The sequence below is a fragment of the Gilliamella sp. Pas-s95 genome (genome assembly GCF_009795795.1).
In the GTDB taxonomy this organism is placed as follows: Bacteria; Pseudomonadota; Gammaproteobacteria; order Enterobacterales; family Orbaceae; genus Gilliamella; species Gilliamella bombicola.
In genome coordinates this window covers 1-57671 of record NZ_WTFC01000013.1, presented here as the reverse complement: position 1 = coordinate 57671, position 57671 = coordinate 1, and the positions used below count along the sequence as shown (strand labels likewise).

Genomic DNA, 57671 nt, shown 5'->3' with positions numbered 1-57671 from the left:
AAACAAGATTCTCGTCTAATTGAATCATATAAACTCATTTTCAAAGAAAAAGAGTGGTACTTGCAGGCTTTTTGTTTAAGTAGAAATGATTTTCGGCTATTTAAACTGTCTAAAATGTCTAATATAAAAATCACGAATACCAAATTTATTAAACAAACCACACCTGATGCACTTTCTTCATTCGAAAAAAACATGGAAAAAAGAGTCTTTAAAATAAAATTATTAATAGATAACTCCATTTTAGAACGTATTTTAGATTACTGCGATGAACAAGATCTTCATAAATTAAACGATAAACAATATATTGTGGATTTTAACTTTATTGACGATGATTATAGTTATGGTATTTTGATGAGTTTTGGGCATCAATGTATTTGTTTAGAACCTGAATATGTTCGTAAAGAAATGATTGAAAGAACGAAAAAGCTAATTAACTCTTATAAAAAAAACGACAATTTATTTATTTCAAATTATTATCTTAAATAATTTGCTATGTTCTTAGTGCTATCAATAGTACTTAAAGTGTTCATTTATGATTTTACTAATAAAATCATAAATGAACACTGGTGTTCTATACAATCATCCCCCACTATCACAAAAAAATCAATAAAATCAATACCTTTTCTGACCGATTTTTTATAAGAAATAAGGCAGTATTTTGTTATAACAATAGGATAGGTTTATTCTGAGGTTGTATTGCAATTAAAGGAAAGTCGCTTACAAGAAATGTGTAATAAGTAATAAAATGCCCTCATTTAAAACTAAACGAGGGCATCAATACCTAGTTTTTATTTATTAAGCAACACCAGGAATGGTGAAATCCATAATAAGTAATAAAGTTGGTAAAATAAAGATAGATAGAACCGTTGATGCAAAGAAAATGCTTGATGCTTGTTCTTGCTCAACATTCCAATTATAAGCCAAAATAACTGCCGTTGATGCCGTTGGCATTGCCAATAGGAATACTAGCTCTTCAGCCTCCATCCCTGTGATACCAAATAGATATACAGAAATAAGTGCAACAATTGGTGTAATAAAACTTTTCAATACAATATTGACCATTAATGGTTTAGATAATTTCAATTTAACCCCATGAATACCAACACCGACCGCAATAAGCGAAATAAAGTTACAGGCATTTGACATAATATCAAAAGTGTTAAATACAAAATGAGGTAACCATTGAGTTCCATCAGTGACACTAACAATTAGCCCTAAAATCACAGCTAAAAACATCGGTTTCATGAGCGAGTTTTTTACTGCACTAAAGATCATATCGCCGGTGACTTTACCGCCAGATAATTTAGTATCACAGAGTTCTAATAAGAAGATTGTCATTGGAATCAATGATAATGCGACAACAAAATTAGCAATTGCGACTGAAATGGTAGATGCTGCCCCAAGCATCAACGTTAAAAAAGGCACCCCCATTCCGCCCATATTGGGAAAGCAGCAAAGCATTGCATTCATTGCTGTTGATTTTAACTCTTTATGCAAAATGTATTTATTGGTTAAAAAGCAAATTATCCATAAAAATGACATAGTGCAGAAAAAGGCAATCATCCAAATACCATTAAATATTTGCGACGGTTTAGCATGAGAAGTATGCACAAAAAGCAATGCAGGAAAGACAAAGTTTGATACCAGTCCAGATAATAATTTTTTAGAATCCTTCGAAAAAATTCCTTGTTGTACACAGAACCAACCAAGAAAAATTAACAAAAAAACCGGAAGACAAGAACTAACAACTTGTCCAACTGCTGACCAGATTAGATTCATTTTTTTAAAACTCCTAAAATAATATTACTTAAAAGACAAATTCGGTAATGGCCGGTAACTTCAGATTAGAGATTATATTTATAGACCTAGCTAAAATAAGTGATTACAAAATCGAATATATTTTATTACATGCAAAACAGCATTCTTTTTGTTGTAAATTGTTATTATTAAATGCTATTTCACACTTAGTATGCTTAATAAAAGACATTATTAATATAGGAACCTTTTGTTATATTTCAATGAAAATATAGTAACTTGAAAGCATTATACTGATTCTAATAGACCTTGTGTCAACCAAGATCTTTCGACTGCCTTAAAAAAACAAAAAAACACGAAAATTTGGCTCGATATTTACTAAAAATAGCAATTTATTTCTTTAAAAAACAACAAATAAGTAAAAAAAAATAACAAATGTTAAAGTATGGTAAAAATTAATATTGCACTAAAATTCTTTAAATAACAGTTTTCGTCATACTTTATTTGCTATAAAAACTACTAAAATCAAATTTAATTAATTGATTTAATTTTTTTATATCAAATTACTGCTATAAAGATATTTTGCTGATATTTATATAATGAAGATAAAAAGAGAAAACAATATATAAAAATTTGTTTATTAATAGTCAATTAATAATTAACATAATGTAAATCATTTATGCCACATTGTAAAATGTGTAATGCCATTTAAACTAATTTTAGCTTAAAAAGCTTATTTAGCTTTTTATTTTTATCGATAAACACCATTTTGCCCAATAGTAATTAAGCGCTATTATTCAATAGCTAGAATAGAGTTTCTTTTTTCATTATAAATGGGCAAGCGGTGTTGTGCCAATATTTACAAGAACAATTAATAGTTGTTGTTGGCTAAAAAATCGCATCATACACTGATGTACCAAATTATATAAATGCTATGATCCCATATTCACAATTGAGCTACGAAAACGCCTTAAAGCAATTAAAAAGAACACGGTACCAATTACCAATAACCATGCAAACGAAGTCCAAACTACACTTAAGCCAGCACCTCGATACAATATTGCCTGTCCTAATTCAACAAAATGCGTTGTTGGGGCAAACATCATAATATTTTGCACAATTTCTGGCATACTTTCGCGCGGAGTACTCCCCCCTGATAGCATTTGTAATGGTAACAAAATTAAAATAAGTAACATTGCGAATTGCGCAGTAGATTTTGCTACTGTTGCCATAAAGATACCAAGTGACGTTGTCACAAAAAGATGTAGCGCTGCACCAATCAAAAATAAAGCTACCGAACCAGCAATTGGTACATTTAGCCAACTATGAACAACAAGTAACAACGCTACCCAAGTTGATATTAATACCACAAGTCCCATTGACCATACTTTGGATATCATAATTTCAAAAGGAGTAACAGGCATGGCAAGAAGATGGTCAATCGTACCATGTTCGCGTTCTTTCATTAAGGCGGCACCAGTTAATATAATAGATAATGTTGTTACAATATTGATAATTTCCATGACCGAACCAAACCAAGATCGCATTAAATTAGGGTTAAAAGCAGTATGCACTTGTATATTAACGGGCAAATTTGTTACCTTACTGTAACGATTGACATATTCAGTCACTTCACCAGTAATAATTTGCGTTATATAACCATTTCCGACAAACGCTTGCCCCATTCTGGTTGCATCAATATTGAGTTGAATTTCTGGACTTTGATTATTTAGCACATCACGCTGAAAATTAGGCGGAATATTTAAAGCAAACGTATAATTATCCGTATCCATACCACGATCGACATCATCCATTGAATATAATTTAACAGGAGTATTAAACATTGGCGGATAAAAGGCTGTAATAATTTGTCTTGATAAGGGTGAGTTATCTTCATCAACAACGGCAATCGAGGCATGATGTAACGAGTCAGAAGTTGCCGTTGCAGCAATATAAATATCAAAGGTAAAGCAATAGGCAATTAATAGCAACATGATAGGATCACGCAATAACCCCCATAACTCTTTAATCCCTAAGCGATAAATATTAATTAAACTTTGCATAATATCTACCCCTCTTGCTTTTTAAGGAGAAAAATACTGGCACCCAATACAATAGGGATTGTGACCAATAAAGCAAATATTGAATTATGCAGATCGATAAAACCAAGCGCTTTATTAAACACACCACGAGCAATAATTAGCATATGCGTTGTTGGATAAACCTCGCCAATATAACGGCCACCGCCTTCTAGAGATGCGACAGGGTTGAGCAATCCTGAAAATTGAATTGCTGGTAACATTGTCCCTACGCAAGTTAAAAAAATAACGGTAATTTGGCTACGGGTGACAGTCGAAGCCAACAAGCCAAAACCCGTTGAAATAATACAGTAAGCAAATGCTGCTAGGCACAAAGTAAACAAGCTTCCTTTTACAGGCACACCAAAAATGGTGATTGCCATAAATAACAATAATAAAAAGCTAAACATAGAAATAATGATATAAGGCACTTGTTTGCCTAGCAAAAACTCAGCTTTAGTTACGGGTGTTACATATAAATTAATAATCGAACCCATCTCTTTTTCACGCACGACCGATAAAGCTGCCAGCATTGATGGAATCATTAATAATAAAATAGGTATTACCGCCGGTACCATGGAAGGTAAGCTTTTAATATCAGGATTATAACGATATCTTGTTTCTATATTTGCCAAGCTAGTTGAGGATTTTCCTGTTACTTCTTTTACTTTTTCACTTAACCAAGCAAGATGCATGCCTTGCACATAGCCTTTGATTGTTTCGGCACGTAACGGCATTGCCCCATCAATCCAAATGGCAATATCAACGGGATCGCCTCGTTGTATGTCACGACCAAAATTTGGTGGAATTTCAATCGCTAAAGCAATGTCATTACTGCGCAACCGCGCATCCATATCGTTATAATCAGTGATAGGTGCCCTTTCAATAAAATAACGTTTAGAGCCTGACAAATTTAGAGTATAATTTTGGCTGATTACACTTTGATCGCGATCAAGCACAGCAAAACGCAGATCTTCAACATCCATCGTAATGCCATATCCCATAACCAACATTAAAATTGCTGAGCCTAATAACGCTAATAATGCTCGCAAAGGATCGCGAGATAATTCAAGAGTCTCACGCCATAGACACCCTATCATACGGGTAAAACTAAATCCTTGAAGGTGATGATTTGGTAGTGTTTTTGTTGCTTGATTGAGTATTTCTTTTGGCGGTTCAACAGAGCGTTCTTCTGCATTACTATCATCAGCTCCTGCATCAACAAGATAACGAATAAAGGCCGCCTCTAATGTTTTAGCATTTTTGGAGCTGATAATGTTATCTGGCGTATCACTTGCTAATACTTTACCTGCATGCATTAATGAAATTCGATCGCATCTTGCGGCTTCATTCATAAAGTGAGTTGTGATGAATACCGTTACTTTATCTTTTCTAGAAAGTTCGATAATTAAACGCCAAAAATCATCACGAGCAATGGGGTCAACACCTGATGTTGGTTCATCAAGGATAAGAATTTGCGGATTATGCACAACGGCAACTGACAATGAAAGCCGTTGCTTTACCCCTAAAGGTAAACTATCGGGCAGATTTTGTGCGTCTTGTTCTAAACCAAAACGTTTCAGTAATTCTTCAACGCGAGCGGATATTTTGCTTTCTTCAATACCAAACAGACGCGCATGTAGAACTAAATTTTGTTTGACTGTTAACTCACTATATAAAGAAAATGCTTGAGACATATATCCTAAATGACGCCTAACATTAATATCACTGGCATCAACCGGTTTACCAAATAACCATGCTTCTCCTGATGAAATCGGTAATAAACCCGTTAACATTTTCATGGTGGTTGATTTACCACAACCATTTGAGCCTAAAAAGCCAAATATTTCACCTTGTTTAATTGAAAAATTAACATGATCAACTGCAATAAAATTACCAAATTGTTTAGTTAAATCTTTTGCTTCTATAGCTATTTGCAAATCTTTATTAAGATCTAAAGGTGGAATTTCGACAGTTTGATAACCTTGTCTAGCGCTTTTTGGCATGAGCTGAATAAATGCATCATCTAAATTATCTTTTCCTGTTTTAGCTAGTAATGATTTTGGTGTGCCAGTTTCGAGAATCTTACCGCCATACATCGCAACCAACCAATCAAAGTTTTGGGCTTCATCCATGTAGGCAGTTGCCACAACCACACTCATTTGTGGTCGTTGTTTACGAATTTTATTAATTAACTGCCAAAATTGGGCTCTGGAAAGTGGATCGACCCCCGTTGTGGGTTCATCAAGAATTAACAAATCAGGATCGTGGATTAACGCCGAACATAAGCTAACTTTTTGTTTCATACCACCGGATAGTCGCCCTGCCGGTCTTGATAAAAATGGGTATAATCCAGTACTATGCGTTAATTCATCAATACGGCGACGACGCTCAACCGCATCATTACCAAACAAACGAGCAAAAAATTGCAAATTTTCTTCAACAGATAAAGTCGGATAAAGATTTTTGCCTAATCCTTGCGGCATATAGGCAATACGTGTACAGACGTTTTTGCGGTGTGATTTGTCTTTCATATCACCATCTAAAACATACACTAAGCCTTCTTGAATAACATGTGCGCCAGCAATCAGCGATAATAAACTCGATTTTCCCACACCATCAGGCCCAATAAAACCCACCATGCATCGCGGTGGAATGGCTAAACTAATATTATTGAGCGCACAGTTTTTTTTGTAATACAGCGTGACATTGCTTACTTTTACCACTGCATCATCAATGGATTTAGCTTGGTTTAATAAAACTAAATTCTTATTGTCTGAATCTGACATCTGCTATCTCCAATTATTCGGTTGGACATTTTGCAATATCAGATAAGCCAGCTGGCCATGGCGTTTTAGGATCAAGCTTAACCCAAGCCACACCAGGTAAACCTGTTTTAACTTGAGTAATATAACATTTTAATAATTCAGGGCTTAATTGTGCTTTAACTCTAAACATCAATTTTTGACGTTCATCTTTTGTTTCAACGGTTTTTGGCGTAAATTGGGCAACGCTTGAAACAAACGAAATTTTAGCTGAAATAGCTTTATCTGGTAACGCATCTAAAATAAGTCTGACTTCATCACCAATAGCCACCTTACCCGCGACAGTTTCAGGTAAAAAGAAAGTTAAATAAACATCATACAAATTAACTAAATTTAGTACTTTACCGCCCGACGGTAAAACTTCACCTAACTGAGCAATGCGATATTGAATACGACCATCAACAGGCGCTATTAAAGTACTATCATCAATATCAGCTTGAATTCTTCTAATATTAGCGCTGGCAACATTGATTGCCGATGTGGCGCTATCAACACCCGCTTCGGCTACAGCAATCGCCGCATCAGCAGCAGTAACTTGTGATTTTGCAGAATCTAATGCTGCTTTAGCATTGTTTACTTTAGCAGTATCATCATCAAATTGTTGAATTGATATTGCGCCTTTTTGATATAGGGCGGTAGTTCGTTGTAGATGTTTTGAGGCGATATCTAAGTCACTTTCTTTTTGGCTTACACCTGCTTGTGCCGCAACTTTATCGCTCATTTTTAATGCTACTTGCGCTTTAGCACTTGCCTCATTACTGACCGCTTGTCGATGTTGTGCTTGGGCTTCGTTAAGTTGTGCTTGTAAGGTATCCGTTTGCATGACAACTAAAGCTTGACCAGCTTTAACAAAATCGCCCTCATCAACATTAATTTTTTCTATTCTACCAGCTAATTTAGCTGAAATATTGATTTCAGTCGCTTCAATACGTCCGTTGCCACTAATAAAATCTGAACCATACCCATCAGTTTTTAATTGCTGCCATAAAATAAAAATAATAGAAATAATAACAACTGCAATAACAATCCATTTCCTGCTTATATTTTTCATATAACACCTTATTTTTTTAAAACGATTCATAATAATTTTTAACGAGATAACAAATCGTTATGGCCTAATTAATTGCATCGTTTAAATAGTATCAAATGTTTATGGCAAATAATATCTGTTCATAAAACAATCGCAATAAAAGCTAAAAAATTAAGCAGGATGGTTTTATATTTTATTTATAGATTTGAAATTAATAACATCACTATATTATGCAATAAAGCTGATATGCTCATTACAACTTGATAAGTTATTTATAATAAATGACTTATTATTTTATATTTTCAAATAATTTATTAACAATATAAGGATGTAAAATAGCAACGGGTAACATATATAATTTCCCCCAGATATTGTGATTTTTAACTGATGCAATTAAATATACTGTATTTTTACTTATGTCATTACCTTTATCTACAACACGAATACAAACACATACATCTAAATGGCAATCTTTTACAACTAATGTCAGTTTATCGTTGGTTTCCTCTGTTATAGTAAAAAAATCGGCCATATTGCTTTCGTCTGGTTGATGCTTATTTTCCGCAGAACTATCAAATCCATTAATCGCTTTGACACCGATTAATTTCACTAAACAATCCCTTATTTTAAAGAGTATTTTTAGCCATCTAGGTTGATAAGATGTCATCATTTTATAAGCTTCATAGGCTGTCAATTTTTTAGAAATATCTTTTTTTTGACAATCTAAATAATCAATTTCTTCTGCAATAAAGCTTACATTATCAGGTAATGTTTGCCGTACTTTTATGATATTGTTTTGTTTATTTTTCATATAATTATTCCCCTTCCTCCTATTATATAAAATGCTTATCTAAAACATGAATAAAAGTCATAAAAAACACCACATTCAACAAATTTAGCAGTCAATTTAACTCATAATCAGCTAACTATACATTAGTTAATGTACATATTGAATACTATCAAAACATAAAACATTAATTGAAACAAAGTGGTTAGTTGTATGCAAAAAATAATGTAAATGGTATGCTTATAACATTATTAAAAGTATATCTTCGATTTGTCATTTAAAGGTGCATTTATGACGCTACCATCTTTTTTAACACTATATAATGAATTAATTTCAACACCAACAATTAGTAACGTTACTAACGAGCAATTAGATTATTCTAATAAACCACTTATCGATAAGTTAGCAAGTTGGTTTGAAGATTTAGGTTTTGTTATTGATATCCAACCCGTTCCTAATACTCGCCATAAATATAATATGTTAGCTACTTATTCAAACAGCGAAAATAAAACACAAGGCGGTTTATTGCTAAGTGGACACAGTGATACTGTCCCGTTTGACGATGGGCAGTGGACTAAAGATCCTTTTAAACTAACCGAAGAAAATAATAAGCTGTATGGGCTTGGTACCGCTGATATGAAAGGATTTTTTGCCTTTATTTTAGATGCTCTACGTGATATTGATCTTAAAAAGTTAACTAAACCCATTTATATCCTTGCCACTGCCGATGAAGAAACATCAATGGCTGGTGCGGCATTTTTTGCCAAGAATACCAAACTACAACCTGACTGCACTATCATTGGTGAACCAACATCGTTAATCCCAATTCGCGCACATAAAGGGTTTATCTCTAATTCTATTAAAGTGATTGGTAAATCAGGACATTCAAGCGATCCCGATAAAGGCATTAACGCTATCGAAGTGATGAATTTAGTCATTGAACGCTTGTTAGTGCTAAAACAGAAATTTAAAGAACAATACCATAATGACGGGTTCAGCGTACCTTACCCTACCCTAAATTTAGGTGTTATTCATGGTGGCGATGCGGCCAACCGTATTTGTGGTTGTTGTGAGCTTGTGATTGATATTCGTGTATTGCCCGATAACGATGTTGATTCACTTTATCATGCGCTTTGTGAAGCACTACAACCCGTTATGGATAAATACCCAAATCGAATTGAGATACAGTATGAGGTTGCGCCAATTCCGGGGTATGAATGTAAAAAAGATCATCCAGCATTACAGCATATTGAAAAATTAGTCGGTCATAGTGCCGAAACGGTTAACTATAGCACCGAAGCACCATATTTAAATCAAATCTCGCCGACAATTGTATTAGGGCCGGGATCAATCGAACAAGCACATCAACCGGATGAGTTTATTTCAATGGACTTTTTAAAACCAACCAAAGTAACTATAGAAAGGCTAATTAAGGATTTTTGTCTTTAGTCAATTATCTCAATTCGCCGATAACCTCGGCGAAGTTTAATAAAAAAATTTGATTAATTAAACGTGAAAGGTTGCAAAATCGGTAGCGATTTCAGTATTAACAAAGACACTTTTTGCTTCATTAACTAACTTTTTATTATCATTCAAACTATATCTAGGGCTTATATGAGTCATAATAAGCCGTTTGGCCTTGGCTTGTTTGGCAATGGTTGCGGCATGAATGGTTGTAGAATGCCCACGTTCGAGTGCTTTATCTTTTAGTGCGTTTTCTTGTGTTGCTTCATGAACAAGCAAATCCACATCATTAGCAAGCTCAATCGATGCTTGACAAGGTATGGTATCACCTAAAATAGCCAGCTTTTTGCCTTTTTTTACTTTACTTTGATAATCAACTCCACGAATAATGCGCCCATCATCTAAAGTTACCGTTTTACCTTTTTTTAGATCACTATAATAAGAACCAGCCTGAATATTAGCTTGCTTTAATTTATCGATATCAAGCTGAGCTGGTAGATCCTTTTCGATAATACGATAACCAAAACACGGCACACGGTGTTGTAATAATTTTGCTTCAACTTGAAACTGATTATCTTCAAAAACAATGCCATTTTCTTCAAGTTCAATAATATTGAGTGGATAGGTTAACCAAGAATAGCTAATTTCAATAACTGTTTCGACAAGCTGTTTAATTCCTTTCGGAGCAATCAATGTTAAAGGTGATTGATTTTGCATCAAAGAACGGGACGTTAAAACACCCGGTAGCCCAAATACATGATCACCATGTAAATGTGTTAAAAAAATGATCTCAAGTTTAGCGAGGCTAAATTTGGCTTTTTGCATTTGCATCTGAGTTGTCTCGCCACAATCAAAAAGCCATAACTTACCCCTCTCTTGTCTAAGATCGAGCACCATACTACTTACATTGCGCTCTGCTGTTGGGGAACCAGCACTTGTCCCTAAGAAAGTTAAATTCATAAAGATTTAAACATTTTTACGCTCAATAGTTTGCTCACCCCAGAACAACTTATCGGCTTTGGTTTTAGAAAACGCGAGTTTCAACACTTCATCACTACCTTCCGACCAAATTTGTTCGGCAAGTTTTTCATCATGGTTAGCTAGCTCAAAAATCGCCTCTGCAATTTCAATCGAGGTTTCACGAACAGAAGCCCAAGATTTAATATCATGTATTTCTTTTTTATCGATGTTCATTTTGCTACTCCTTTGGATTGAATTAGATGTAAAATAAACCTATTTATTGCAAAATACAATAGGCTATATACGTTATGATAACAATTATTTCTCCAGCAAAAACTTTGGATTACCAATCACCATTATTAACCAAAAATCACACATTACCTCAATTTATTAACTCAACTAAAATACTCATTGAAGATTGCCAAAAATTAAGTATTGAGAATTTGGCTAATTTAATGTCTATTAGCGAAAAATTAGCCGAACTCAATTATGAACGATTCAAAAATTGGCATAGTGATTTTAATCTTGAAAATGCAAGACAAGCCATACTTGCTTTTAAAGGTGATGTTTACGAAGGATTACATGTTGAAGATTTTACTGATAAAGATCTACAGTTTGCACAATCTCATTTAAGAATATTATCGGGTCTTTATGGTATTTTAAGACCACTTGACCTAATTCAACCTTATCGTTTAGAAATGGGGATCCGCTTAAAAAATGGCGATAACACTAACCTTTATCAATTTTGGGGCGATAAATTAATTCAACACCTTAATAGCGAACTAGCCAAATCATCACATCGCACATTAATCAATTTAGCCTCAAACGAATATTTTAAAGCGATCAAACCAAAACAATTAAACGCAACTATTATTCAACCTATTTTTTTAGATCAAAGCAAAGATACCTATAAAGTTATCAGTTTTTATGCTAAAAAGGCACGAGGACTGATGAGCAGATACATTATAAAAAATTGCATTGAAAACAGTAACGATATTAAAAGTTTTAATTTAGAAGGCTATCAATTTGATTCAAAACGATCAACTGACTTAGAATGGTACTTCATACGCAATCATCAATAACATAATAACAATGGAATTTTTTACTACATTATGGGTGCAGTTTTTATCTACCCTGCCCCTTTTTATGCTAATTTTATTGGGTTTTTTAGCTGTTAAACTAGGTCGTTGGCAAAAAACAGTCACCGATAGCTTAACCAAATTTACCTTTTATATTGCATTTCCCATCATGTTGTTTCAGATCATGAGCCATTTTTCTGAACATTCGCAAATCGATATAAAACTGTTATTCGTCTTTTTTGGTGGTTCCTTTATCGTCTTTGCAATTGGCTGCTTAATTGCATCAAAAATATTTAAGTTAAATGGCTCAGAAAGCACAATATTTGCTATGGGTAGCATCTACACCAATACCGTGTTTGTTGGTATTCCTATTATTAAAATGTTATTAGGCGATGATGCTATCCCCATTGTTGCCATTATCGTTATCTTTAATGCGTTAATTTTATGGACGCTTGCGACGGTTTCTATTGAATTTGTGCAAATGGGGAAATTTTCAACTAAAGGGATTGTTAAAGCCTTTAAAAATGTTTCAAAAAATCCCATTATTATTGGAATTTTTACAGGCATTGTAGTGAATTTTATTGGTTTACCGTTACCTAACTTTATCGATAAATCAACCAAAATGGTGAGTGAGATGACCGCACCTCTTTCATTAATTGTTTTAGGAATGGGATTGGCTGAATATAAAATTCGCGATAAACTTTTAATTACAACAGCTATCTGCACATTAAAATTGACTCTGTTACCTATTGTTACTTATATTTTAGGTAAACTCATTGGACTACCAACTTTAGAATTGCAAGTTGTGGTATTACTCAGTTCAGTTTCAATTGCGATAAATTGTTATATGATGGCAAGGCAGTTTGAAGTGTTGCAAGGCCCTATTGCTTCAAGCTTATTAATATCAACGACGTTATCTTCTATTACAACGCCATTGATTTTATCTATTATGTTGCAGTTACCTTTTGCTTAATATTGATTGAGTATCATTTAATACGTTTAAACTTATTATGCAAAATTAAGGCAAAAATAATAACTGTACAACCAATTAAAAATCTTCCCCAATCAATGGATTGATGCCAAATCACCACATTCACCAAAATCCCTGTTGGAATTACCATGTTATTCATAATAGCCAAAGTGCCCGAATCCACTTTGGTTGCACCATAATTCCATAAAAAGTAACACACACCAGAAGCAACAATTCCAAGCCAAATAATAATTCCCCATTGCAAACTAGTTGTTGGTAATTTTGATGCATCACCAAACAGCAGCCAGCCTAAAATAGCAACAACCACAGCGCCTAAATAAACCCATGCAAAAGCTTGATGTTGGGGCATTGGATAAACTTCCATAATCCTTTTATATCCTACTTGACCTAATGCAAAAACGATATTAGCACCCTGGATCAATAAAAAACCAATAATAAAATTAGCACTAATATGATCATAGCGAATAATAGCTGCGCCAATTACCGCAATAATTGCCATTAAAAGATAGCTAAGCCTTAATGGATGATGCTGCAATAAATCATAAATAACTGTGACATAAATTGGAGTAAAAATAGTAAATAACAGGACTTCAGGCACCAAAATATATTGAAAAGAATTATAATAAAAAAAGTACATAATCCCTAATTGACATGCCCCCACTCCCATTAAAAGCAACATCTGCTTAAAACGAATATTTTTAAAACGTAAAAATGGAATAAAAGTCATAAAGGCAAGTAGCACTCGCATCACAACAGCAAACCAAGAATCCACTTGTCCACTTAAATAAACCGCAATAAAACTAAATGAAAATGACCAAATAATCGTTACCAAAATAAGATAAAGCATAATTATTGAATATATAAAAAATAACTAGATATAGATCGTATCAATTGGCTTATCAATTGTAAACTTTATATCATCAAATTTGATTACTATGATAAAATAATTGACAATCTGTAGGAATTGCTAGCGCTATATACAGTAGTTTGAGAAACCATGTTAATGGACATGCATAAAAATAATTGAATAAATAAAATTAAATGTTAGCGATAAAAAATTGACTAACGTAGCCTCTTTGGTGAAAATCCAAAACGTTGTTTAAAGTAAAAAGCAAAACGAGAGCCTGATTCATATCCCACTTCTTGGGCAATTTGTAGGATCGTTTTTTGGGTAGTTTGCAACAGCATTAAACCAAAATTCATTCTTATATCTAAGATAATTTTAGATAAATTACATCCTTCTAAAGCAAAATGTCGCCTTAAAGTTGATTCGCTCATAGCAAATTGTTTAGCAATTTCTGCTGCCTGCCACTTTTTGTCTGGCTGCTGGTTAATAATTTCGCGAATTTTTTGGCTAATTTTTGGGTTATTATTCAGGGGAAAATACACACCAAATGCAGATAATCTGATTAATAATTCAATAAATAAATGTTTAACAAGATTAGAATTGCATTGGTTATGTGTCAATAATTCTGTTTTAATCTGTATCACTCGAGTAATAAAAGTTTCAGGTAATATTGTTTCAACTTTAATTTTTTTAAGAACTTGACTACTCTGACAAAGATGAGATAAAGCAAATTGGTCTATTAACTGTGCATGCCAAGAATAACAGATGGCTTGATAATCCTTATCATCAATATAAAAATTATTTATATTCATTAAATTACCTGCTGGAATTAGGACTAATTGACCTGTTTTTACCTTAAAATATTCGCCCTCACATTCAATCTGTTTTTCGCCATTTATGACATAGACAATCATAGGATCATTGCTGTGAATCTGCTTTAGGGTTTGATTACAACGTTGTGTTATATAAGTCACTCGACCAATTGAAGCAAAATCCATAATCCTAATAGCCTATTAACCAATATCAACGTGAGTAGGAGTAAATCATATCTGCCTTCGCTATTTGATGCGAATTAGCAATAAAACCAATTAGAGCTGGTGTGGTTTGTTCATCAACCTCAATGTGATCAATGTCTAGTGCATAAAGTGTAAATTGATATCGATGAGTCGAATTTAGCGCAGGACATGGACCGCCGTAATTTATTACGCCAAAATCATTACGTACTAACCTACTTCCTTTAGGTAATAAATTGGGATTATTTCCTGCTGATTGTTTAATAAACGGCGTTTGTACAGGAATATTAACAATCACCCAATGCCACCAGCCAGAACCCGTTGGTGCATCAGGATCATACATAGTTAATACTAAACTTTTTGTCGCTTTGGGTAGATTTTGCCATGAAATTTGCGGAGATATATTTTCGCCTTGGCAACCAAATTGATTGGATATAAACCGAGCTGTAAACCCTTTATCGATAAGATCAGTGCTAGTTAATTGTAATTGTGCCGCATAACTGCAACTTGTGCTCAATAATAATGTACTATAAATAATGGCTTTCGCTTTGTACAAAATACGCATGTTAGCCTCTTTTGACTATTAAATAAAATCCATCATAAGGAATTTTCAATCTATAATCAGCACAAATTAGCTTAAATCTGACACAAATTCGATTAATATTATCATTCTTTTGCGGCTAATACTCGTTCAACAGTATCAACAATGGCTTGAGTTTGTGAGTCAATTTCAATGTTGACTTTGTCCTATACTTTTTTTCATCTAAAGTTGATACCAAACCTTTACCTTTACTTAAGAATGAAACTAAACAACAAACTAAAGACTATTTATTCGTTGGTATCGATGATTTTTCACGTAAGCTCTATGCGATCATTTACTCCGATAAATCCCAATTTAGCTCAGCACTATTTTTTACAAAATGATGTGTTAGCCCAATGTCCTTATACCATTGAATGTATTTATTCCGATAATGGGCGTGAATATCAAGACACATGTGAATACCTATTTGTTAAAACATGTAATAATCATCCTATCAATCAAAAATTTACAAAACCTGCCTGCCAGCAAACGAATAGAAAAGCAGAAAGAGTCATACGAACTTTAATGGCGATGTGGCATAATCTGCAAATATTCGAAGATTCAAAAGATAGACAACAAAAACTTAAGCGATTTATTAACTATTATAATATGGTTAAACCGCATAAAGCGATTTCGGAGAAAACGTCTTATGAGTTTTAGAGGATTATGTTAATTATGAAGTGTAAACATCACGAAATTTTCCTATACTTTACAATATATTAATAATTAAATTAAATATCCCCTTCCTAAATGCCGTTATCTAAAACAAAGATCCTCAAAAATGATTAATTATGGCATAATGTGCGCCAATTCATATTTTAGCGACTTCACTCAAAAGCTAATGATTACTTTTGAATGAAACGCATTTTAAAGAGAGTTAATTTTCGTGTTAAGTACAAATAACATCACAATGCAATTTGGCAGCAAGCCATTATTTGAAAACATCTCGGTTAAATTTGGCAACGGTAATCGTTATGGTCTAATCGGAGCTAATGGCAGTGGTAAATCCACCTTTATGAAAATCATTGGTGGCGATCTCGTGCCTACATCAGGTAATGTGGCTTTAGATCCACATGAAAGACTCGGGAAATTACGCCAAGATCAGTTTGCTTTTGAAGAATTTACCGTCCTTGATACCGTAATTATGGGACATACCGAATTATGGCAGATCAAGCAAGAACGAGATCGCATCTATTCACTTCCTGAAATGAGTGAAGACGATGGCTTTAAAGTTGCTGATTTAGAAACCCAATATGCTGAAATGGATGGCTACAGTGCCGAATCTCGGGCTGGCGAATTATTATTAGGTGTTGGAATTCCAATTGAGCAACATTACGGATTAATGAGCGAAATCGCACCAGGTTGGAAGTTGCGGGTATTATTAGCCCAAGCGCTATTTTCAAATCCAGATATCTTATTACTCGATGAACCAACCAATAACTTAGATATTGATACAATCCGCTGGCTTGAAGATACCTTAAATCAACGCGAAAGTACTATGATCATTATTTCGCATGATCGCCATTTTTTGAATATGGTCTGTACCCATATGGCAGATTTAGATTATGGTGAATTGCGTATCTATCCGGGTAACTACGACGATTATATGACTGCATCAACGCAAGCGAGAGAACGTTTGTTAGCCGACAATGCCAAAAAGAAAGCACAAATTAGTGAACTGCAATCGTTTGTTAGTCGCTTTAGTGCCAATGCATCAAAATCAAAACAAGCAACATCACGCGCAAGGCAAATTGAAAAAATCAAACTTGAAGAAGTCAAAGCTTCTAGTCGACAAAATCCTTTTATTCGTTTTGAGCAAGATAAAAAGCTATTTCGTAATGCGCTTGTTGTTGAAGACCTTACCAAAGGCTTTGACAATGGCCCTCTTTTTAAAAATCTTAAGCTCATGGTTGAAGTAGGCGAAAAAGTTGCTATTTTAGGAACTAATGGTATTGGTAAAACCACATTATTAAAAACGCTAATGGGCGAACTGGCTCCTGAGCAAGGCGATATAAAATGGTCTGAAAACGCAAATATTGGTTATTACGCGCAGGATCATGAATACGAATTTGAAGGTGACTTAACGGTATTTGACTGGATGAGCCAATGGAAACAACCAAACGACGATGAACAAGCCGTGCGTAGTATTCTTGGTCGATTATTATTTTCACAAGACGATATTAAAAAACAAGTTAAGGTCTTATCTGGTGGTGAAAAAGGACGCATGTTATTTGGTAAATTGATGATGCAGCGCCCTAACATTATTGTTATGGATGAACCAACTAACCATTTAGATATGGAATCTATCGAATCACTCAATATGGCATTAGAGCTATATCAAGGCACGCTATTTTTTGTTTCGCACGACCGTGAATTTGTTAGCTCACTGGCAACACGTATTGTTGAAATTACCCCAGAAAGAGTAATTGATTATACGGGTAATTATGAAGATTACTTGCGTAGTCAAGGAATTGAATGATACGTTTAGAATAAACATATCAATTGATAACAAAAAGCCACTGCTAATGTGGCTTTTTTCTAACTGAAATAATTCAAATAATTAAACTAAAAATCTAACTCATCCCACCAAATATCAATAAGTGGACTAGCTTTAACATTTTTTAGGCCATGAGTTTCCAACCATTTTGTGACAATGTCACGGTGTTCTTCAGTACAGTTCCCTAATTTCTGGGTGCAAATAATCCCTTTCCAATTTAAATAACCGCTGCCCTCATAAGCTAAACCATTAGGTTGAATAGCTTCAAGAATAAACTGATCAACGATATTATCTAAAGTCTCTTCGCTTGTGCCTTCGTCAAAAGACCAACTAACCGTAAAGCCTAACTCTTTAAACTCTTCAATGTGTAATTTTTTCCGTAAACGTCTGCTGCGATTTACCATAATAGTTTCCTTCTACATTATTAAATATTAATTAGTTTGTTTATTTTTAGTGTGATTATGTCGGCTTGATGATTTCACACCATTTTGATTGAACTGCGACGATCGGTTTGCGCTTGCACCTCCTCTTTTTGGTGGTGCTCGCCTTTGTGATGATTTTTTTATCGGTTCAGCTTTAATTTTAGGGTCAACGTCAAAACCTTGAGTTGTTAATTCTGGAATCGTTTTTTTAATTAACTTTTCAATCGCTTTTAATTGAGGAAGCTCATCAATGCATACCAGTGAAATAGCTTGCCCTTCATTTTGAGCACGTCCTGTTCGCCCAATGCGATGCACATAATCTTCCGCCACTTGCGGAAGTTCATAATTCACCACATAAGGAAGTAACTCAATATCAAGACCGCGAGCGGCAATATCGGTTGCTACTAATGCTCTAATTTGTCCACTTTTAAAATCTGCCAAAGCTTTAGTGCGTGCGCCTTGGCTCTTATTGCCATGAATGGCTGCCGCTTTTATACCATCTTTAGTCAACTGTTCAGCTAAGTGATTCGCACCATATTTAGTGCGAGTAAAGACCAACACCTGTTGCCACTGATTTTTACCAATTAAATAAGACAACAACTCACGCTTACGACGTTTATCAACCCGATGCACGTATTGGGTGATCTGCTCTGAAGCGCTATTGGTTTTCGCAACAGCAACCAATTCTGGGGCATGCAAAATCGATTGCGCTAATACTTTTATTTCATCAGAAAAAGTTGCCGAAAACATCAAATTTTGGCGTTTTTTAGGTAATTTTGCAATCACACGGCGAATATCATGAATAAAGCCCATATCTAACATGCGATCAGCTTCATCCAATACGAGCATTTTAATCGTTGAAAGATCTACGGCATTTTGTTGCACTAAATCGAGTAATCGCCCTGGTGTTGCAATTAATACATCCACACCACCACGTAGTTTCATCATTTGCGGATTAATACTTACTCCACCAAATACCACCAATGACCGAATGGGTAAATAACGGCTATATTCACGAATATTTTCGCCAATTTGTGCAGCAAGCTCACGAGTTGGTGCTAAAATCAGTGCATATAAAGGACGTTTGCCTTTTTTTGCTTCAGGCTTATTAGTTGCTTGCGCTTGCTGTTCTACCCATTTTTGCAAAATGGGTAAACCAAAACCTGCCGTTTTACCTGTACCGGTTTGTGCACTTGCCATAAGATCTTTACCGGATAAAATAACTGGAATAGCTTGCTGTTGGATAGGAGTTGGGTCTGTATAGTTTTGTTCTTGAATTGCTTTTAAAATCTCAGCGTCTAAGCCAAGAGAGTCAAATGACATGAAATGATTCCTAAATAAATAAAAAGTGGATTGTCCGCTTACATTATAAAGCAATTCCATAATATTTTCTGTTTATTTTGTTATTGTCTATCTCCAATAATAAAATTTACTGTTTATTTTACAATCAGAAACTAAAGTTAGAGTCATATTAGTAAATATAATTTCACAATAGACTGCTTTTTTATATTTTTTAACATACTAATTTTTATATCTTTTGTTAATTTAATATATACAAATATATATTTATTATCATTTAAAATAAAATTTTTAGCACTTTTTAGCCTTAACAGTTTTGCCAAAAATTATATCACCTTTGCAAATTTTCGTGATTTGAACCCTCATCTTTATAGTAGTGAAATGCGGGTTCAAAATTTGATTTTGAGCCACTTCAACTAAACTATCTGCTCGATATCTGGGCTTTAATGCTACCAAAAACATTGATCAGATAGTTTATATAAAAAATACTCAAGAAGTCATCCATAACACGTTTGTTATTGGATAAACCAATTGCTTAATTATATATTGCCTAAAAACTATATCCATACAGTTTAGATCGTTAAATCATAACTATAGTTTAATAAATTTGTGATTTGTTCAAATGATATCGAACCGTCGAGCATTATTGTGATCCAATGATTTTTATTCATATGGTAAGCCGGTAATAAACCTGAACTATTTTTTATTATAGAAATCAATTCTGGATCGGATTTCACATCAATTATTTCTACCATATCGTTAGATCGAAAACCTAATTTATTTTTCTCAACTAACATAATTAAACCAAACCATTTACCATTACGTTTATGTCGAAGTACTTTATAATCAGGAAATTTTTTAAAAGGATAATCAACTTGAACTTCATTCAAAGTTTGTGCGTATTCTATTAATCTATTTTTCAGGCTCATGTTATAAACAGCTTGTTTAATCCTACAAACTACACTAACCATTTCAATTTTTTTAAGTAAAGAAAGATAATATAGATGTAATTGATAATCTGCTTATTGTTTTTGACAAATATTATCAATGGATAACGTTGCAGGTACAATACGATTATCAGTGAATTGAAAGCGGAACAAGAAGCTAATATCATAAGCACGTAACACATCAATCACGTCTTGCTTGTCACAAAATTGTGCATTTAGACCAAGCCTAATGCCTTCGATAATCTCTTCCATTGATGCACTTTGGCTATCAGTTGGCATATTGTATTCAAAAACAACGTTATTAAGGTTATAAAAAATATTAGTGACTTCGTAACCCGCTTCGACTTTAACGGGAAATGTTCCACCTTCGCCTAATATCGATCTTTTAGCACTATCCGCAAAGGCTTTAGTTATATTTGCTGACGGAGGCAATTCGGCACTATACGCACTCGAAATCATAAAAAAAGCAGAAAATAGTGCAGCCAATTTTATTCGTTTTTTCACTTCAATATTCCTTACATTGAATCTTAATCAAATTATATTATTTTAACGGCATTATTGATTTCGATAAGCCTAAATATATTGTTATTTTATACAAAATAATCAGATAAAAATAACACAAAATAAAATATTCATCAAAACGACAATTATCTAAAATCGATACAATCAAAAAAGGCAACCCGATGGCTGCCTTTAATCGTCTTAAGTGACTAAAATCACTTTTTATTTGGATGAGGATCTTTAACTGAATCACCCTGTCCAGACATAATATACCACCCATTTTTGCTATGCGGTTTTTTATTATGATCAGGGCAAGGAGGTAACGATTTTTTGCTTTGGTTTGAATACAGATAGCCGCAATCGGCACACTTATAAGTACCAGCCGAAACATCACTACCATATGCAGCAAATTTTTGTACCATGATAAGTTTCCTCCTGATAAAATTGGTGATAAGCCCAATTGCTTATCAATGTATATATAAGCGCTGATTTAAGAAAAAAGCAAGTATAATTTTTCAACAAAAAAATCAATGAAATTGTTATTTTTATCACACAAAAAACAGTCAGGAAAGACATTGATTTTATTAAAGTTTTTATATTGTTTTTTTAAATAAAATCAATCCTTTTTATATTGCTATCGTTTTGAAAAATTGGGCTCATGGAGCTTGCTTAAAATAGCGTTACTTTTGTTTTAATACAAAGCAAACCAAACATCTTAATACCTTAATAATAAACAATATGCCATATGCCAAGCCACTTATAACAGGAAATAAAAATGCACATAAAAAGACAAAAAGTTCATTTAAACCAATACTGTAAGCAACAGCACTAAAGTAAACAGCGCCCCCCCAAAAAATACAAAACAGTTCGCTGAAAAATAGCCCTAAAAAAGAGGTAAATTGGCAGGTATTTGGCTCAGTAAACAGTTTTATCAACATCAAAACAAATAAAACAACTTCGATCAATAAGGTTAAACCTAAAAACAAATAAATAATAGGAAAGTAAATATTTGAATAAGAATCAAACTTAATAGTCGCCAATATAGGAATAATCATAAACAAATAACAAATAGCAAAGGCTATAAGCAAGGGACGAATGTTTAGCACTTTTTGGAACATATATTTTGTTACTAATTTCAATTAGCACTCCTTTTTCATATTAACATAGTGTACTTATCTAAATAATAATGTAACACAATGACTACAAATTCAACAATTAATTAATAGGTTATGCAAAAATCACTTAAATTTGAGACATTGATGGGATCTACATTAGATAATCCCTTGATTTTACTAAAAATAACAAAACAAAAAAAATTCAATAAAATCAATACCTTTCCTGACTGATTTTTTATCACTATTGTGTTAAAAAACGATCCACTTATAAATTTACCATAAAATACCCAATACTTTTAAAAACCTTAATAAAATCTTATTTTTATACTTGACGTTATTGATGACATTGGCATAATTACACGTTCAATGTTTTATCAGGATCTATCCATGAAATATAAAATAATCAGCCTTAGTATTGTCATTTTAGCTTGGATGAGTGCTTTACCCACAGCTCAAGCCGACGAAATAACTTGTCCAAGCTCAGTAACAATTAAATCCGCTCATTTAGATATTAATAACCTGCCTAACGATTGGGCGGTTTCTGAAAAGAAAGATGCATTATTATTGCTTGATGGCGTTGGCGTCTATTCCGATAATCCCGCTAAAAAAATCCAGCAAAAACCAGAAACCGGTATCATTGATGGTAAACAACATCAAGCAACTTGGAGCGTAAACACCATTTACGACGAAGGAGGTAGTTGGGTTAGCTGCAGTTACAACTATGAAGAAGTAGAATTAATCAAAAAAATCAACCCAATCATGAGAAGCTGCTGGGAAATTGATTCTATGGATCAATTCGATCGATTGCATATCACAATTAAATGTAGCAGCAGTGAGTTACAACAGGTTAAGTAGGTTTTGTATTTTATAAAAATGGGGGGGTTACAAAATAACGTTCAATCTTTAATAACTTTAAATCAGCCTAAAAAGGTAAGGATAAAAAGACTGAAAAAATTGTTAAAATTTTAATCTTAAATAATTAAATAATTTAATCATTTAATAAATAAAACAACATCACTTTTGCATGTTTGTGGTTAAAAAAGTGATGCTGAGTTTAAATAAAATTAATTTTTTAATGCAATTAGAATTATAATCATCAATGACATTAGTTGCTATTTTTTGTGTCAAATATACAATCCCACCATTTAGGTGAAAAATGGCATTTTCTAAGTTTTTTTTTGATTTTTTTAATATAATATAAAATGAGTTCACATAAATTGAATTGAGAATAATCAATGGTTAAATTAAAAGTAATACTTTTTGTTGTCCCTATTATTGCTATTGTTGCTATTATTGCTGTTATTGTTCCGTCTTGTTCGAGTCGTGGAGAGCTTTGCCTTTTTGGTACAGTTAAATCGACATTCAATGATTATAAAAATGCATATTGGCAATCAGTTGATAATAAAAAATCTAAAGCTTCAAAGCTCGATATTAAAAAATGTAGCCAAGAAGCAGAGAATGCAAGAATTGTTCTTATTAATATTTTTACCCAGTTATGTACTGATGGGCATATATCCCAAGAATATTTACCTGATGCTGTTTGGATTCAACACAATTATCTTGAGAACGATTATTTTGGTAAAAACACTAAAAAATTGACAGGTACAACAGAACAAATCCTCACCAAATTTTTAGCTTATGACGACAATGACAACTTTCCTAGTGTTGATAGATTAAATAAGGCGTGTGCCCCTTATATTCCAAAAGATGGTATACTATATCATTATCCGGGAACAGGTCCTTATATCCCATTTTATACAAATTATTATTTTGAACAATGTATGATTAAAAATAACTTTGAAAGCATCGCTCCTGTAACAACAAAGACATACTGCAAGGGAATTGGTTGGTGACTAGATAATATATTAACTATAAGCTTGTCGCAGAAACTTCAGTTTTTTATGCTCAAGAATATTAGTGGATGGGAGACGTTAGAGGTGATGAATAAATACGCCCATTCAAACGCAGATCACATGCTTAAATTCGCAAATAACGTCACATTTACGGCACAAGGCTCATTCAATAGCACAATGGAAAATCTAAGAAATGCTTAAAAATTATATAAATCATGATTTTTAATGGTGGCCCCTACTGGACTTGAACCAGTGACCAATCGATTATGAGTCGACTGCTCTGACCAACTGAGCTAAGGGGCCATTTGGATGTACTACTGAGTTAGTAGGGTTATGATTATAATAGAGTTGAATCAAATTTGCTATAGTTAATTAATAAAATAGGTTGGTTTGATTATTTATTAATCTGTAATTTATTGGATTTTATGCGAGTTTAATTACTGATATTTTTTGTTTAATTAAACTGATACAATAATTTGGTTTATTATTGTTCATTATTTATTGGTTGAGGAAATGTTATGTCTCTCAAAAAATTATTATTTATTAGTGTTGCGATGTTTGCAACCTTGCTTTTAGGTGCTTGTAGTGGTTCTAAATATCAACCTACTTCTGCTGGTAGTCAAGTTCAGTTTATTGATACTAAGCCTGCGGCTTCTTGTCAGTTATTGGGTAAAGCGGAAGGACGTCGTAGTAGTTTCTTTTCTGGCCTTAAAACTCATAGCGAGCTAATTCGCGATGCAGCTTCTGAGCTGATGAATAAGGCTGCTGCAATGGGGGGGAATGTGATTTATAACGCACAAGATACTTCTATGCAATATATTTCGGATATTGCGCCAACAGATGCGGTTATGGTTGGTGATGTTTATAGTTGTAAATAAGGCTAGTTAAATAAGAAAGGGAGCTTTGCCTCCCTTTTATTGGTATTAATGAATTGTAATATCTTGAGTTAATTTAACCATTTTGTTTTTCAAATTGCCGCATAAAATCAATTAAATAATTCACGCCTTCTTGATCCATCGCGTTATAAATGGATGCACGCATTCCACCGGCAATACGGTGACCTTTGATGCCAATAATGTTAGCTTGAGTTGCTTCGCTTACAAATTTTTTATCTAGTTCTTCATTTGGCGATAAGAAAGTGACATTCATAATTGATCGATTCGCTGCTGCGACAGTATTTCGATAAAAATCGGATTGATCGATAAATTGGTATAGTAATTGCGCTTTGGCTTGGTTTCGTTGCTGCATTGCTTTTAGTCCACCAAGGCTTTTTATCCATTTAAATACTAAGCCTGACATATACCATGCAAATGTAGGTGGCGTGTTAAACATGGAATCGTTGTCCAATAAAATTTTGTAATCTAATACTGATGGTAGGATTTTTTGCGCATAACCAATAAGATCTTCACGCACAATAACAATGGTAATGCCTGATGGACCAATATTTTTTTGTGCACCAGCATAAATAATGCCATATCGGCTTACATCAATAGGTTGCGATAATATGCATGATGATAAGTCAGCAACCACAGTTTTATTGTCAAAGTTGGGCTCTTCAAAGATTTGAATCCCGTCGATTGTTTCGTTTGGGCAATAGTGTATATAGGCAGCATTATCATTTAATTGCCATTCTGACATAGGTTTGATAGCTGTTAGTCCATTTTGTTTGATAACAACATTTTGTTCATTAATTTGGCAATATTTGCTAGCTTCTTTGGCTGCGCATTGGCTCCAATAACCGCTGTTGATATAGTCTGCACTAGTTTTGTTACCTAAGATGTTCAATGGAACTGCGGCAAATTGTGCTCTAGCACCACCTTGGCAATAAAGGATTTTATAATTATTAGGGATGTTTAAAATTGCACGCAGGTCGTTAGAGGCTTCAATAGCACATGCATCAAAATCTTTACCTCTATGGCTTAATTCCATAACTGATGCGCCTGTATTACGCCAATTTAATAATTCAGTTTGAACTTGCTTTAATACATCAGCAGGCAATTTTGCAGGACCTGCACTAAAGTTATAACTTTTATTCATTACGATTCACTTTGATCCATTCAAAAAAAGAATTCTATTTTTACACTGTATGGACAGATATACAATCAGATTTTTTGTAAAAAAGTTTCAGGAAACTATATGTTTTAGTATAAAAAACCGGCGAATGCCGGCATGGTTGTAATTAGATTGATATAGGTGATTATGAAAGTTGTTGCTTGGCAACTTCAATCGCTGATTTCACCTGCTGTGGTGCAACGCCACCTTTAGCACAACGTTTAGCTAAGCATGATTCTAACGATAATATTGGATAGACATCATTATTGATCACGGGGCTGAATTTTTGTAGTTCTGCAAGTGAGAGTTCTTCGAGTGCTTTTTGCTTTGCTATCGCATCAACAACGGCTTCGCCAACAATGTGATGAGCTTCGCGGAATGGTATGCCTTTGGCAACTAAATAATCAGCAAGTTCGGTTGCATTTGAATAACCTTGTTTAGCGGCTTCTTGGCAGTTTGTATAGTTAATGTTGATATCTTCTAACACTAGTGTGGCCATATCTAAACATTCTTGCCAAGTGTCGAGCGCATCAAATAGGTGTTCTTTGTCTTCTTGTAGATCTTTATTATAAGCAAGCGGTAAACCTTTGATAGTCATGAGTGTTCCCATTAGAGCACCCGTAACCCGCCCTACTTTGCCGCGAATCAGTTCTAATGCATCGGGATTCTTTTTTTGTGGCATGAGTGAAGAACCTGACGTAACGCGATCTGATAACTCAACAAAGTTGGCTTCGCCACTGTTGAAAATAATAAGATCTTCAGCAAAACGCGATAGATGTACCATGCCTATTGAGGCGTTATTTAATAATTCAACAATATGATCACGATCAGACACCGAATCTAAACTATTATTAGTTGCTTGAGCAAACCCTAACCAATGCGCCAATTGCTCACGATCCATCGGATAGGCGGTTCCGGCTAATGCACCTGAACCTAATGGGCTAACGTCTAAGCGTTTTAGTGTATCTTGTAAGCGACTGACATCACGGCTAAGCATTTCAAAATAAGCTAAGCACCAGTGAGCAAAAGTAATTGGTTGAGCACGTTGCAAGTGGGTGTAACCGGGCATAATCGCATTTTGATGCTGTTCGGCAGTTATAACCAGAGATTGTCGCAAGTGATTAATCGTACTAATTAAATAAGGAATCTGATCTTTACACCATAGTTTTAAATCGGTCGTTGATTGGTCGTTACGGCTTCGGCCTGTATGTAATTTTTTACCTAAATCGCCAATTTTTTCGATCAGTTTTTGTTCAACCCAACTGTGTATATCTTCGGCATCACTTTGTAAAATCTGTTTGGGATCTTGTTGAACCGAAATCAGTAATTCATTTAAGGCTTTTTCTAATTTTTTTTGTTCATCATAAGATATAACGTTAACCGTCACCAATGCTTTTGACCAAGCAATTGAACCCATGATATCTTGCTCTGCAAGACGATAGTCAAAGCGTAATGAATCATTAAAATGCTTAAATCGTTGATCTGCCGCTTGACTAAAACGTCCTCCCCATAATGCCATAATTACCTCAATATTATCTTCAATAATTGCTTAAATAATTTAAATTTTATCAAGAATAAAAATAATATATACAGGGTTTAACCTGTATATATTTATTATTATCACTTTTTTATTTGCGCATTAGCGTTTACTTTTTCGTTTTTGTTGTTGATTTTTTAGCTGCTGTTTTTGTGTTAGTGGCGGATTTAGCTGTTTTAGCTTTTTTTGCAGGTTGTTTTTGTTTTTCTTCATTTAATGCACGTATACGTGATGATAACGAGAATAGACGAATAAACCCACCAGCATGGCTATGATCATAAACTTCATCTTCACCAAATGTGGCAAACTCTTCGCTGTATAAGCTATTTGGTGATTGCTTTTGTACCGCAGTCGCATTACCTTTATAAAGTTTAACCACTACTTCGCCTGTCATATCTTGCGCTAAAACTTCGGCTGCGGCTTGAATTGATCGACGATATGGAGCAAACCAGCGTCCATCGTAAACAACGTATGCCATTTCTAAACCAAGTTGTTCGCGCCATTTAAAGCTGTCACGATCTAAGATTAATTGTTCTAAACCGCGTAATGCTGTCATCATGATTGTGCCGCCAGGCGTTTCATAACAACCCCGTGATTTAATGCCAACTAGGCGATTTTCAATAATATCAACTCGCCCAACACCATGTTTTGCACCAATTTTATTTAATGTTGCAACACAGTTGTAAGGCGATAATTTTTTACCATTGACTGAAATCACTTCACCTTTTTCAATGCCAATGGTCACTAATTCTGGTTTGTCTGGCGCTTCTTCTGGCGAAACAGTCCAAGCCCAGCAATCAGCATTAGCTTGGTTCCATGTGCTTTCTAACACGCCGCCTTCGGTTGAGATATGCCATGCATTTTCGTCACGACTATAAATTTTTTCAACGGTTGCAGTAGTTGGAATTTTACGAACTTTTAAATAATCAATTAATGCTTCACGTGAACGTAGATCCCATTCACGCCAAGGTGCAATCACTTTAAGTTGTGGCGCGAGTGCAGTATAAGTAGTTTCAAAACGTACTTGGTCATTACCTTTACCCGTTGCACCATGGCATAATGTATCAGCGCCAACCTCTAGCGCATATTCCACTTGTGCCTTAGCAATAATTGGACGAGCCATCGAAGTACCAAGATAATAAGTACCTTCGTATAAAGCCCCTGTTTTTAAGACGGGATATACATAGTCTTTAACAAATTCTTCTCGTAAATCAACAACTTTACAAGCAACTGCACCCGATGCTTTGGCTTTTTTTTCTACATCTTTTAATTCTTTTGGATCTTGACCTACATTAGCAACGAATGCATAAACTTCACACCCGCCATAATTTTCTTTTAACCAAGGAATAATCGCCGATGTATCCAAACCGCCTGAATAAGCCAATACAACCTTTTTTGTTCCACTTTTTTTCATGCTACACCCTTTCTAAATTAACTTACGGTAAAAAATGAGTTAGAGACCTTTACTTTAAATTGTTAAATATAGCTAACCAGTTTAATATAATATCAGCTTAATATTTAAGCAATAATTCTTGTGCCTGTTGTACCTGATTGGCCGTTAAATAATTGAACCAGTTGGTCAGACTCTTTCCAACTAGCAATTGCAATCGGTCGTCCTAAGGCTTTGGCAGCTTCAAAAGCGGAATTGACTTTTACGAGCATACCCTCTGTAATAATACCTTTGGCAATCAGCTGATCGGCTTGTGATTGCGTTAGTGATTCAATGCGTTGCTTGTTTTCATCAAGTACGCCAACCACATCAGATAGCAATATCAAGTCAGCATTTAAGGTTTTAGCTAGCGCGACCGCAGCATGATCAGCATTGACATTCATCATTTGCCCTTCTTCAGTGATACCAATCGAGCTGACAATGGGTAAGTAACCGGCATTAACAAGTAGGTTTATTAATGTAGGATCGCCGGTTTTGGCTTCGCCAACATAACCAAGATCTTCCGAAATTTGCTTGACGTCTACACTATTACCATCAGCTAAGCAGAGTCCCACACTAGCTATTTGCTGTTTTTTAGCTTCTGATAATAAAGTGGTATTGGCACTGCCAGCAAGGCTACCGACAATAACGTCAATTTGGTCAGCAGGGGTAACTCGTAGTCCATTTCGACGTACCACGGGCAAAGAGAGTCTATCCATTAGTGAATCGACCACTGTACCACCACCATGCACAATAATTAGTGACCGCTGAAAATTCTTTTTATATTCACGAATAACAACAAATAACTTACTTAGAGCATCTTTGTTATCGAGTAATACACCACCAAGCTTTATAATTAATGGTTTCATTTTAGTTTCCTATTAATTTAACTTACTGCTTATTTATTCAATAATTTTTTACAGAATTTAAATATAATTTCATCCATTTTTATAATAATGATGTGGTTTCATCAAATCCATATCGAATGTTCATACACTGCACTGCTTGTGCTGCTGCGCCTTTTAATAAGTTGTCTTCAACAGAAATTAATATTAAATGGCGATCTTTTAATACAAAGCCAATATCGCAATAAGGCAAACCAATGACAGATTTTAATGCCGGCCAATTTTTTTGATAGACTCTGATTAAAGGTTTATTTTGGTAATATTTATTTAAAGCCGTAAGAATATCTTGTGATGTTACGCCTTCTTTTACTCGGCAAGTTATAGTGGCATGAATACCTTGTTTAAAACTACCTAAATGAGGTGTAAAGATCACTTCTTGCCCTAAATGTGTCGCAATTTCGGGTTGATGGCGATGAGTAAATAACCCATAAGCATGTAAGCTCACTTCGCAAAATATATTATTATGCGCAGGTTTTCGCCCAGCACCACTCACACCACTGACGGCATTAATGACAGGCCATTGTGAACTGTCTAGTAGTTCTTCTTTAATTAATGGTTTAAGAGGTAATTGCGAAGCGGTAGGATAACACCCTGGTACTGCAATAAGTTGAGCACTTTTGATCTGTTCACTATTCCATTCAGCTAAGCCATAAACGGCCTTGTCTAACCATTTTGGATGTTGGTGGGTAAAGCCATAATAATCAGTATAAAAAGTGGTGGAATTGACTCTAAACGCACCAGATAAATCAAAAACGGTACAACCATGTTCTAAGAAATAAGGGGCGATATCGTGACTAACGGCATGTTCAGTAGCTAAAAAAACGATATCGACATCATTAATATAAGCCGAATAATCCGCAGTGGCTATAAGTGGTAAATCAACAACACCTTTTAACTGGGGATGTAAATCGTAATCAGAAATAAGCTTACCACCATCTTGGCTGTTTTCTGATACTGTTAAAGCAATAAGTTCTATATGCGGATGCTTATGTAAATAATAAGCTAATTTCGCACCGGCATAACCACTTGCTCCTACAATAATGGCCTTTAACATACCTATCCTTATCTATTTTTTATACAATAATTTGTATATAGTAGGTTATTTATAAGGCTATTACAAGTGTCAAAATGAATTTTTATTCACTTTTTATGAATTTAATTTCATTTTTGTTTTTTGGGGAGATTTTTTCTTACTATTTTAAGTAAATCTAATTTATGATTTTATTTTCTTGAGTAAATACAAGCAAACAACTTTAGATACCTACCGATAAAGATCGGCAGGCAACGCGGTAGATTATTTTAAAAGACTTGCTGATTTTAATATCGCTACTAATAATTCCCAATAACGATAAACACTTTGAATATTGACCTTTTCATCTGGAGAATGTGGCGAAACAATCGTTGGCCCAATTGAAATCATATCCATATGTGGATAACTTTGCTTAAATAGACCGCATTCAAGCCCAGCATGAATCACCATTATTTTCGCTTGCTGAGAAAAAATTTCATGATATTTATCTTTGGCCAGTTTTAGTAATTGTGAATCTAAATTAGGTTCCCATCCTGAATAACCACCACTTATTTCATAATTGGCATTCACGAGTTGGCTAAGTGATATCAGTGTTGATACAACAGCATCCTTAGCACTATCGACTTGAGAGCGAATTAAAAAATGGGTATTAAATTGGTTATCGTCAATACTGACAATACCTAAATTAAGTGATGTTTCAACCACACCATGAAGCTGATCACTCATTCTAACCACACCATTAGGTGCTGTATTTAACCAATTAATGATCTTATCTTGATGTTCAGTGGTTAATATGCGTTTTACTTTATTGGATTCAACCTCTGATAATGTTATTTCAATAGCGGGTTCTACATGCCCTAACTCATTATGTAAAATAGTTTGATATTGCTTGATAATAGCCTCTAATTTAGGTAAATCCTGTTTGTTTAGCGTGATTTCAGCAAAGGCTTCTCTTGGAATAGCATTACGTAATGATCCACCTTTGATATCGGCTAATCTAAATGAGACATCTTGCGCATATTGCGCTAAAAAGCGAGCCATTAATTTTATTGCATTACCACGACCAAGGTGAATATCACAACCTGAATGGCCACCTTTTAACCCTTTAAGCGAAATGCTCATATAACAATCATGTTTTTCAGGTATTACTGCATAAGTAATAGAAAAAGTCGATGTAAAGTCAACACCACCAGCACATCCAGTAAATATTTCACCTTCGTCTTCAGAATCTGTGTTAATTAAATATTGGCTTTTTAGCCAATCTGGTTGTAAACCAAAGGCGCCATGCATACCCGTTTCTTCTGATACGGTTACCAATACTTCAATTGGTCCATGTTCAACTGCTGGATCAATTAAAACAGCAAGCGCAGAAGCAAGTCCGACTCCATTATCAGCACCCAATGTAGTACCTTTAGCTTTTACCCATTCACCATCAACATAAGCTTGTATTGGGTCGGTTAAAAAATTGTGACTAGTGCCTTCGTTTTTTTGTGGCACCATATCCATATGTGCCTGTAATGCAATCGACGGGCACGCTTCCATGCCTTTGGTCGCAGGCTTTGTTAATAAAATATTACCCACTTTATCAAGTTTGCAATCGATATGATGAGTATTGGCAAAATCGACAATATATTTGGTGATCATTTGTTCATGGTGAGATGGGTGGGGGATTTTACAAATATCATTAAAAATCTGCCAAACAAATTTAGGTGTTAAGGTAGAAAGCATAATATAACCTCAATTATTAAGTAAGTAATAAATTAATGAGTGGTTTTTTTTAACTAATCACTCTATAATAAGGTGCAATTTTACATCTATTTTTAATCCATTAATATTTATTTATTCTTACATCCGATTAAAATTGCAGGTTACACATGTCAACAGAACAAACTTTATTAACTGAACAAGAAATCCAAGCAAAAAAACAACACAAAGCAGAACTTATTGCTGAAAAGAAAAAATTCAATGTCACTTGGGAAATGTTACAATCCTACGGGCGCCAACTTTCAGAACGCTTATTACCTGCTAATCAATGGAAAGGTATTATTGCCGTTAGTCGTGGTGGATTAGTTCCGGCGGCTATCTTAGCGCGTGAATTAAGTATTCGTTATGTCGATACGGTTTGTATTTCAAGTTACGATCATGATCATCAACGAGAAAAACTAATATTAAAACAGGCCAATGGCGATGGTGAAGGCTTTATTGTCGTTGATGATTTAGTCGATACAGGTAACACCGCTCACACTATCCGCGAAATGTATCCAAAAGCACACTTTGTTACTATTTTTGCAAAACCTGCAGGTAAACCACTTGTTGATGATTATGTTGTCGATATCGCTCAAGATACCTGGATCGAACAACCTTGGGATACTGGAGTGATGTTCGTTAAACCAATTTGTGATCATAAATAATCAATAGGGAAATTAAAGTTGTTATGGCAACTACCGAAAATCTAACGGCACAGATATTCAAACCACAATTTGATTATCCAGAAACTTCAACACTCATAAATCGTATCGATAGTAGTGATGGCAGTAGCATTAGTGCGTTAGATGGTGAAATTGATTCAAGATGGTATCGTATTATTAATCCCATTTTGTGGCATTGGCGTGGTTTGCCTAAATTAGAAGCTGAAGCGGTTTTATCCAAAATTGCCGCTTCAACTAGGCATCATACAAATGATAACTGGTTAGACACCGTTGTTGGTTATCAATCTGGCAACTGGGTTTATGAATTTTTAAACCAAGCAGCAATCTGGCAAGCTAAAGCAGAGTCGATTGATAAAACTAATCTTACCAATGAAGATAAAAACAATTTACTCAATTATTACCTTATTGCTAGTGAATTTTCAAGTATCGCCAGTTATCCTCATTTTAAAAATGATGAACTGGCAATGTATGCCCAAACTTGTGCTTATCAAGCTTATACTAAAGCGCTTAGTTTTTCCCCTCTTTTGATTAAAGAGCTTGAATTTAAGGTTGATAATCGTAGCGTCAAAGCAATTTTGCATCTACCAAAAACTGAAAAAGTTTGCCCTGTTGTGCTAATCTGTAATGCATTAGGTAATTTGCAGATCGATTACTATCGTTATTTTAGTGAGTTTTTAGCCCCACATGGATTTGCTATGTTAACTGTTGACTTACCGACAGTTGGGTATAGCCGTAACTTTGCTTTAACACAAAATAGTAGCCAAATTCATCAAGCTATATTAGAGCAATTATCCTCTGTACCATGGGTTGATGATCATCGTGTTTTTGTTGCAGGCTTTCGTTTTGGTTCGCATATTGCTACACGTTTGGCCTATTTAATGCCAAATAAAATAAAAGGATTGTTTAACTTCACTCCATTTGTTCACCAAATTTTTGTTGATAATGAGCTGCAAAAAAATCTACCTAATAGCTACAAAGATATGCTCGCAAGTCGCTTGGCATTACCTTCGGTATCCAATCAGCAATTAGCGGCAGAACTGAAATACTTTTCACTAAAAAATCAAGGCCTTTTAACTCATGCTTGCCATGTGCCAGTCATGAATATTATATTTGAGGATGATAAGCTAAGTAATCTTTGTGAAGCAAAATTGATTCATTCAATTAAACAAAATAAAATAGTAACAGTGTCTAAAAAACAGTTACAAACAAGTTTGCATCAAGCGTTTACTCAATCAGTAAAATGGATGGAGTCTATTTTATAATACACGATTAAAAATAAGAGCAATGTTATGATCAATAAAAAACAACAAATTGTTGTTGTTAAATTAGGTACCAGTGTGTTAACTGCTGGCTCAAAACAACTCGATCGGGCACGAATAGTTGAGCTGATAAGACAATGTGCATGTTTACATCAAGATGGACATAAAATTATTATTGTTACTTCTGGCGCAATTGCAGCTGGTCGCGAATACTTAAACTTCCCTACTCTACCTAATACTGTTGCATCAAAACAATTGCTTGCATCGGTTGGTCAAAGTAAATTAATACAGCTTTGGGAACAACTGTTTTCTATCTATAAAATCTATATTGGCCAAATGTTACTTACCCGTGCCGACCTTGAAGATCGTGAACGATTTTTAAATGCGCAAGATGTGTTAAAAGCCATGTTGGATAATCATATCATTCCGGTCATTAACGAAAATGATGCTGTTGCAACCGCCGAAATAAAAGTTGGAGACAATGATAATTTATCAGCGCTAGCAGCAATTTTAGCCGAAGCTGATAAGCTGATTTTATTAACCGACATTGAAGGACTCTATACAGCCGATCCAAGAGCAGATGTAAATGCCAAGTTAATTCATGAAGTAGATCACATTGATGATAAATTACTAAGCATTGCTGGTGATAGTGTTTCAGGGCTTGGCACTGGTGGTATGACAACAAAACTACAAGCAGCAAAAGTTGCTGGTAGTGCGGGTATTGAAGTTATGATTGCGGCAGGAAACAGAGCCAATGTGATTATTGATATTATCAATAATCACCCTGTTGGTACACGATTTATTGCTCAAAAGACACCATTAGAACATCGAAAACACTGGTTATTTGGCGCACCTAAAGCAGGCAAAGTGTTATTAGATGATGGTGCTGTTAATGCGATTTTAAATAATGGCGGTTCGCTATTACCTAAAGGTATTCTAAAAGTTGAAAAGGACTTTTCGCGCGGTGAAGTTATTGATATATGTGATAGCTTAGGCAAACATATTGCTCGAGGTGTTAGCCGTTATAACAGTGATGCTTTAAGACAAATTGCAGGGCATCATTCGCAAGAAATTTACAAAATTATTGGTTATGAATATGGTCCTGTTGCAGTTCATCGAGATGATATGATAATTAAACAATAAGGCAATATTTTTTCTCATAACTTTAGAGTTAATTTGGGCTTTCCCCCGTAGTAAAAAATTAATCTGTCAAATATGAAATAAAAAAGAATTTATTCATATTGCAATAAAATCACTCGTAAAAAATTCACTTTAAAAATCCATTTAAATTTTTTAAAAAATGACGTAAAAAAAGTAATTTTAGATAAATTACGTATTTGTTTTTAAAGTATAAATAAAAGCAAGCCAATAAAAAAACTAATATTTTCCAATTCTCAAAAAATAAATCAACCTGATTATTTTATGATTTATAAATATACAAATTCATGTTAAAAATATTACAATTACGTTTAATACAAAATACTATTATCAAACAAAAAAGTGGGAAGAAAGAAAATTGAGTATTGAAGTTAATAGTTATTCAAATAACTGGAAAAAAGAAAATCAAGACTTAGTATTTTATCAACGAAAATATATAAAAAATGGCATTATTCTATTATCTATAGTTTTAGTTATTTTTTTATATCTTGCTTTAACCTTAAAACTGCCATTACAATTAGGTATAGCAATAATATTTATGATTATTTATTTATTGCTGCGTGGTTCGGAAAAATACATTATTTTGGGTCAAACCTATATAACAGTAGGAAAAAACAGTAAGTTAAGAATAATTGATTTATTGTTTTTTGCGTTGTTTTTTCTTGTCTATGCTTTGATGCGAAGCAATGAAAGTAATAAAATGAATTGCATCCTATTAAAAAATATTGAGTCTATTATTAAAGAAAATAATTTTTTAATAATAGACTACAAACAAAATACTTTTCATAAGCAAATTTTGATAGATTTAAATTATATGACTGATGATGATAAACAATCATTACTAAAAGAAATAAATAATATAAAACAATCAAATAGCAATATAAAATAGTGGTGATAAAAATGTTACAGCAAATGGGTAAAACTGCTAGACTTGCTTCATATCAACTAGCACAATGTCCTACCTCAATAAAAAATAACAGTTTGGTGGTTATTGCTGATTTATTAGAACAGCATAGCGCAAGTATACTCATTGCAAATGAAAAGGACATCCAAGCGGCGAAAGAGCAAGGTTTAAACGAAGCCATTTTAGATCGTCTACTCTTAACACCTGAGCGACTATCATCTATTGCCAATGATGTTCGAAAAGTCGTTTCATTAACTGATCCTATTGGTCAAATCATTGATGGTTCTACTTTAGAAAATGGCTTAAAGTTACACCGTCACAGAGTGCCACTTGGAGTTATTGGTGTGATTTACGAAGCTCGACCAAATGTTACAATTGATATTGTAGCTCTTTGTTTAAAAACGGGTAATGCCGCAATACTTCGTGGGGGTAAAGAAACAATCAATACTAATACAGCCACAATTTCTGTAATCCAAAAAGCATTAAAACAAGTTGGTTTACCCCAAACAGCTGTTCAATGTATTAATAATCCTGATCGTAAATATATTCATGAGTTACTTAAACTCGATAAGTATATCGATATGATTATCCCTCGAGGTGGTGCATCTTTACATAAATTATGCCGTGAATATTCGACAATACCCGTCATTACAGGAGGTATTGGAGTCTGTCATATTTTTGTTGATGAAACTGCTGATTTTGATAATGCTCTACCAATTATTGTCAATGCCAAAACTCAGCGTCCAAGTACTTGTAATACGCTTGAAACGTTACTAGTCCATCGAAATATTGCGGAGAAGTTTTTACCAAAACTTTATCAGGTCATGGTAGATAATAACGTCGTATTACATACCGACCAAAACTGTTATGACATATTAAAAACGGGTAATGCAACTATCCTACCAGTAAAAAATGAAGAATTACGGCAAGAATGGTTATCAAAAGATTTAAACGTAATTATTGTTGATTCACTTGAACTGGCTGTAGAGCATATCCGCGAATATGGTACGGGTCATTCTGAATCAATTCTCACACGCAACTTACTTAATGCAGAACAATTCGTAAATCAAGTTGATGCAGCTGCAGTTTATGTCAATGCATCAACACGCTTTACTGATGGTGGGCAATTTGGTTTAGGTGCAGAAGTAGCTGTTAGCACTCAAAAATTACATGCCCGAGGCCCAATGGGTCTTGAAGCTTTAACCACATATAAATGGATTGGTTATGGCGATGATTTAATTCGCCAATAACAAAATAAGATTTAAAATAACTGTTCGATTATCCCGAACAGTTTTTATGGTCCAATTTACTCATCAAAATTACGCATTAATAATGCATAACTAAGATCTATATCTTCAGGTATTGGAATATAAACAATATGACCATCACCTAGTCCTGCTGGAACGGGTTGTCCCTTTTTGTTTTCCATACGTTCGATAATGAAGTTTTGATTACCTTTGGGAGTCATCATTTCGACACTATCCCCAACAGAAAATTTATTCTTTACGATAACTTCAGCTAAGCCATTGAGCCGCTCACCGCTAAATTCGCCAACAAATTGTTGCCTTTCTGAAACCGAATGGCTATATTCGTAATTTTGCATTTCTTCATGCTTATGACGGCGTAAAAATCCTTCGGTATAGCCTCGATGGGCAAGTGCATTAAGTTCTTGTAATAAACGAGGATCAAAAGGTTTACCTTCACTCGCCGCATCAATTGCTTGGCGATACACTTGCGCCGTTCTTGCACAATAATAAAAAGATTTGGTTCTTCCTTCAATTTTGAGCGAATGTACGCCAATTTTAGTTAAATCGTCGACTAACTCCACAGCTCTTAAATCTTTTGAGTTCATAATATATGTACCGTGTTCATCTTCAAAAGCTTGCATATATTCGCCTGGACGCCCTGACTCTTCAAGCATGAATACTTTATTGGTTGTTTGACCTATACCTAATGTTGGCTCGACTTGTTGTACTGGTATCGGTTCACATTTATGAACAATTTGCCCTACTTCGTCTTCTTTACCTTCAGCTACTTTATATTCCCAACGGCATGCATTAGTGCATGTCCCCTGATTTGAGTCACGCTTATTAATATAACCTGAAAGCAAACAGCGTCCAGAATAAGCCATACATAACGCACCGTGAATAAATACTTCTAATTCCATTTCGGGCACTTTTTCACGGATCTCAGCAATTTCATCCAGTGATAATTCACGTGATAATACCACGCGAGTTAATCCCATTTGATGCCAAAATTTTACCGTTGCCCAGTTAACTGCGTTGGATTGTACCGATAAGTGCACTTCCATTTCAGGAAAATGTTCACGAACCAACATAATTAAACCTGGATCTGACATGATAAAGGCATCCGGTTTCATGTTTACAATAGGCTCTAAATCTCGAATAAAAGTTTTTAACTTAGAATTATGTGGTGCTATATTAACCACCACATAAAACTTTTTGCCTTGAGCATGAGCTTCGTTAATGCCGATTGCTAAATTTTCATGATTGAATTCATTATTACGAACCCGCAAACTATATCGGGGTTGGCCTGCGTAAACTGCATCTGCACCATATGCAAATGCATAGCGCATATTTTTTAAAGAACCCGCAGGAGAAAGTAATTCTGGTTTTGCATATAAATTTGTCATTAAAAATGCCTCTGATTTCAGGTCAGTATTACTAATTAGTAATAGATTAAGCAAAATAGGACGGGCATTTTACGCTTTAGCCTATCAGTTGGCAAATTAATTATATAGTCAAGCTATATAACGCAAAAACTACATTCATTAAAAAGTGTTTTATTAATCAATATGATTAGATTCGAACAAATTTACGAATGTTTCTCACTCTTTTAATTTTCAATCATTCTTTTTAGGCAAAGCCGCATGGAGCGATACCTATTACAATACTAAAATGAATTTGGATATAACTTAGCAAAATGGAAATAAATTAAGGAAAAAAATTCAAAGATTAAACTAATTACTTGGCACGGTGAGTTAATAGGATTATTTTTTTGCAAAAATTGAGAGTATTTATTAGTGGTGGCAATTTAATTCGAACAGTATCTATTTCAACTAATGCTACACAAAGTATTATGGAGACAGTAATTTGAGCATTAGCCTTACATATCAGCCTAATGCTTTATTAAGCAAAGCTACTTATTTTAATAAACTCTCCCCATTACTCAACAATGGCAAATATTCATTCCATCGATATTCTCTAATTGGCATGGGGTTAGCCTCTCTAAAATATAAAACTAATGCAGGCTTGATACCATTCCAATTATCAACAAACTCATACCTAATAAGATGACCATCCTTGATTAACTTTTTTGCTTTCGCATGATAATTAAAGTAACTCATAGTTAATACCAATGAATTAGACTATAAAATTAACTATAACCTAAGTAATAATTAAGAATATTAATTAATTTAAGATGAAATGGAGGCGCGTCCCGGAGTCGAACCGAGGTAGACGGATTTGCAATCCGCAGCATGGCCACTCTGCCAACGCGCCTTAGAGGTCTATCTGAATAGGTTGCAAATAGTAGCACTGGCTGGACTAATCGTCAAGATTAAATAGATTATAAATACAGCAGTCATTTCATTTTTAACTATATTGCAAATAATCGGCTTTTTAACAAAAAATTTTAGCAACTCAATACATATTAAATAATGATTAGTTTCAAAGTTAATTCAAAAAATAATAACAACTTATTGAAATTATATAAATAACATGAATTATAAAAATATTTTCTATTTTTATGTTAATTTTATATACTTAGCTAACTATATTCCAATTATAGGCCAAATTATGATTAATTTAAAATTCAGAGAAGTTAAAAAAGACTTATCTTCAAAAGAGTTAAGGGTTGCTCAATACATTATGGACCACTCACAAACACTAAAAAATATGAGTATTCAAACCTTAGCTAAACTTAACCATGTTAGTACAAGCACTATTTTGCGTTTGTGTAAGAAATTAGATTATAACGGTTTTAGTGATTTTAAAGTTGACTTGATTTCATCCTCTCCACAAAAACTAAGTACTGATGTTTTGCAAGATGATATAAATCTTAATGATACTTTGATCGATGTGAATAGAAAGGTACAAGCAATGGAAAAATCATCCATCGATGAAACACATTCAATGCTCAAGCCTAAAGAGCTAGATAAAGCCATAGATCTAATTATTGCTAGTAATAAAATTATTATTTTTGGTAGTAGTAGCAGTGGGTTAGTCGGTAAAGAGCTTGAATACCAGCTTATTAAAATAAAAAAAGATGTTAATTGTCATTTTGATGCACATATTCAAAAAAGTATTGTCAGCACCCTCGATAAAAATGATTTAATTATAATTATTTCGCACTCGGGAGAAACACCAGAATGTATAGAGTTATTAAAATTAGGACAAAAAAATAAAGTACCATCAATTGCTATAACTAAAATGGGGCAAAGCCAGGTTTCTATGCTAGCTGATATTATATTACATACTACATCTACAGAGCATGTTTCACGTTTAATTCCAATTCGTTCTAAAATGTCGCAAATTTCAGTTATCAATATTCTTGTAACTAATTTATTTATACGCAAATATGATGAACGCTTGTTATTACAAACTCAAAATAGAGAAGAACGCAAGTATCCTCATCGGTAATATACTCACTCAATGCCAATTAATGACATTTTAACTATCTTTACAACGATATAGTATTCAAAATTATTACACAATAGCTACGCTCTCCCTCTTTTTATCTATCAACTTAATAACTCTATAGAAATCTAATAAACTTAGTAAAACATTTTTATTTGATAAATAGTTACAATTAAACATGATCTAGCTCACATTTTTTTTAAATTTAAAAAAAAATTGATGACTAAAATTAAGTATAGGTGTAATTTTATTACCAAATAAATAGAATTTTAAAGTAATAATATTACAATCAAAAAAGGAAATTGATTATGCATAACCAATTGCCTGTTATTTTAGCTAGCCATGGTTCATTTGCACAAGGTGCACTTGATTGTGCTCAAATGCTAATGGGCAAACAACAAAATATTCGTGCGATATCTGTTCAAATCGATAGCAATGTCGAAGAATTACGCCAACAAATGGAGGAGAATTATCAAGCACTCAACCAAGGTAATGGTGTAATTATCCTTGTTGATATTATAGGTGGCACACCATGTAATTTGGCGGGGGAATTACTCTTTAAACATGAGGAAGTTTTACTTTTTTGTGGATTCAATATTCCAATATTACTTGAAGTTTTAAATAATCGAGAAGGTACACTTAATGACGTTAAAATTGCTATTGAAGAAGTATTTCCACAAAGCTGTATTGATGTTGGACAAGTGTTAAATACCAAACGTGAACAGTCTACTCTATTGTAAGGAGATAATGATGCCAATAAATTTAACAAGAATAGATGACCGCCTAATCCACGGTCAAGTGATCACTACCTGGGTAAAAAATTATGATATTGAACAAGTCTTAATTATTAACGACAAAGTTGCAATGGATAAAGTTCAACAATCAGTCTTAACTATGTCAGCCCCTCCAGAATTAAAAGTATTGGTTTTTGGGGTACAACAGTTTATCGACATTATCAAAAAAACACCTATAAAAAAACGCACAATGCTACTTTTTACAAACAGTATTGATGTAAATAAGTTAATTGATGGTGGTCTAGAAATTGAAAAACTTAATGTAGGGGGAATGCGTATGCAAGAAGGACGACATCAATTATCACGAGCGGTCTCGGTAACTCCTGAAGAGAAACAAGCATTTAAACACATTATTGAGAAAAATGTGAAAGTAGAAATTCAAATGGTACCCAAAGATCCAATTATCGAGCTAGAAACATTGCTTGATTAAACTTTAACGATTTATTTGTCATATAATTTGGAGGTTAACTTATGTTAACACAGGCTATTCTTGTCGCCATTTGGGCGGGAATTTGTTCTATGGATGATGTCGGACCACAAATGTTACGTCGACCATTATTGACCGGTACAATTGCAGGTATCATCATGGGAGACATGGTTCAAGGGCTCATAATCAGTGCAACACTAGAATTAATGTGGATGGGTATTGGTAATGTTGGAGCTTATTCTGCACCAGATATTGTAGCGGGTGCAATTATTGGTGTTTCACTTGGAATTACTACCGGAGGAGGAATTGCAACAGGTATCGCTTTAGGAGTACCAGTATCACTTCTGTGTCAACAATTACTTATTATATGGCGTTCATTTGCCTGCTTTCTTAATCCTTGGGCAACACAGGCTGTTGAAAATGGTAATTATAAAGCACTAAGTAAGGTTCATTATTTCTCAACTCCTGTATGGTTTTTGATTCGTGCTGTACCTTGTTTTATAGCTATTTATTTTGGTAGTGATCTTATTAAAACAATTTTAGATGCTATCCCGCAAAGTATTATCACAGGTATGGGGGTTGCTTCTAAACTAATTCCTGCTGTAGGTATTTGTATTTTACTATTGATGCTATTAAAAGGCAGAATGTGGTTTTTTTTCCTCCTTGGTTTTATGTTAACTACTTATTTAAAATTACCAATTATCCCAATCACTTTTATCGCTTTAGCTTTTGCTGTACTGTACGATATGGCATCAATGAGCAGTAAAAATAATGATTATAAACAAGATGATAAATCTGTATTGAATAATAACATTGAAGAGGATTTTGACCTATGATAAATGAAAGAAAAATAACAAAAAAAGATCTTAATCATATTTTTTGGAATTTACAAACGATGTCTTTTTCTTATAACTATGAAAAAATGCAAATGATCGGCTTTGCACATTGTATGACGCCAGTATTGGATAGGCTTTATCATGATGCTGATAAAGAAACTCGTGTTCGAGCAATGAATCGCCACCTAGAATTTTTTAATTGTCAAATCAATGCCAATGCACTAATTTTAGGTGTGACAGCTGCAATGGAAGAAAAAACAAAAGAGGATGAAAAAGAGGCGGTTGTTTCTGTGAAAGCGGGTTTAATGGGACCATTTGCAGGATTAGGAGATAGTCTTTTAAAATTTACTTGGATGCCGATTTGCGGCAGTATTGGAGCTGCTTTTGCTCTACAAGGTAATATTATTGGCCCTATTTTGATGTTCCTAATCTATAATATAGTTAATATATTAACCAAATATTTTTTTATTCATTATGGATATAATAAAGGAGTTGATCTAATTGAACAATCCAAAAATTCAAACATTATTCAAAGAATAAGTAATCTAGCTAATGTAGTCGGAGTTATGGTTCTTGGCTCTTTAATTGCAACAACGGTGAAAGTATCTACACCATTGTCGATTAATGTCGGTGAGCAATCAGTAAAAATTCAGGAAATGTTTGATAAAGTGATGCCTAACTTTTTAACCTTAATGTTTGCTTTAGGCACATTCTTTTTAGTGAAAAAATTCCAAGGTAAATATACAGTTACATTAATTTTAAGTGTAATGGTAATAGGTGTAATTTTGTCGGTATTTGGAGTTTTAAAATAAGGATGTAACATGAAAAAACAAATTGAAACAGCATCGGTTGTCCGTAATAAACAAAATAAATTAAAAATATCATTTAGAATTAGCAACAATATGCCCGTAGATTTATATTGGACAGATGAAGCCAATATCAATACATCTAATAAAACATTAATAAGTAAAAATATACAAAATGATTTCACTATTGACGATCCTTTACAAGCAGAGCGAAGAATTTATTTGATATTACAAACTCAAAAACATGATTCACTTTTATTTGGAGAACGTACTTTACCTATTGCAGGATTAAATAACTTTCGTGACTTTGGCGGTTACTTAGGAAGTAATGGTAAACGAGTAAAATGGGGAAAACTCTATCGTTCTAATCACTTATATGGATTGAAACCTAATGCAGAAAGTTATATTCGATCACTAGGTATCAGGACTATTATAGATTATCGTTGTGCTAACGAAATCAAAACTAGTCCAAATACTTTCATAGGTGAGCAAAATACTTTTAATTTAGATGCTTCAGCTCAAACAGCTGAACTTGCTGCTCAATTTGCTGCCGACCCCAGTGATGAAGATCGTGCACTAATTGAAAGCGTGCTACACGATATTCCTAAAGAATTAGTTAATGGTAAAGGTATACAAGTTCTTGAACAATATCGTAATTTCGTATTAAGTGATAAATCGAAAAATGCTTATAAACAGATGCTTCGCATAATGTTAAAACCTAACAATAGCCCAAGCATACAACATTGTCGAGGAGGTAAAGATCGCACAGGTTATGGCGTGTTATTACTACAAATAATGTTAGGAGTATCAGAAGAAGACATTATTTACGATTATATGTTAACCCATCAAAATCGCTTAGAACGAAACAAAATAAAAATGGCAGCATATCGAAAAATTACGGATAATGAAGATGTGTTAGGTTATTTGTTAAGTTTAATTGATACACGTGAAAGTTTTGTTATTGAAATTCTCAATACTATGAAAGAAGTTGCCGGCACTCCTGCTAATTATATCAAACAAGAATTGGGGTTCACAGAGCAAGATTTCATAGCTATGCAAAAAAACTACCTCGAAGATTAATTTAACTTTTATTAATAACAAAGCGCGATATGTATTGCGCTTTTATTTTTTGATTACAATAGTATAACAAATTATTCTGATGCTTCGGGATACTTATAAATCCAAGTAATATCAGAATAATTTGCAAACGCATTTGGAAATAAATAAGTACCGCTTAATGATGGAAAATAGGTATATTTCCATTCAACATTAAAATCGGATTGAAACTTAGTTATCGAATCAAAAAGTAACGTTGTACAATAAAGGTGTGGCTGTTCGCGAGGAGCTAAGACAAAGGCTTTACCTTGCTGTGTTAAAAGATCACTAACAATTTGCTGTTGTTGTACATCAGATAAAAAATTAGGTCTTGCTATAGCATATTTTTCAGCTAATTCAGGAGATATGAACTCGGGTAAGGTCGATACAATCACTTGATTAGGAAATTTGTCATCATCACTCGTGGTCGCATGAATAATTTTAATTTCGGGATTAGTCGATATAATCATGCCAATATGTGAAAAATCACCACCACCTAATTGTTTAACAATAAGGCTATCGGTTTGTATACCTTTTCTAAAAATCCAATCGCCTACTTTTACTGAATAAGGCAATTTAGAGGTTGGATTTGAAGAATAAACAGACTCATTAGCAAAAACAACCGTTGCCAGCATAATAAAAATAATAGAGAAAAAGCGACAGTAGTTCATCAAAATTCATTCTTAACTAGAAAGGGCAAATAGTATCTACCCTTTCTAATATAACAATCGATATGGATTGCTATATTACCTTTTATTTAAGATTAATCATCCATTTGTTATCAGTTTTGATTACTGATAGGCTGCTTTCATCTTTTTTAGTATTATCTTTGAAAAAAACAGTCGTTTTTACTTTAGCCATGGTTTTTTCATCATTAGTATATTCTGCAGGAGCAGACTCAACTTTATCAAGGCCGCCATGTTCATCAGCAAATTTTTTCCCTTGTTGAATCGCTTCTTGCATTTTGCTTTTCACTAACATTGTCATATCCATACCTTTGTTATTATCATCTTTAGGGAAATTGATCAGATTCATAACGGTATCTGTATCACCTTTATAAATTGCTGTGATAAATTTTTCTGATACTTTTTCTGGAGTATCTTCAGTCGAACACGCTGTAACGATAAGTGCCAATAAAAAAACGCTTAAGAATTTCATTAGTAATTTCATTTTTATTTCCATTATCAAATTTAATTTATAAAATATTTTACATTCTTTCCTGTCGATTAAACTATACAGATAGCATCAAAGGAAAGAGGTAAAATAATACTATGTAATAAGATAATCGCAAAGCAACATTATTTTAAAACATTACTTTTTAAAATTTACAAGGATATCTTGCCAATTTTGATCTAATTTAGCTTCAATAGCGATTGGTTTATGGTTAAGAGGATGATAAATCTCTAACTTACTCGCATGTAACATCAGGCGCCTAATACCAAAATAGTTAGCAAAAGCACGGTTTTGATAAAGATCGCCATGTTTACTATCGCCTAAAATAGGATGAAAAATGTGCTTCATATGACGACGTAATTGGTGTTTACGCCCTGTTTGTGGTTTTAATTCAACAAAGCTATATCTTGCAGTATCAAACTTACCAACTTTAATAGGAAGTTCAATTTTGCTAATCCCTCGATATAAAGTCACTGCATCTTGTGCTGGTTTATTTTTATCAGAAAATTTATCAGCAATTTTGTCTAACTCTTCAACTAAAGGGTAATCGATCACAGCTTCACCCTCAAGATAACCACGCACAACAGCATGATATGTTTTCTCAATTTGTTTTGTGGCAAATTGTTCTGACATGAGTCTTGCTACATCACTAGAAAGGGCAAACAGCAACACACCTGAAGTTGGTCTATCAAGTCGATGTACGGGAAACACATGTTGGCCAATCTGATCTCGTAATGTTTGCATAACAACAACTGTTTCTTTTTTATCTAACCAACTGCGATGCACAAGCCAACCCGATGGTTTGTTAATCGCAATTAAAGCATTATCATGATAGAGAATTTCAAACATAGTCTATTTTATTGAAAACCAATTAGAAAAATAGCTTTTCAAGTTCAGCAGCTATACTTGGGCTATTATTATCGCCAATAGCATAACTTGCTTTTGCTTTTACTTCATCATCGGCATTCCCCATAGCAATCCCTAATCCAGCAATAGATAACATACTAATATCATTATAACTATCGCCAAAAGCGACTATTTCGCTTAAATCAATATTTTCATGTTCAGCCCAGTGTGTTAAACCATTTCCTTTAGTATTACCTTTAACCGCAACATCTGCTCGATTTGACCAGGACCATTCACACGAAAACACATCTAGCGCATCCACCGCATTTGAGAATTGTTGTAGGGCGGGAAGGTTATGGCTGCTAGTTGCAAATTTAAAAATAGCACCAGATTGTTCAATCACGTTTTCAAAACTCTCTACTTTTTTGATTTCTGGTTGTAAAAAATCGGGCAATGATTTTACCCATTTAAAAAAGCCTTCTAGATGATCATCTAACACTTCATAAGTCATCATTTGATCAGTATAAACTAAAGTATGGATACCATAATGATTAACTAGTTTTAATAGCATTCTTGCTTGATCTTTAGTCATTGGTCTAGCAGCAAAAGAATTTCGTTTTTCAAAATTATAAAGATAAGATCCATTACAACAAATTGCTGGAGTTGATAATTTGAGTTGATAGTAATATGGATAAATTACAGAATGGTGACGCCCTGAAACTAAAATCACTTTTACACCTTTATCACTGATTTTTTTTATCATCTCAATAGTTTCTGGCAAAACTAAACGATTACTGGCTAGCAACGTACCATCCATATCAAAGGCAACAGCTTTATACTTCATATAATACCTCTTTTTATTGCTAATCTTTATTATAAAGATTAGCTAAGTACTAAAACTTCAATAAATTTAAAATTCAATTTTTTGACGCCCAACAAATGAATGCGATAAGGTAGTACCATCCACCATTTCAAGCTCACCGCCAACTGGAACACCATGAGCAATTCTTGTTGCTGTCACATTGAAATCTGTACACATTTGCGCAATATAGTTGGCGGTTGCATCACCCTCAACGGTCGGATTAGTGGCTAGAATCACTTCGTTAATCGATTCTGATGCTAACTTGTTTTTCAATAAATCAAGACCAATATCGCTTGGACCGATACCATCTAACGGTGATAGATGACCTAACAATACAAAATAACGACCACTATATTGCCCTGTTTGTTCAATGGCTACTATGTCGGCGGGAGTTTCAACAACACAAAGCTGCCCACTACTTTGACGCCTAATATTTGCACAAATCGTACAGGTTTCTTGTTCGGTAAAAGTTCGACACTCTTTACAATGACCTATATTTATCATCGCTTCATGGAGTTCATGAGCTAATTTTATGCCGCCTTGTCGATTGCGTTGTAATAAATGAAAGGCCATGCGTTGCGCCGATTTGGGACCAACGCCCGGTAAACAACGTAGGGCTTGCATAAGTGATTCTAATAATGGACTTATTTGCATGAATTTATTCGGTTCTCACATATTTGAATTTTAAGTTAATAATACCTTTTTTCAATAATCTATCAAACAAGAATTATTCTATTGTTTTATTTAATAATGATGAAAGTTGAAAAATTTTACTGAAAAAACGGTCGATACAATAATGGTTAACACGTAACAGCTTTACAAAAATAAATCTTTAAATTTAAATGTACTACGCATAAACTTTAGATTATTTTTTTATTCTTATTACGATAATAACTTTTCGGTTCTTCACCCTTTAAAAGTCGCATAATATTACTGTTGTGACGGATGATAATCAAACAAGAAAGCATAGCAACCGGTAAAGTAAGCTCTGGTTTGAATAGCCAAACATAAAATGGCGCCATAAGAAAACCAACTATTGCTGCCACAGAAGAGTACCCAGTGATGAATAATATAAGTAACCAAGTTAAAATAAAGCAACCTGTAAAATCAAATCCTATGGGGGCCATCATACCTAACGCCGTGGCAACACCTTTACCACCACGAAAATGAAAAAAACAGGGAAACATATGCCCTAAACAAGCAAAAATACCTATAATACCTAAAAAGAAAGGAGCAATGCCAAGTCGATAAGAGATATAAACCGGAATGGTACCTTTTAACATATCAAAAATTAACACAAAAATGGCAGGTAATTTACCATTAAGCCGCAAAATATTGGTTGCTCCAGGATTGTGTGAACCATGTTCTGAAGGATTTGGCAAATGCATGATACGGCTGATAATCAGAGCACCAGAAAGCGACCCCAAAAAATAGGCAATTATGATCATCAATATAATTTGTAATGCCACACTCACTCCTTCCATTTGTTGCTTGCTACTGATAACTGAACACTAAATGCTAATAAATACGCTAAAATCTGTATCTAACTTATTTTGTAGGTATTAAAGTATAATAGAATGGGCATTATACTTCGCTCGCTCTATTTATGCTAAGTAGTTATAATGCCGCCCTACTTGGATTACTATTTTTCCAACAATGGTTTTAAATATTTTCCAGTGTAGGAATGCTTAGATTTAGCAACCTCTTCAGGTGTGCCTTCAGCAATAATCTCTCCCCCACCATTACCGCCTTCTGGTCCTAAATCAATAATCCAATCAGCTGTTTTAACTACATCCAAATTATGCTCAATCACAACAATTGTATTGCCTTTATCGCGCAATGAATGTAATTGCGTGAGTAATTGTTTAACATCAGCAAAATGTAAACCTGTTGTTGGTTCATCTAATATATATAAAGTGCGTCCAGTATCTCGCTTCGATAATTCTTTTGCAAGTTTTACACGTTGTGCCTCACCACCCGATAATGTTGTTGCTGATTGCCCAATGGTAATATAAGAAAGACCTACATCAATTAGGGTTTGTAATTTACGAGCAATCATCGGTACTGCATCAAAAAATTCACGCCCTTCTTCAACTGTCATATTCAAAATCTCGTTAATAGACTTACCTTTATATTTGATCTCTAAGGTTTCTCGATTATAACGAGCGCCATGACATTGATCGCAAGGAACATAAATATCAGGTAAAAAGTGCATTTCAACTTTAATTAAACCATCACCTTGGCAAGCCTCACATCGTCCTCCCTTAACATTAAAACTAAATCGTCCTGGATTATAGCCTCGTGCACGGGATTCGGGTACACCTGCATAAAGTTCACGGATAGAAGTAAAAAATCCAGTATAAGTTGCAGGATTAGAACGTGGTGTTCGCCCGATTGGACTTTGGTCTATCGCAATAACCTTATCAAAATGGTTAAGCCCTTTAATGGCTTGATATGGCGCTATTTCTGTTTTTTCGGCACCATTGAGTTCATTTTGGGCTAGTGGATATAAGGTGTCATTAATTAAGGTTGATTTACCCGAACCCGACACACCGGTAATACAAGTAAATAATCCAACCGGAATATTTAATGTCACATCTTTAAGGTTATTTCCGGTAGCGCCAATAAGTGATAACATTTTTTTCTTATCAACTTTGGTACGCACAGTTGGAATTTCAATCTTTTCTTTACCAGATAAATATTGGCCTGTTAAAGATTTTTTACATGCCATAATCTGCTTAGGCGTACCTTGCGCAACAACTTCACCACCATGAACCCCTGCTCCAGGTCCAATATCAATCACATAATCAGCAGCCATAATTGCTTCTTCGTCATGTTCAACCACAATAACAGTATTACCTAAATCACGTAAATGCGTTAAAGTGTCAATTAGACGAGTGTTATCACGCTGATGCAATCCGATAGAAGGTTCATCTAGTACATACATCACGCCAACCAGCCCTGCACCAATTTGGCTAGCTAATCGAATACGCTGTGCTTCTCCACCTGATAAGGTTTCAGCTGAGCGTGAAAGTGTTAAATAGTTAAGTCCAACATTAATCAAAAATTGTAAGCGATCGTTAATCTCTTTTAAGATTTTCTCGGCAATTTGAGCTCGTTGCCCTGTCAATGACAACTGATCGAAAAAATCTTTCGCTTTTTGAGTGCTTAAATCACTAATGGCTGGTAGATTAGTATCATTAATAAATACATTTCTTGCTGCTGTACACAGCCTTGAGCCACCACAACAAGGGCAAGGTCGATGGCTAATATATTTGGCTAACTCTTCACGGATAGTTTGTGATTCAGTTTCTTTATACCGACGAGCTAAATTATTAATAATGCCTTCAAATGGATGTTTACGCTTAACTACATCACCGCGATCATTTGAATAAATAAATTGGATTTCGGTATCACCTGAACCATTTAATAAAATATCTTTCACCTTTTCAGGTAATTTTTCATAGGGTTTATCAATATCAAATTTATAGTGATCCGCTAATGATTTTAACATCTGAAAATAGTAAAAGTTGCGACGATCCCAACCTTTAATCGCACCTGCAGCTAATGAAACTTCTGGCATTTGCACAATACGTTTTTGATCAAAATATTGTTGCACACCCAAACCATCGCACTCAGAGCAAGCACCAGCTGGGTTATTGAACGAGAATAAGCGAGGCTCTAACTCTGAAATACTGTAGCCACAAATTGGGCAGGCAAAATTAGCCGAAAACAGATATTCTTCAGCTTGAGGATCATCCAAATTTGCCACTTTAACAATACCATTTGTGATCGAAAGCACGGTTTCAATCGACTCGGCCAAACGAAGCTTTAAATCATCCCGAATACGGAAACGGTCAACAACAACCTCAATGGTATGTTTTTTTTGCAGTTCAAGAATGGGGGGATCAGAAAGATCATACACATCACCATCTACTCTTACTCGAATATAACCGCTAGCGGCTAATTGCTCAAACAACTTAACAAATTCACCTTTACGCTCAGTAACCACTGGGGCTAGCAGCATATAACGATTTTCAGTTGGTAATGCCATAATACTATCGACCATTTGTGACACCGTTTGTGCTGCTAATGGTAAATGATGATTTGGACAGCGAGGCTCACCAATTCGGGCAAAAAGTAAACGTAAGTAATCATAAATTTCAGTGATAGTTCCAACTGTTGAGCGCGGATTATGCGAAGTCGATTTTTGCTCAATCGAAATAGCTGGTGACAAACCTTCAATATGATCTACATCAGGCTTTTCCATTAATGATAAAAACTGACGAGCATATGCCGACAACGATTCAACATAACGTCGCTGCCCTTCCGCATAAAGAGTATCAAATGCTAACGAAGATTTACCCGACCCCGAAAGACCGGTGATAACAACTAACTTATCTCTTGGAATAGTTACATTAATGTTTTTTAGATTGTGCGTGCGAGCACCACGAATATCGATATCTTTGATTGACATAGATCTCTTCTTATGTATGTTTTTTAAACAAAATGAATAGAAATTTAACTGTATATTATACCAGTAACAATCGATTAAATATACTACTATATAGGCAAATACACTATTTGATAATTTTTACACCAAAACATAAACTTTCCTAAGTTTTTTTGACAAAAATATAAACTGAAACACTTATTTCTAAATTAAAATAAAAAACGGTCATAAATGACCGTTTTTTTTACAGATATAAATTAATCGATTAATGTTGGTGTAGCATCAACAGGAATAATTGCGCCACGATATTGTATCACCGTACCTGCAACTAAATGGCCTTGTGACGCTGACTGCGAAGGATTTCTTCCACTTAAACGCGCACCAAGATAGCCAGCACTAAACGAATCTCCCGCAGCGGTAGTATCAATCACTTTATCTTTTGGGATCTTATTCGCTGGAACGTCAAAACGACCTTCAGTAGAGTCAATAATGCAACTATCGCTACCACGTTTAATAACAATTTCAGTCACACCAAACTTCCTCGTACGCTCAATAACTTGCTCATAAGGCAATTTGCCCCATAACAAATCTTCGTCATCTAGCGTCAAAAATGCAATATCGGTAACGCTAAGAATATCGGCATAAACACTACGAGCCAAATCAAGGCTACGCCATAAACGTGGGCGGAAGTTATTATCAAAAATAACTTTACCGCCATTGGCCTTAACGCATTTTAAAAGATCTAATAATTTAAGGATACTTTCAGCATCCAAAATAGCAATACTAATACCACTTAAATACACATAATCACACTGCGCAATTTGCTGCGTTATTTTATCTGTTTCGGCTGTTTGCAACCAAAATTTAGCTGCAGCGTCATTACGCCAATAATAAAAAGAACGCTCACCCTGCTCATCGGTCACAATAGAATAAAGACCAGGCATCTTATCTGACATTCTTTGCACTAAATCAGTTTGAATATTTTCTTTTTGCCAATTATCTAACATCTCTTGACTAAAAGGATCAGTACCGAGCCCTGTCACATAATGAATCGAAAAATTATTGCCTTTTAATAAACGAGATAAATAAACAGATGTATTTAGCGTATCACCACCAAAACTACGCGTAGTCGAATCTTGTTTCATCGACAATTCAATCATACATTCGCCGATCACAGCGATATTTGTCGTCATATTATACCTATATCCTTAATCTAATTATAAATAATCCAGTGCTATTTTCACCACAACTTTGCGAACTGTTTCAATTTTATTACCAACAGCACAAAGCGGCTTATGTACCTCATTGGGTAAAAACACAATAAAATCATTTTGTTGTAATATTAACATGGTTTCTTCTTTTGGTGTTTCGACAAAAGCAATATCGTTTTCTGCCAATTTATTGTCTAACACTTTGGTATAGGGTGGTAACGTGCTCACAGCCATTCCCTCTTGCCCTGCCAAGACAATCTGAACATCGATATATTTTTCATGATATTCCGGCTTAGCATCATAAACATGACGCGTTTGACTATCAGACACCATAAAGAACATCTTATCGCCATCAATATCATAGCGCCCTATAGGTGTATTAATATTAACGTTGTCTTTAATATATTCAATAGATTGTTTTATTTTGGAAGGTAAATAAGGAACTAACCTTAAATGATTAATATTACCTAAAATCATACTAAAAGATCCTTAAAATATTGATGAAAATAAATACCGACAATTAAATTACTCACAACTAACATACCCCATGATAATCTAATTTAATTGATAAAGAGTATATACTTAAGTAATCTTTTTTTGTAGATCATTTGTTAATAAGTTTTTATTGGTATGTTACAATTTGGAGATCATTATAAAAAAGGTAAACAAATGAAGATTTTTATAATAAATTTAGAAAAAGAATCAAAAAAAAGAGAACACATCAAAAAAGAATGCGAGAAATTAAAACTAGACTTTGAAATTTACAATGCTATTGATGGCAATACTTTATCCGATTCATTTATTCAAAATACAGTCTACGATTATCCAAATAACCTTTTAACAAAGGGTGAAATAGGCTGTGCACTCAGTCACTTAAATATATACAAAAAAATTATTCAAAACAATTTACCTTATGCCTTAATTCTCGAAGACGATGCCGTATTAGATAGAAAATTACCTGATTTCTTAAATAGCTTTAAAGCTAAAAATACTAAAAAAGGTATTTTTTTGTTAACTGCCGATTTTCACTATCTTGTTAACAAAAAATTTAACTTAGATAGTTTTGAGGTTTTTGAAGTAATAAGAGCAGTTAGAGCCAATGGATATATCATCACTCATGATACCGCAAAAAAGTTAATTAAATTTTTATTTCCTATTCGCTATGAAGCTGATATGTTTAGAATAATGAAATTATGTACCGGTATCAAAATATATGCAACATTACCAAGTCTTATAACAACTAATGATAAGAATCTATTAAATTCATCAATACATATTGATAGAGCACAATTCATCGAGCAACGTTCTGAGTATAGAAAAAAGCTATTTAAAAAAGATAAGAAAAAAAGAATGATAGCATTATGGCTTAGAAAACAATTCATTAGTAGGTTTGAAAAAACAAAATACTATATAGATTAGGCATTCTATCAATAAATCCATTTTAAAGAGCCTTGGCATAATAAAAAAACAATATTTCCCCAAACAATTTTGGGGATAAATATTAAATTTTCACATAAAATATAATTACTTAATAAATTATTCCTAGCTAAATTTTTATCCGCAGCCCCTATATTCACATCTTGGATATCACCACTCACGACAGCTATCGCTGTACCTAAGCCACTCCTGACAGGGTTCTGTTCACAGTTAAAGCCATCTTCGCTAACAAAGAAAAAAACATAAAAACACAACAAAAACTCAAATAAAATCAATACCTTTTCTGACCTGTTTTTGTAAGTAAAAATATAGAGATATATGACACAATAAACAATATAGCAAGTAGGTTTTATTTACTACAATGGCGCATACAAATAATAATGGCTAAAGTGCATACTAAGCAAAAATTGGCAATAAAAAAATTAATTATAGAATTTAGTGACAGTATTCAATGTCACTTTTAATAACGAATAAACTGATATAGTGTCAGGATTGTCAGGTTAAGTTTGAGCTAATACCCTTTATTTAACATTGATATCTTTATCGATCATTCGACTAAATTTAGGCTGATTTTTTATCATATTAACTAAACTAATAATTAAATCATCAATTCTGCTTTCTAGCTGTTCAGGTAATAGGCTTTCATAATCTTCAAGCTCACAACCACCCATAATCAGTAAATAATTAGTTTAGTTCTGCGATAAAGATCGCAGAACTGAATCAAAACAATCAAATTGATAACACAGCTATTGTAGCTAAACTAAGAACTTCATTTTTTGTAAATTCAAAATGTATAGTATAAGACCCCATATCATATAATACCCAAGAATTTATATAACCCAAAAAAGGACTTTGCTCATTTCCTCCTTTTTTTGATGGATTGCCTAATAATTCGATAATCATTTTTTCAGTATAATTACCATCTATTTCTCTAAATAATTTTCCTTTATATATCGAATAATTATTTTCTGCCTTAAAAAAAAATTGAATATGATTTAAGTGTTGTTTTCTAAAACCAATAAGAATACCTGTTCGAAAAAATTCATAATATTTAGTTTGATCTGGATCATTGTATTCAATAGGATCCTCAGAAATTTCAGGTTTTTCACCAATAGAGTTTTCTAACTTCAAAAACTCTTCTGATATTTCAGCATATCCTAATGCATTAACAAACTTTTGCCATTCTATCATTATCAATAAATCCTTATTTTTTTATTGCGAGCTATTATCTTATTTATCACATCTTCAACTTGCTTTGGATCATAACCCTTTTAAATCATATTTTTACGTAATGCATCAGTATCTCGACAAACAGCACCACAAAGATCTGTCGCATCTTTTTGAATTTATTCTGGTGTATTTTTACTACCATAAGTAGGTCCTTTTTGATGAACATCTCTAGGAACTTCTACTGTTGTAGCCTCATTATAAAGTTTCTTTGACTTTGTAGGAGTTAAACACGCTGATGTTTTGTTTTTCAGCTTCAGTGAGATCTTTGATGTCTCTTCCACCATAGATGTTATCAATGATAACTTTTGCCTCTAGCTCGCCGCCTACGGCACCGGCTCCCCCAGCGAGTCCTGAATTGCCTTGCAGCTCAGCAACCACCGCACCGAGTATGGCATGGCCAACCGTGTTGGCAACGTTGTTAAAAAACATCAATATGTTTTCTAACAGATTTTTTGTGAGTAAATAGTTTTTTTTATGTTTTGAATGGGGTAACAATGTGTAAAAACCAATTTAAGGCTACTACTCACCACTAATAATTATGGAGCCTAGTGACAAGATTTAATGTCACCTTTAATTGGTAAATACACTAAATTTAAGATGTTTATAAATCTGTAACATAAGTGTAATGTGCTTAGGGCGTGTTGATCTTTCGTGATTATTTTTTAGACGGCATGATGTGAGTTATAATAATTCTGCAAAAAACAACCATAACTCGATTCATCATGCCAAGAACAATGCTAACAGATAAACGGTGGGAAAAGCTACTACAAATAATGAAAAATACCGGGCGAGTTTATAATAAATCCGAGCATCGGATGACGTTTGAAGGGATCCTTTTCCGAATGAGAACCGGTATTCCTTGGCGAGATTTGCCAGAAGAGTTTGGTGAATGGAGCACTGTCTATAGACGATTTAATTTGTGGTCTAAAAAAGGAATATTAGTTGATATTTTCAAACATTTATCAAAACTAGCGGATTTTGAATGGGTGTTCCTAGATGGCTCGATTATCAGGGCTCATCAACACAGTACAGGCGCTGCAACGGAGCATTCCGAGCAAATAGGTCAGAGCTGTGGTGGTCATTCAACTAAAATTCAT

At 34.0% G+C, this 57671-nt stretch carries 58 protein-coding genes, 2 tRNA genes and 2 pseudogenes (1 of these 62 running past the window's edge); 22 read left to right on the top strand and 40 right to left on the bottom strand.

Translation table 11 applies throughout. The features are described from left to right. Positions 1 to 486: the final stretch of a YafY family protein gene (locus GQ598_RS05180; RefSeq protein ID WP_160402652.1), read on the top strand. Its footprint begins 486 nt before the window's first position; 486 of the gene's 972 nt are visible here — the last part of the coding sequence; its start codon lies off the left edge, out of view; its stop codon occupies positions 484 to 486. A 309-nt stretch (positions 487 to 795) separates the two neighbouring features. On the opposite strand, the gene GQ598_RS05175 is transcribed toward GQ598_RS05180, so the two are convergent. The 5 genes from GQ598_RS05175 to GQ598_RS05155 all read right to left on the bottom strand — a co-directional run bounded on the left by GQ598_RS05175 (position 796) and on the right by GQ598_RS05155 (position 8499). Then, entirely contained in the window at positions 796 to 1779 is a 984-nt protein-coding gene (locus GQ598_RS05175; protein ID WP_160402651.1) for an AEC family transporter, read from the bottom strand. A gap of 908 nt (positions 1780 to 2687) precedes the next feature. Then, positions 2688 to 3818, bottom strand: a complete 1131-nt coding sequence (locus GQ598_RS05170; RefSeq protein WP_160402650.1) for an ABC transporter permease — start codon at positions 3816 to 3818, stop codon at positions 2688 to 2690. A gap of 5 nt (positions 3819 to 3823) precedes the next feature. Further along, on the bottom strand, positions 3824 to 6622 hold the full coding sequence (gene rbbA, locus GQ598_RS05165) for a ribosome-associated ATPase/putative transporter RbbA (RefSeq protein WP_160402649.1): 2799 nt from the start codon (positions 6620 to 6622) through the stop codon (positions 3824 to 3826). Between the two features lie 13 nt (positions 6623 to 6635). Continuing rightward, positions 6636 to 7709 carry an HlyD family secretion protein gene (locus tag GQ598_RS05160; RefSeq protein ID WP_160402648.1) on the bottom strand — a complete coding sequence of 358 codons (1074 nt, stop codon included), beginning with the start codon at positions 7707 to 7709 and terminating at the stop codon, positions 6636 to 6638. A 268-nt stretch (positions 7710 to 7977) separates the two neighbouring features. Then, entirely contained in the window at positions 7978 to 8499 is a 522-nt protein-coding gene (locus GQ598_RS05155; RefSeq protein ID WP_160402647.1) for a DUF2867 domain-containing protein, read from the bottom strand. Between the two features lie 267 nt (positions 8500 to 8766). Between GQ598_RS05155 and argE the strand changes: the two genes are divergently transcribed. Further along, positions 8767 to 9924, top strand: a complete 1158-nt coding sequence (gene argE / locus GQ598_RS05150) for an acetylornithine deacetylase (RefSeq protein WP_160402646.1) — start codon at positions 8767 to 8769, stop codon at positions 9922 to 9924. Between the two features lie 57 nt (positions 9925 to 9981). On the opposite strand, the gene rnz is transcribed toward argE, so the two are convergent. After that, complete coding sequence (rnz, locus tag GQ598_RS05145) at positions 9982 to 10899, bottom strand: ribonuclease Z (RefSeq protein ID WP_160402645.1); 918 nt, start codon at positions 10897 to 10899, stop codon at positions 9982 to 9984. Positions 10900 to 10905: 6 nt separating this feature from the next. After that, positions 10906 to 11133: a YccJ family protein gene (locus GQ598_RS05140; protein WP_085247933.1), complete on the bottom strand. Its 228-nt coding sequence runs from the start codon at positions 11131 to 11133 to the stop codon at positions 10906 to 10908. Positions 11134 to 11207: 74 nt separating this feature from the next. On the opposite strand from GQ598_RS05140, the gene yaaA reads away from it, so the two are divergent. Beyond that, the gene (gene yaaA / locus GQ598_RS05135) at positions 11208 to 11981 is read left to right on the top strand and encodes a peroxide stress protein YaaA (protein ID WP_160402644.1); all 774 of its coding nucleotides are present in this window, start codon (positions 11208 to 11210) and stop codon (positions 11979 to 11981) included. Between the two features lie 10 nt (positions 11982 to 11991). After that, positions 11992 to 12951, top strand: coding sequence for an AEC family transporter (locus tag GQ598_RS05130; RefSeq protein WP_255471314.1), 960 nt, complete (start codon positions 11992 to 11994; stop codon positions 12949 to 12951). 13 nt (positions 12952 to 12964) lie between these two features. Here the strand turns inward: GQ598_RS05130 and GQ598_RS05125 are convergent, their stop codons facing one another. The 4 genes and pseudogenes from GQ598_RS05125 to GQ598_RS11325 all read right to left on the bottom strand — a co-directional run. Continuing rightward, positions 12965 to 13816, bottom strand: coding sequence for a carboxylate/amino acid/amine transporter (locus tag GQ598_RS05125; protein ID WP_160402642.1), 852 nt, complete (start codon positions 13814 to 13816; stop codon positions 12965 to 12967). A 215-nt stretch (positions 13817 to 14031) separates the two neighbouring features. Further along, positions 14032 to 14814 carry an AraC family transcriptional regulator gene (locus tag GQ598_RS05120; protein ID WP_160402641.1) on the bottom strand — a complete coding sequence of 261 codons (783 nt, stop codon included), beginning with the start codon at positions 14812 to 14814 and terminating at the stop codon, positions 14032 to 14034. Positions 14815 to 14839: 25 nt separating this feature from the next. Then, complete coding sequence (locus tag GQ598_RS05115; RefSeq protein ID WP_160402640.1) at positions 14840 to 15394, bottom strand: YbhB/YbcL family Raf kinase inhibitor-like protein; 555 nt, start codon at positions 15392 to 15394, stop codon at positions 14840 to 14842. A 101-nt stretch (positions 15395 to 15495) separates the two neighbouring features. After that, a pseudogene (locus GQ598_RS11325) lies at positions 15496 to 15576 on the bottom strand (riboflavin synthase); the annotation flags it as partial. Between the two features lie 118 nt (positions 15577 to 15694). On the opposite strand from GQ598_RS11325, the gene GQ598_RS05105 reads away from it, so the two are divergent. Continuing rightward, complete coding sequence (locus GQ598_RS05105; protein ID WP_174786708.1) at positions 15695 to 16069, top strand: integrase core domain-containing protein; 375 nt, start codon at positions 15695 to 15697, stop codon at positions 16067 to 16069. Between the two features lie 226 nt (positions 16070 to 16295). Next, complete coding sequence (locus tag GQ598_RS05100; RefSeq protein WP_160402639.1) at positions 16296 to 17888, top strand: ABC-F family ATPase; 1593 nt, start codon at positions 16296 to 16298, stop codon at positions 17886 to 17888. Positions 17889 to 17974: 86 nt separating this feature from the next. On the opposite strand, the gene GQ598_RS05095 is transcribed toward GQ598_RS05100, so the two are convergent. The 6 genes from GQ598_RS05095 to GQ598_RS05070 all read right to left on the bottom strand — a co-directional run bounded on the left by GQ598_RS05095 (position 17975) and on the right by GQ598_RS05070 (position 22214). Next, positions 17975 to 18310, bottom strand: a complete 336-nt coding sequence (locus tag GQ598_RS05095) for a YggL family protein (protein WP_202112686.1) — start codon at positions 18308 to 18310, stop codon at positions 17975 to 17977. A 27-nt stretch (positions 18311 to 18337) separates the two neighbouring features. Then, the gene (gene rhlE, locus GQ598_RS05090; protein WP_160402638.1) at positions 18338 to 19651 is read right to left on the bottom strand and encodes an ATP-dependent RNA helicase RhlE; all 1314 of its coding nucleotides are present in this window, start codon (positions 19649 to 19651) and stop codon (positions 18338 to 18340) included. Positions 19652 to 20199: 548 nt separating this feature from the next. Beyond that, the gene (locus tag GQ598_RS05085) at positions 20200 to 20517 is read right to left on the bottom strand and encodes an MmcQ/YjbR family DNA-binding protein (RefSeq protein WP_202112685.1); all 318 of its coding nucleotides are present in this window, start codon (positions 20515 to 20517) and stop codon (positions 20200 to 20202) included. Positions 20518 to 20649: 132 nt separating this feature from the next. Continuing rightward, the gene (locus GQ598_RS05080) at positions 20650 to 21078 is read right to left on the bottom strand and encodes a hypothetical protein (protein WP_160402636.1); all 429 of its coding nucleotides are present in this window, start codon (positions 21076 to 21078) and stop codon (positions 20650 to 20652) included. Between the two features lie 212 nt (positions 21079 to 21290). Beyond that, positions 21291 to 21497, bottom strand: a complete 207-nt coding sequence (locus GQ598_RS05075) for a hypothetical protein (RefSeq protein ID WP_160402635.1) — start codon at positions 21495 to 21497, stop codon at positions 21291 to 21293. Between the two features lie 258 nt (positions 21498 to 21755). Further along, complete coding sequence (locus GQ598_RS05070; protein WP_160402634.1) at positions 21756 to 22214, bottom strand: hypothetical protein; 459 nt, start codon at positions 22212 to 22214, stop codon at positions 21756 to 21758. Positions 22215 to 22577: 363 nt separating this feature from the next. Here GQ598_RS05070 and GQ598_RS05065 point away from each other — a divergent pair, with 363 nt between their 5' ends. After that, positions 22578 to 23045 carry an STY0301 family protein gene (locus GQ598_RS05065; RefSeq protein ID WP_160402633.1) on the top strand — a complete coding sequence of 156 codons (468 nt, stop codon included), beginning with the start codon at positions 22578 to 22580 and terminating at the stop codon, positions 23043 to 23045. 380 nt (positions 23046 to 23425) lie between these two features. Further along, positions 23426 to 24043: a hypothetical protein gene (locus tag GQ598_RS05060; protein ID WP_160402632.1), complete on the top strand. Its 618-nt coding sequence runs from the start codon at positions 23426 to 23428 to the stop codon at positions 24041 to 24043. 226 nt (positions 24044 to 24269) lie between these two features. On the opposite strand, the gene GQ598_RS05055 is transcribed toward GQ598_RS05060, so the two are convergent. Then, positions 24270 to 24346: transfer RNA gene (locus tag GQ598_RS05055), tRNA-Ile, on the bottom strand. A gap of 215 nt (positions 24347 to 24561) precedes the next feature. Between GQ598_RS05055 and GQ598_RS05050 the strand changes: the two genes are divergently transcribed. After that, positions 24562 to 24921, top strand: coding sequence for a DUF4156 domain-containing protein (locus GQ598_RS05050; RefSeq protein WP_160402631.1), 360 nt, complete (start codon positions 24562 to 24564; stop codon positions 24919 to 24921). A 73-nt stretch (positions 24922 to 24994) separates the two neighbouring features. Here the strand turns inward: GQ598_RS05050 and serC are convergent, their stop codons facing one another. The 6 genes and pseudogenes from serC to GQ598_RS05020 form a co-directional block, all read right to left on the bottom strand. Further along, positions 24995 to 26080: a 3-phosphoserine/phosphohydroxythreonine transaminase gene (gene serC / locus GQ598_RS05045; protein ID WP_160402630.1), complete on the bottom strand. Its 1086-nt coding sequence runs from the start codon at positions 26078 to 26080 to the stop codon at positions 24995 to 24997. Positions 26081 to 26240: 160 nt separating this feature from the next. Then, entirely contained in the window at positions 26241 to 27614 is a 1374-nt protein-coding gene (gene argH / locus GQ598_RS05040) for an argininosuccinate lyase (protein ID WP_160402629.1), read from the bottom strand. 214 nt (positions 27615 to 27828) lie between these two features. Then, positions 27829 to 29046: pseudogene (locus GQ598_RS05035) on the bottom strand (argininosuccinate synthase); the annotation flags it as partial. 104 nt (positions 29047 to 29150) lie between these two features. Beyond that, positions 29151 to 29930, bottom strand: coding sequence for an acetylglutamate kinase (gene argB, locus GQ598_RS05030; protein ID WP_160402627.1), 780 nt, complete (start codon positions 29928 to 29930; stop codon positions 29151 to 29153). Between the two features lie 79 nt (positions 29931 to 30009). After that, a complete protein-coding gene (gene argC / locus GQ598_RS05025) occupies positions 30010 to 31020 on the bottom strand; it encodes an N-acetyl-gamma-glutamyl-phosphate reductase (protein WP_160402626.1) in 1011 nt (336 codons plus the stop codon). A 240-nt stretch (positions 31021 to 31260) separates the two neighbouring features. Then, positions 31261 to 32724: an aminoacyl-histidine dipeptidase gene (locus GQ598_RS05020; protein WP_160402625.1), complete on the bottom strand. Its 1464-nt coding sequence runs from the start codon at positions 32722 to 32724 to the stop codon at positions 31261 to 31263. 146 nt (positions 32725 to 32870) lie between these two features. On the opposite strand from GQ598_RS05020, the gene gpt reads away from it, so the two are divergent. From gpt to proA, 5 genes are all read left to right on the top strand, one after another. Then, complete coding sequence (gene gpt / locus GQ598_RS05015) at positions 32871 to 33407, top strand: xanthine phosphoribosyltransferase (RefSeq protein WP_091346754.1); 537 nt, start codon at positions 32871 to 32873, stop codon at positions 33405 to 33407. A gap of 23 nt (positions 33408 to 33430) precedes the next feature. Next, on the top strand, positions 33431 to 34687 hold the full coding sequence (locus GQ598_RS05010) for an alpha/beta hydrolase (protein WP_160402624.1): 1257 nt from the start codon (positions 33431 to 33433) through the stop codon (positions 34685 to 34687). A gap of 27 nt (positions 34688 to 34714) precedes the next feature. Continuing rightward, positions 34715 to 35827: a glutamate 5-kinase gene (proB, locus tag GQ598_RS05005; RefSeq protein WP_160402623.1), complete on the top strand. Its 1113-nt coding sequence runs from the start codon at positions 34715 to 34717 to the stop codon at positions 35825 to 35827. 373 nt (positions 35828 to 36200) lie between these two features. After that, positions 36201 to 36731 carry a hypothetical protein gene (locus tag GQ598_RS05000; protein WP_160402622.1) on the top strand — a complete coding sequence of 177 codons (531 nt, stop codon included), beginning with the start codon at positions 36201 to 36203 and terminating at the stop codon, positions 36729 to 36731. Between the two features lie 11 nt (positions 36732 to 36742). Beyond that, on the top strand, positions 36743 to 37996 hold the full coding sequence (gene proA / locus GQ598_RS04995; protein ID WP_160402621.1) for a glutamate-5-semialdehyde dehydrogenase: 1254 nt from the start codon (positions 36743 to 36745) through the stop codon (positions 37994 to 37996). A 56-nt stretch (positions 37997 to 38052) separates the two neighbouring features. On the opposite strand, the gene yegQ is transcribed toward proA, so the two are convergent. From yegQ to GQ598_RS04980, 3 genes are all read right to left on the bottom strand, one after another. After that, the gene (gene yegQ, locus GQ598_RS04990; protein ID WP_160402620.1) at positions 38053 to 39399 is read right to left on the bottom strand and encodes a tRNA 5-hydroxyuridine modification protein YegQ; all 1347 of its coding nucleotides are present in this window, start codon (positions 39397 to 39399) and stop codon (positions 38053 to 38055) included. Positions 39400 to 39909: 510 nt separating this feature from the next. After that, complete coding sequence (locus GQ598_RS04985; RefSeq protein ID WP_160402619.1) at positions 39910 to 40113, bottom strand: thermostable hemolysin delta-VPH; 204 nt, start codon at positions 40111 to 40113, stop codon at positions 39910 to 39912. 80 nt (positions 40114 to 40193) lie between these two features. After that, positions 40194 to 40267, bottom strand: a tRNA-Cys gene (locus tag GQ598_RS04980). A 297-nt stretch (positions 40268 to 40564) separates the two neighbouring features. Here GQ598_RS04980 and GQ598_RS04975 point away from each other — a divergent pair. The 6 genes from GQ598_RS04975 to GQ598_RS04950 all read left to right on the top strand — a co-directional run bounded on the left by GQ598_RS04975 (position 40565) and on the right by GQ598_RS04950 (position 45347). After that, positions 40565 to 41407 carry a MurR/RpiR family transcriptional regulator gene (locus GQ598_RS04975; RefSeq protein WP_160402618.1) on the top strand — a complete coding sequence of 281 codons (843 nt, stop codon included), beginning with the start codon at positions 40565 to 40567 and terminating at the stop codon, positions 41405 to 41407. A gap of 305 nt (positions 41408 to 41712) precedes the next feature. Beyond that, the gene (locus tag GQ598_RS04970; RefSeq protein WP_160402617.1) at positions 41713 to 42144 is read left to right on the top strand and encodes a PTS sugar transporter subunit IIA; all 432 of its coding nucleotides are present in this window, start codon (positions 41713 to 41715) and stop codon (positions 42142 to 42144) included. A 10-nt stretch (positions 42145 to 42154) separates the two neighbouring features. Next, complete coding sequence (locus tag GQ598_RS04965; RefSeq protein WP_160402663.1) at positions 42155 to 42628, top strand: PTS sugar transporter subunit IIB; 474 nt, start codon at positions 42155 to 42157, stop codon at positions 42626 to 42628. A 41-nt stretch (positions 42629 to 42669) separates the two neighbouring features. Continuing rightward, positions 42670 to 43461, top strand: coding sequence for a PTS sugar transporter subunit IIC (locus tag GQ598_RS04960; protein ID WP_160402616.1), 792 nt, complete (start codon positions 42670 to 42672; stop codon positions 43459 to 43461). Next, the gene (locus tag GQ598_RS04955; protein ID WP_160402615.1) at positions 43458 to 44273 is read left to right on the top strand and encodes a PTS system mannose/fructose/sorbose family transporter subunit IID; all 816 of its coding nucleotides are present in this window, start codon (positions 43458 to 43460) and stop codon (positions 44271 to 44273) included. The genes GQ598_RS04960 and GQ598_RS04955 overlap by 4 nt, the downstream gene beginning before the upstream one ends. A 9-nt stretch (positions 44274 to 44282) precedes the next feature. Next, the gene (locus GQ598_RS04950) at positions 44283 to 45347 is read left to right on the top strand and encodes a tyrosine-protein phosphatase (protein ID WP_160402614.1); all 1065 of its coding nucleotides are present in this window, start codon (positions 44283 to 44285) and stop codon (positions 45345 to 45347) included. Positions 45348 to 45418: 71 nt separating this feature from the next. On the opposite strand, the gene GQ598_RS04945 is transcribed toward GQ598_RS04950, so the two are convergent. From GQ598_RS04945 to GQ598_RS04905, 9 genes are all read right to left on the bottom strand, one after another. Beyond that, the gene (locus GQ598_RS04945; RefSeq protein WP_160402613.1) at positions 45419 to 46033 is read right to left on the bottom strand and encodes a YiiX/YebB-like N1pC/P60 family cysteine hydrolase; all 615 of its coding nucleotides are present in this window, start codon (positions 46031 to 46033) and stop codon (positions 45419 to 45421) included. A gap of 82 nt (positions 46034 to 46115) precedes the next feature. Then, a complete protein-coding gene (locus GQ598_RS04940; protein WP_160402612.1) occupies positions 46116 to 46532 on the bottom strand; it encodes a DUF4878 domain-containing protein in 417 nt (138 codons plus the stop codon). Positions 46533 to 46673: 141 nt separating this feature from the next. Next, positions 46674 to 47384, bottom strand: coding sequence for a tRNA pseudouridine(65) synthase TruC (gene truC, locus GQ598_RS04935; protein ID WP_160402611.1), 711 nt, complete (start codon positions 47382 to 47384; stop codon positions 46674 to 46676). 22 nt (positions 47385 to 47406) lie between these two features. Next, the gene (locus tag GQ598_RS04930) at positions 47407 to 48225 is read right to left on the bottom strand and encodes a pyridoxal phosphatase (protein WP_160402610.1); all 819 of its coding nucleotides are present in this window, start codon (positions 48223 to 48225) and stop codon (positions 47407 to 47409) included. 66 nt (positions 48226 to 48291) lie between these two features. Continuing rightward, on the bottom strand, positions 48292 to 48897 hold the full coding sequence (gene recR, locus GQ598_RS04925) for a recombination mediator RecR (protein ID WP_160402609.1): 606 nt from the start codon (positions 48895 to 48897) through the stop codon (positions 48292 to 48294). A gap of 206 nt (positions 48898 to 49103) precedes the next feature. After that, positions 49104 to 49712 (bottom strand): glycerol-3-phosphate 1-O-acyltransferase PlsY, encoded by a 609-nt coding sequence (gene plsY / locus GQ598_RS04920; RefSeq protein ID WP_202112683.1) that lies wholly within the window; start codon positions 49710 to 49712, stop codon positions 49104 to 49106. Between the two features lie 173 nt (positions 49713 to 49885). Next, the gene (gene uvrA / locus GQ598_RS04915) at positions 49886 to 52714 is read right to left on the bottom strand and encodes an excinuclease ABC subunit UvrA (protein WP_160402662.1); all 2829 of its coding nucleotides are present in this window, start codon (positions 52712 to 52714) and stop codon (positions 49886 to 49888) included. Between the two features lie 239 nt (positions 52715 to 52953). After that, the gene (locus GQ598_RS04910; protein ID WP_160402607.1) at positions 52954 to 53889 is read right to left on the bottom strand and encodes a sugar kinase; all 936 of its coding nucleotides are present in this window, start codon (positions 53887 to 53889) and stop codon (positions 52954 to 52956) included. 24 nt (positions 53890 to 53913) lie between these two features. After that, positions 53914 to 54384, bottom strand: coding sequence for a YhcH/YjgK/YiaL family protein (locus tag GQ598_RS04905; protein ID WP_160402606.1), 471 nt, complete (start codon positions 54382 to 54384; stop codon positions 53914 to 53916). 153 nt (positions 54385 to 54537) lie between these two features. On the opposite strand from GQ598_RS04905, the gene GQ598_RS04900 reads away from it, so the two are divergent. After that, positions 54538 to 55326: a glycosyltransferase family 25 protein gene (locus tag GQ598_RS04900; RefSeq protein ID WP_160402605.1), complete on the top strand. Its 789-nt coding sequence runs from the start codon at positions 54538 to 54540 to the stop codon at positions 55324 to 55326. 8 nt (positions 55327 to 55334) lie between these two features. On the opposite strand, the gene GQ598_RS04895 is transcribed toward GQ598_RS04900, so the two are convergent. The 4 genes from GQ598_RS04895 to GQ598_RS04880 form a co-directional block, all read right to left on the bottom strand. Next, on the bottom strand, positions 55335 to 55619 hold the full coding sequence (locus GQ598_RS04895) for a hypothetical protein (protein ID WP_160402604.1): 285 nt from the start codon (positions 55617 to 55619) through the stop codon (positions 55335 to 55337). 246 nt (positions 55620 to 55865) lie between these two features. Beyond that, on the bottom strand, positions 55866 to 56015 hold the full coding sequence (locus GQ598_RS04890; RefSeq protein ID WP_160402603.1) for a DUF3969 family protein: 150 nt from the start codon (positions 56013 to 56015) through the stop codon (positions 55866 to 55868). 58 nt (positions 56016 to 56073) lie between these two features. Beyond that, positions 56074 to 56535: a hypothetical protein gene (locus GQ598_RS04885; RefSeq protein WP_160402602.1), complete on the bottom strand. Its 462-nt coding sequence runs from the start codon at positions 56533 to 56535 to the stop codon at positions 56074 to 56076. A 234-nt stretch (positions 56536 to 56769) separates the two neighbouring features. Continuing rightward, complete coding sequence (locus tag GQ598_RS04880; protein ID WP_160402601.1) at positions 56770 to 57069, bottom strand: hypothetical protein; 300 nt, start codon at positions 57067 to 57069, stop codon at positions 56770 to 56772. 227 nt (positions 57070 to 57296) lie between these two features. Here GQ598_RS04880 and GQ598_RS04875 point away from each other — a divergent pair. Beyond that, the coding region (locus GQ598_RS04875; protein ID WP_160402600.1) for an IS5 family transposase at positions 57297 to 57671 on the top strand (375 nt) is incomplete at its 3' end.

Bases quoted from the DNA above. Each gene is read 5' to 3' on its own strand.
- proB (WP_160402623.1), top strand. From the start codon at position 34,715: ATGATCAATAAAAAACAACAAATTGTTGTTGTTAAATTAGGTACCAGT.
- GQ598_RS04955 (WP_160402615.1), top strand. From the start codon at position 43,458: ATGATAAATGAAAGAAAAATAACAAAAAAAGATCTTAATCATATTTTT.
- serC (WP_160402630.1), bottom strand. From the start codon at position 26,080: ATGAATAAAAGTTATAACTTTAGTGCAGGTCCTGCAAAATTGCCTGCT.
- GQ598_RS05095 (WP_202112686.1), bottom strand. From the start codon at position 18,310: ATGGTAAATCGCAGCAGACGTTTACGGAAAAAATTACACATTGAAGAG.
- argH (WP_160402629.1), bottom strand. From the start codon at position 27,614: ATGGCATTATGGGGAGGACGTTTTAGTCAAGCGGCAGATCAACGATTT.
- GQ598_RS04900 (WP_160402605.1), top strand. From the start codon at position 54,538: ATGTTACAATTTGGAGATCATTATAAAAAAGGTAAACAAATGAAGATT.
- GQ598_RS05175 (WP_160402651.1), bottom strand. From the start codon at position 1,779: ATGAATCTAATCTGGTCAGCAGTTGGACAAGTTGTTAGTTCTTGTCTT.
- GQ598_RS05130 (WP_255471314.1), top strand. From the start codon at position 11,992: ATGGAATTTTTTACTACATTATGGGTGCAGTTTTTATCTACCCTGCCC.
- GQ598_RS04930 (WP_160402610.1), bottom strand. From the start codon at position 48,225: ATGAAGTATAAAGCTGTTGCCTTTGATATGGATGGTACGTTGCTAGCC.
- argC (WP_160402626.1), bottom strand. From the start codon at position 31,020: ATGTTAAAGGCCATTATTGTAGGAGCAAGTGGTTATGCCGGTGCGAAA.
- GQ598_RS04950 (WP_160402614.1), top strand. From the start codon at position 44,283: ATGAAAAAACAAATTGAAACAGCATCGGTTGTCCGTAATAAACAAAAT.
- proA (WP_160402621.1), top strand. From the start codon at position 36,743: ATGTTACAGCAAATGGGTAAAACTGCTAGACTTGCTTCATATCAACTA.
- GQ598_RS05115 (WP_160402640.1), bottom strand. From the start codon at position 15,394: ATGCGTATTTTGTACAAAGCGAAAGCCATTATTTATAGTACATTATTA.
- GQ598_RS04985 (WP_160402619.1), bottom strand. From the start codon at position 40,113: ATGAGTTACTTTAATTATCATGCGAAAGCAAAAAAGTTAATCAAGGAT.
- gpt (WP_091346754.1), top strand. From the start codon at position 32,871: ATGTCAACAGAACAAACTTTATTAACTGAACAAGAAATCCAAGCAAAA.
- GQ598_RS05020 (WP_160402625.1), bottom strand. From the start codon at position 32,724: ATGCTTTCTACCTTAACACCTAAATTTGTTTGGCAGATTTTTAATGAT.
- GQ598_RS05155 (WP_160402647.1), bottom strand. From the start codon at position 8,499: ATGAAAAATAAACAAAACAATATCATAAAAGTACGGCAAACATTACCT.
- GQ598_RS04890 (WP_160402603.1), bottom strand. From the start codon at position 56,015: ATGGGTGGTTGTGAGCTTGAAGATTATGAAAGCCTATTACCTGAACAG.
- GQ598_RS04960 (WP_160402616.1), top strand. From the start codon at position 42,670: ATGTTAACACAGGCTATTCTTGTCGCCATTTGGGCGGGAATTTGTTCT.
- GQ598_RS05065 (WP_160402633.1), top strand. From the start codon at position 22,578: ATGAAATATAAAATAATCAGCCTTAGTATTGTCATTTTAGCTTGGATG.
- GQ598_RS04975 (WP_160402618.1), top strand. From the start codon at position 40,565: ATGATTAATTTAAAATTCAGAGAAGTTAAAAAAGACTTATCTTCAAAA.
- GQ598_RS05170 (WP_160402650.1), bottom strand. From the start codon at position 3,818: ATGCAAAGTTTAATTAATATTTATCGCTTAGGGATTAAAGAGTTATGG.
- rnz (WP_160402645.1), bottom strand. From the start codon at position 10,899: ATGAATTTAACTTTCTTAGGGACAAGTGCTGGTTCCCCAACAGCAGAG.
- GQ598_RS05120 (WP_160402641.1), bottom strand. From the start codon at position 14,814: ATGGATTTTGCTTCAATTGGTCGAGTGACTTATATAACACAACGTTGT.
- GQ598_RS05125 (WP_160402642.1), bottom strand. From the start codon at position 13,816: ATGCTTTATCTTATTTTGGTAACGATTATTTGGTCATTTTCATTTAGT.
- GQ598_RS04885 (WP_160402602.1), bottom strand. From the start codon at position 56,535: ATGATAGAATGGCAAAAGTTTGTTAATGCATTAGGATATGCTGAAATA.
- GQ598_RS04965 (WP_160402663.1), top strand. From the start codon at position 42,155: ATGCCAATAAATTTAACAAGAATAGATGACCGCCTAATCCACGGTCAA.
- rbbA (WP_160402649.1), bottom strand. From the start codon at position 6,622: ATGTCAGATTCAGACAATAAGAATTTAGTTTTATTAAACCAAGCTAAA.
- GQ598_RS05160 (WP_160402648.1), bottom strand. From the start codon at position 7,709: ATGAAAAATATAAGCAGGAAATGGATTGTTATTGCAGTTGTTATTATT.
- GQ598_RS05140 (WP_085247933.1), bottom strand. From the start codon at position 11,133: ATGAACATCGATAAAAAAGAAATACATGATATTAAATCTTGGGCTTCT.
- GQ598_RS05050 (WP_160402631.1), top strand. From the start codon at position 24,562: ATGTCTCTCAAAAAATTATTATTTATTAGTGTTGCGATGTTTGCAACC.
- GQ598_RS04905 (WP_160402606.1), bottom strand. From the start codon at position 54,384: ATGATTTTAGGTAATATTAATCATTTAAGGTTAGTTCCTTATTTACCT.
- yaaA (WP_160402644.1), top strand. From the start codon at position 11,208: ATGATAACAATTATTTCTCCAGCAAAAACTTTGGATTACCAATCACCA.
- recR (WP_160402609.1), bottom strand. From the start codon at position 48,897: ATGCAAATAAGTCCATTATTAGAATCACTTATGCAAGCCCTACGTTGT.
- GQ598_RS05060 (WP_160402632.1), top strand. From the start codon at position 23,426: ATGGTTAAATTAAAAGTAATACTTTTTGTTGTCCCTATTATTGCTATT.
- GQ598_RS04940 (WP_160402612.1), bottom strand. From the start codon at position 46,532: ATGAAATTACTAATGAAATTCTTAAGCGTTTTTTTATTGGCACTTATC.
- GQ598_RS05010 (WP_160402624.1), top strand. From the start codon at position 33,431: ATGGCAACTACCGAAAATCTAACGGCACAGATATTCAAACCACAATTT.
- yegQ (WP_160402620.1), bottom strand. From the start codon at position 39,399: ATGACAAATTTATATGCAAAACCAGAATTACTTTCTCCTGCGGGTTCT.
- rhlE (WP_160402638.1), bottom strand. From the start codon at position 19,651: ATGTCATTTGACTCTCTTGGCTTAGACGCTGAGATTTTAAAAGCAATT.
- truC (WP_160402611.1), bottom strand. From the start codon at position 47,384: ATGTTTGAAATTCTCTATCATGATAATGCTTTAATTGCGATTAACAAA.
- GQ598_RS04945 (WP_160402613.1), bottom strand. From the start codon at position 46,033: ATGAACTACTGTCGCTTTTTCTCTATTATTTTTATTATGCTGGCAACG.
- GQ598_RS05075 (WP_160402635.1), bottom strand. From the start codon at position 21,497: ATGGTACAAAAATTTGCTGCATATGGTAGTGATGTTTCGGCTGGTACT.
- argB (WP_160402627.1), bottom strand. From the start codon at position 29,930: ATGAAACCATTAATTATAAAGCTTGGTGGTGTATTACTCGATAACAAA.
- GQ598_RS04970 (WP_160402617.1), top strand. From the start codon at position 41,713: ATGCATAACCAATTGCCTGTTATTTTAGCTAGCCATGGTTCATTTGCA.
- argE (WP_160402646.1), top strand. From the start codon at position 8,767: ATGACGCTACCATCTTTTTTAACACTATATAATGAATTAATTTCAACA.
- GQ598_RS05105 (WP_174786708.1), top strand. From the start codon at position 15,695: ATGCGATCATTTACTCCGATAAATCCCAATTTAGCTCAGCACTATTTT.
- GQ598_RS04910 (WP_160402607.1), bottom strand. From the start codon at position 53,889: ATGACGACAAATATCGCTGTGATCGGCGAATGTATGATTGAATTGTCG.